The 57,671-nt window shown below is 41.9% G+C and carries 58 protein-coding genes (2 of these 58 cut by a window edge); 46 read left to right on the forward strand and 12 right to left on the reverse strand.

Annotation, left to right across the window (positions count from 1 at the left end; all coding sequences use genetic code 11):
* Together QZ995_RS12960 and QZ995_RS12965 are read left to right on the forward strand one after the other, a co-directional pair.
* Positions 1-227: the final stretch of an ABC transporter permease gene (locus tag QZ995_RS12960; RefSeq protein ID WP_301807528.1), read on the forward strand. 652 nt of this gene lie to the left of the window's left edge; the window shows 227 of its 879 coding nt (coding positions 653-879); the start codon falls outside the window, past its left edge; it ends in the stop codon at positions 225-227.
* Positions 228-451: 224 nt separating this feature from the next.
* The gene (locus QZ995_RS12965; protein WP_301807420.1) at positions 452-1,546 is read left to right on the forward strand and encodes a M24 family metallopeptidase; all 1,095 of its coding nucleotides are present in this window, start codon (positions 452-454) and stop codon (positions 1,544-1,546) included.
* 95 nt (positions 1,547-1,641) lie between these two features.
* Here the strand turns inward: QZ995_RS12965 and QZ995_RS12970 are convergent, their stop codons facing one another.
* Complete coding sequence (locus QZ995_RS12970; protein WP_301807422.1) at positions 1,642-2,271, reverse strand: NUDIX hydrolase; 630 nt, start codon at positions 2,269-2,271, stop codon at positions 1,642-1,644.
* A 14-nt stretch (positions 2,272-2,285) separates the two neighbouring features.
* On the reverse strand, positions 2,286-3,452 hold the full coding sequence (locus QZ995_RS12975; RefSeq protein WP_301807424.1) for an MFS transporter: 1,167 nt from the start codon (positions 3,450-3,452) through the stop codon (positions 2,286-2,288).
* A 154-nt stretch (positions 3,453-3,606) separates the two neighbouring features.
* Between QZ995_RS12975 and QZ995_RS12980 the strand changes: the two genes are divergently transcribed.
* A complete protein-coding gene (locus QZ995_RS12980) occupies positions 3,607-4,365 on the forward strand; it encodes a TrmB family transcriptional regulator (RefSeq protein ID WP_301807425.1) in 759 nt (252 codons plus the stop codon).
* Positions 4,366-4,458: 93 nt separating this feature from the next.
* Here the strand turns inward: QZ995_RS12980 and QZ995_RS12985 are convergent, their stop codons facing one another.
* The 4 genes from QZ995_RS12985 to QZ995_RS13000 are packed head-to-tail and all read right to left on the reverse strand — an operon-like array spanning position 4,459 to position 8,451.
* On the reverse strand, positions 4,459-5,343 hold the full coding sequence (locus tag QZ995_RS12985; protein ID WP_301807427.1) for a metal ABC transporter permease: 885 nt from the start codon (positions 5,341-5,343) through the stop codon (positions 4,459-4,461).
* Complete coding sequence (locus tag QZ995_RS12990; protein ID WP_301807429.1) at positions 5,340-6,686, reverse strand: metal ABC transporter permease; 1,347 nt, start codon at positions 6,684-6,686, stop codon at positions 5,340-5,342. The genes QZ995_RS12985 and QZ995_RS12990 overlap by 4 nt, the downstream gene beginning before the upstream one ends.
* The gene (locus QZ995_RS12995) at positions 6,683-7,471 is read right to left on the reverse strand and encodes a metal ABC transporter ATP-binding protein (RefSeq protein WP_301807431.1); all 789 of its coding nucleotides are present in this window, start codon (positions 7,469-7,471) and stop codon (positions 6,683-6,685) included. Before QZ995_RS12995 ends, QZ995_RS12990 begins: the two co-directional genes overlap by 4 nt.
* A gap of 17 nt (positions 7,472-7,488) precedes the next feature.
* Positions 7,489-8,451 (reverse strand): metal ABC transporter solute-binding protein, Zn/Mn family, encoded by a 963-nt coding sequence (locus QZ995_RS13000; RefSeq protein ID WP_301807434.1) that lies wholly within the window; start codon positions 8,449-8,451, stop codon positions 7,489-7,491.
* Positions 8,452-9,343: 892 nt separating this feature from the next.
* Between QZ995_RS13000 and lepA the strand changes: the two genes are divergently transcribed.
* Positions 9,344-11,158 carry a translation elongation factor 4 gene (gene lepA / locus QZ995_RS13005; RefSeq protein WP_301807436.1) on the forward strand — a complete coding sequence of 605 codons (1,815 nt, stop codon included), beginning with the start codon at positions 9,344-9,346 and terminating at the stop codon, positions 11,156-11,158.
* A 538-nt stretch (positions 11,159-11,696) separates the two neighbouring features.
* On the forward strand, positions 11,697-11,849 hold the full coding sequence (locus QZ995_RS13010; protein WP_301807540.1) for a hypothetical protein: 153 nt from the start codon (positions 11,697-11,699) through the stop codon (positions 11,847-11,849).
* Between the two features lie 108 nt (positions 11,850-11,957).
* Here QZ995_RS13010 and QZ995_RS13015 read toward each other — a convergent pair whose 3' ends face one another.
* Together QZ995_RS13015 and QZ995_RS13020 are read right to left on the reverse strand one after the other, a co-directional pair.
* Positions 11,958-12,695: a hypothetical protein gene (locus tag QZ995_RS13015; protein WP_301807437.1), complete on the reverse strand. Its 738-nt coding sequence runs from the start codon at positions 12,693-12,695 to the stop codon at positions 11,958-11,960.
* A 337-nt stretch (positions 12,696-13,032) separates the two neighbouring features.
* A complete protein-coding gene (locus QZ995_RS13020) occupies positions 13,033-13,161 on the reverse strand; it encodes an aspartyl-phosphate phosphatase Spo0E family protein (protein WP_301807530.1) in 129 nt (42 codons plus the stop codon).
* Between the two features lie 649 nt (positions 13,162-13,810).
* On the opposite strand from QZ995_RS13020, the gene hemW reads away from it, so the two are divergent.
* From hemW to QZ995_RS13080, 12 genes are all read left to right on the forward strand, one after another.
* Entirely contained in the window at positions 13,811-14,956 is a 1,146-nt protein-coding gene (hemW, locus tag QZ995_RS13025; RefSeq protein WP_301807439.1) for a radical SAM family heme chaperone HemW, read from the forward strand.
* A gap of 274 nt (positions 14,957-15,230) precedes the next feature.
* Entirely contained in the window at positions 15,231-16,289 is a 1,059-nt protein-coding gene (hrcA, locus tag QZ995_RS13030; protein ID WP_301807440.1) for a heat-inducible transcriptional repressor HrcA, read from the forward strand.
* Positions 16,290-16,359: 70 nt separating this feature from the next.
* Positions 16,360-16,935: a nucleotide exchange factor GrpE gene (grpE, locus tag QZ995_RS13035; RefSeq protein ID WP_301807441.1), complete on the forward strand. Its 576-nt coding sequence runs from the start codon at positions 16,360-16,362 to the stop codon at positions 16,933-16,935.
* A 63-nt stretch (positions 16,936-16,998) separates the two neighbouring features.
* A complete protein-coding gene (dnaK, locus tag QZ995_RS13040) occupies positions 16,999-18,840 on the forward strand; it encodes a molecular chaperone DnaK (RefSeq protein WP_301807442.1) in 1,842 nt (613 codons plus the stop codon).
* 150 nt (positions 18,841-18,990) lie between these two features.
* Positions 18,991-20,112 (forward strand): molecular chaperone DnaJ, encoded by a 1,122-nt coding sequence (gene dnaJ, locus QZ995_RS13045; protein ID WP_064018977.1) that lies wholly within the window; start codon positions 18,991-18,993, stop codon positions 20,110-20,112.
* Between the two features lie 44 nt (positions 20,113-20,156).
* Positions 20,157-21,095: a 50S ribosomal protein L11 methyltransferase gene (prmA, locus tag QZ995_RS13050; protein ID WP_301807443.1), complete on the forward strand. Its 939-nt coding sequence runs from the start codon at positions 20,157-20,159 to the stop codon at positions 21,093-21,095.
* Between the two features lie 21 nt (positions 21,096-21,116).
* Positions 21,117-21,848 carry a 16S rRNA (uracil(1498)-N(3))-methyltransferase gene (locus QZ995_RS13055; RefSeq protein ID WP_301807444.1) on the forward strand — a complete coding sequence of 244 codons (732 nt, stop codon included), beginning with the start codon at positions 21,117-21,119 and terminating at the stop codon, positions 21,846-21,848.
* A gap of 29 nt (positions 21,849-21,877) precedes the next feature.
* The gene (mtaB, locus tag QZ995_RS13060; protein ID WP_301807445.1) at positions 21,878-23,239 is read left to right on the forward strand and encodes a tRNA (N(6)-L-threonylcarbamoyladenosine(37)-C(2))-methylthiotransferase MtaB; all 1,362 of its coding nucleotides are present in this window, start codon (positions 21,878-21,880) and stop codon (positions 23,237-23,239) included.
* Complete coding sequence (locus QZ995_RS13065) at positions 23,236-23,667, forward strand: NUDIX hydrolase (RefSeq protein WP_301807446.1); 432 nt, start codon at positions 23,236-23,238, stop codon at positions 23,665-23,667. The genes mtaB and QZ995_RS13065 overlap by 4 nt, the downstream gene beginning before the upstream one ends.
* 274 nt (positions 23,668-23,941) lie before the next feature.
* Positions 23,942-24,322: a CidA/LrgA family protein gene (locus QZ995_RS13070; RefSeq protein ID WP_301807447.1), complete on the forward strand. Its 381-nt coding sequence runs from the start codon at positions 23,942-23,944 to the stop codon at positions 24,320-24,322.
* A gap of 5 nt (positions 24,323-24,327) precedes the next feature.
* Positions 24,328-24,999, forward strand: coding sequence for an LrgB family protein (locus QZ995_RS13075; protein WP_301807448.1), 672 nt, complete (start codon positions 24,328-24,330; stop codon positions 24,997-24,999).
* Positions 25,000-25,121: 122 nt separating this feature from the next.
* Positions 25,122-25,595: a GNAT family N-acetyltransferase gene (locus QZ995_RS13080; RefSeq protein WP_301807449.1), complete on the forward strand. Its 474-nt coding sequence runs from the start codon at positions 25,122-25,124 to the stop codon at positions 25,593-25,595.
* A 100-nt stretch (positions 25,596-25,695) separates the two neighbouring features.
* Here QZ995_RS13080 and QZ995_RS13085 read toward each other — a convergent pair whose 3' ends face one another.
* Entirely contained in the window at positions 25,696-26,628 is a 933-nt protein-coding gene (locus QZ995_RS13085; protein ID WP_301807532.1) for a Na/Pi cotransporter family protein, read from the reverse strand.
* 85 nt (positions 26,629-26,713) lie between these two features.
* Here QZ995_RS13085 and QZ995_RS13090 point away from each other — a divergent pair, with 85 nt between their 5' ends.
* The gene (locus QZ995_RS13090; protein ID WP_301807450.1) at positions 26,714-28,072 is read left to right on the forward strand and encodes a class I SAM-dependent rRNA methyltransferase; all 1,359 of its coding nucleotides are present in this window, start codon (positions 26,714-26,716) and stop codon (positions 28,070-28,072) included.
* 211 nt (positions 28,073-28,283) lie between these two features.
* On the opposite strand, the gene QZ995_RS13095 is transcribed toward QZ995_RS13090, so the two are convergent.
* Positions 28,284-28,886 (reverse strand): dienelactone hydrolase family protein, encoded by a 603-nt coding sequence (locus QZ995_RS13095; RefSeq protein WP_301807451.1) that lies wholly within the window; start codon positions 28,884-28,886, stop codon positions 28,284-28,286.
* A gap of 646 nt (positions 28,887-29,532) precedes the next feature.
* Here QZ995_RS13095 and QZ995_RS13100 point away from each other — a divergent pair.
* A complete protein-coding gene (locus QZ995_RS13100; RefSeq protein WP_301807452.1) occupies positions 29,533-30,681 on the forward strand; it encodes a D-alanine--D-alanine ligase in 1,149 nt (382 codons plus the stop codon).
* Between the two features lie 89 nt (positions 30,682-30,770).
* Here QZ995_RS13100 and QZ995_RS13105 read toward each other — a convergent pair whose 3' ends face one another.
* Together QZ995_RS13105 and QZ995_RS13110 are read right to left on the reverse strand one after the other, a co-directional pair.
* A complete protein-coding gene (locus tag QZ995_RS13105; RefSeq protein ID WP_301807453.1) occupies positions 30,771-31,553 on the reverse strand; it encodes a hypothetical protein in 783 nt (260 codons plus the stop codon).
* 690 nt (positions 31,554-32,243) lie between these two features.
* On the reverse strand, positions 32,244-33,620 hold the full coding sequence (locus QZ995_RS13110; protein ID WP_301807454.1) for a UDP-N-acetylmuramoyl-tripeptide--D-alanyl-D-alanine ligase: 1,377 nt from the start codon (positions 33,618-33,620) through the stop codon (positions 32,244-32,246).
* A 380-nt stretch (positions 33,621-34,000) separates the two neighbouring features.
* Here QZ995_RS13110 and rpsU point away from each other — a divergent pair, with 380 nt between their 5' ends.
* From rpsU to QZ995_RS13245, 27 genes are all read left to right on the forward strand, one after another.
* Positions 34,001-34,174 carry a 30S ribosomal protein S21 gene (gene rpsU, locus QZ995_RS13115; RefSeq protein WP_003338202.1) on the forward strand — a complete coding sequence of 58 codons (174 nt, stop codon included), beginning with the start codon at positions 34,001-34,003 and terminating at the stop codon, positions 34,172-34,174.
* 18 nt (positions 34,175-34,192) lie between these two features.
* Positions 34,193-34,639: a GatB/YqeY domain-containing protein gene (locus QZ995_RS13120; RefSeq protein WP_003338200.1), complete on the forward strand. Its 447-nt coding sequence runs from the start codon at positions 34,193-34,195 to the stop codon at positions 34,637-34,639.
* A 203-nt stretch (positions 34,640-34,842) separates the two neighbouring features.
* On the forward strand, positions 34,843-36,192 hold the full coding sequence (locus QZ995_RS13125) for an NfeD family protein (RefSeq protein WP_301807458.1): 1,350 nt from the start codon (positions 34,843-34,845) through the stop codon (positions 36,190-36,192).
* 6 nt (positions 36,193-36,198) lie between these two features.
* Positions 36,199-37,194: a flotillin-like protein FloA gene (gene floA, locus QZ995_RS13130; RefSeq protein ID WP_003338198.1), complete on the forward strand. Its 996-nt coding sequence runs from the start codon at positions 36,199-36,201 to the stop codon at positions 37,192-37,194.
* 11 nt (positions 37,195-37,205) lie between these two features.
* The gene (locus QZ995_RS13135) at positions 37,206-37,847 is read left to right on the forward strand and encodes a hypothetical protein (RefSeq protein ID WP_301807460.1); all 642 of its coding nucleotides are present in this window, start codon (positions 37,206-37,208) and stop codon (positions 37,845-37,847) included.
* Between the two features lie 320 nt (positions 37,848-38,167).
* Entirely contained in the window at positions 38,168-38,824 is a 657-nt protein-coding gene (locus tag QZ995_RS13140) for a spermine/spermidine synthase (RefSeq protein ID WP_301807461.1), read from the forward strand.
* A gap of 400 nt (positions 38,825-39,224) precedes the next feature.
* A complete protein-coding gene (locus tag QZ995_RS13145) occupies positions 39,225-39,467 on the forward strand; it encodes a CDGSH iron-sulfur domain-containing protein (RefSeq protein ID WP_301807463.1) in 243 nt (80 codons plus the stop codon).
* Between the two features lie 318 nt (positions 39,468-39,785).
* Positions 39,786-40,070, forward strand: a complete 285-nt coding sequence (gene yqfC, locus QZ995_RS13150; protein WP_003338194.1) for a sporulation protein YqfC — start codon at positions 39,786-39,788, stop codon at positions 40,068-40,070.
* Between the two features lie 20 nt (positions 40,071-40,090).
* Entirely contained in the window at positions 40,091-41,311 is a 1,221-nt protein-coding gene (gene yqfD, locus QZ995_RS13155) for a sporulation protein YqfD (RefSeq protein ID WP_301807466.1), read from the forward strand.
* Positions 41,312-41,332: 21 nt separating this feature from the next.
* Positions 41,333-42,298, forward strand: coding sequence for a PhoH family protein (locus tag QZ995_RS13160; RefSeq protein ID WP_301807468.1), 966 nt, complete (start codon positions 41,333-41,335; stop codon positions 42,296-42,298).
* Between the two features lie 73 nt (positions 42,299-42,371).
* Positions 42,372-42,851, forward strand: coding sequence for an rRNA maturation RNase YbeY (ybeY, locus tag QZ995_RS13165; protein WP_301807470.1), 480 nt, complete (start codon positions 42,372-42,374; stop codon positions 42,849-42,851).
* Positions 42,852-42,862: 11 nt separating this feature from the next.
* Positions 42,863-43,237 carry a diacylglycerol kinase family protein gene (locus tag QZ995_RS13170; protein ID WP_301807472.1) on the forward strand — a complete coding sequence of 125 codons (375 nt, stop codon included), beginning with the start codon at positions 42,863-42,865 and terminating at the stop codon, positions 43,235-43,237.
* A gap of 120 nt (positions 43,238-43,357) precedes the next feature.
* Positions 43,358-43,756: a cytidine deaminase gene (locus tag QZ995_RS13175; RefSeq protein WP_003338187.1), complete on the forward strand. Its 399-nt coding sequence runs from the start codon at positions 43,358-43,360 to the stop codon at positions 43,754-43,756.
* Positions 43,749-44,666, forward strand: a complete 918-nt coding sequence (gene era, locus QZ995_RS13180) for a GTPase Era (protein ID WP_301807477.1) — start codon at positions 43,749-43,751, stop codon at positions 44,664-44,666. The genes QZ995_RS13175 and era overlap by 8 nt, the downstream gene beginning before the upstream one ends.
* A gap of 108 nt (positions 44,667-44,774) precedes the next feature.
* The gene (locus tag QZ995_RS13185; RefSeq protein WP_018674189.1) at positions 44,775-44,933 is read left to right on the forward strand and encodes a YqzL family protein; all 159 of its coding nucleotides are present in this window, start codon (positions 44,775-44,777) and stop codon (positions 44,931-44,933) included.
* The gene (gene recO, locus QZ995_RS13190) at positions 44,924-45,697 is read left to right on the forward strand and encodes a DNA repair protein RecO (RefSeq protein WP_301807489.1); all 774 of its coding nucleotides are present in this window, start codon (positions 44,924-44,926) and stop codon (positions 45,695-45,697) included. Before QZ995_RS13185 ends, recO begins: the two co-directional genes overlap by 10 nt.
* Positions 45,698-45,915: 218 nt before the next feature.
* Positions 45,916-46,548: a helix-turn-helix transcriptional regulator gene (locus QZ995_RS13195; protein WP_003338182.1), complete on the forward strand. Its 633-nt coding sequence runs from the start codon at positions 45,916-45,918 to the stop codon at positions 46,546-46,548.
* An 18-nt stretch (positions 46,549-46,566) separates the two neighbouring features.
* Positions 46,567-47,388, forward strand: a complete 822-nt coding sequence (locus QZ995_RS13200; RefSeq protein WP_156037982.1) for a pyruvate, water dikinase regulatory protein — start codon at positions 46,567-46,569, stop codon at positions 47,386-47,388.
* Between the two features lie 90 nt (positions 47,389-47,478).
* Positions 47,479-49,323: a DNA primase gene (gene dnaG, locus QZ995_RS13205; protein ID WP_301807492.1), complete on the forward strand. Its 1,845-nt coding sequence runs from the start codon at positions 47,479-47,481 to the stop codon at positions 49,321-49,323.
* A gap of 36 nt (positions 49,324-49,359) precedes the next feature.
* A complete protein-coding gene (gene rpoD / locus QZ995_RS13210) occupies positions 49,360-50,484 on the forward strand; it encodes an RNA polymerase sigma factor RpoD (protein WP_003338179.1) in 1,125 nt (374 codons plus the stop codon).
* A gap of 144 nt (positions 50,485-50,628) precedes the next feature.
* Positions 50,629-51,570: a hypothetical protein gene (locus QZ995_RS13215; RefSeq protein ID WP_301807496.1), complete on the forward strand. Its 942-nt coding sequence runs from the start codon at positions 50,629-50,631 to the stop codon at positions 51,568-51,570.
* A gap of 216 nt (positions 51,571-51,786) precedes the next feature.
* Positions 51,787-52,926, forward strand: a complete 1,140-nt coding sequence (locus QZ995_RS13220; RefSeq protein ID WP_301807497.1) for an acyl-CoA dehydrogenase family protein — start codon at positions 51,787-51,789, stop codon at positions 52,924-52,926.
* Between the two features lie 251 nt (positions 52,927-53,177).
* Positions 53,178-53,918: a tRNA (adenine(22)-N(1))-methyltransferase gene (locus QZ995_RS13225; protein ID WP_301807499.1), complete on the forward strand. Its 741-nt coding sequence runs from the start codon at positions 53,178-53,180 to the stop codon at positions 53,916-53,918.
* Positions 53,885-55,000 carry a Nif3-like dinuclear metal center hexameric protein gene (locus tag QZ995_RS13230; RefSeq protein WP_301807502.1) on the forward strand — a complete coding sequence of 372 codons (1,116 nt, stop codon included), beginning with the start codon at positions 53,885-53,887 and terminating at the stop codon, positions 54,998-55,000. Before QZ995_RS13225 ends, QZ995_RS13230 begins: the two co-directional genes overlap by 34 nt.
* Before the next feature lie 29 nt (positions 55,001-55,029).
* On the forward strand, positions 55,030-55,533 hold the full coding sequence (locus QZ995_RS13235; RefSeq protein WP_301807504.1) for a C4-type zinc ribbon domain-containing protein: 504 nt from the start codon (positions 55,030-55,032) through the stop codon (positions 55,531-55,533).
* Positions 55,505-57,565: an S-layer homology domain-containing protein gene (locus tag QZ995_RS13240; RefSeq protein ID WP_301807509.1), complete on the forward strand. Its 2,061-nt coding sequence runs from the start codon at positions 55,505-55,507 to the stop codon at positions 57,563-57,565. Before QZ995_RS13235 ends, QZ995_RS13240 begins: the two co-directional genes overlap by 29 nt.
* Positions 57,555-57,671 carry the 5' end (the start) of a S41 family peptidase gene (locus QZ995_RS13245; RefSeq protein WP_301807512.1) on the forward strand. The gene runs 1,443 nt beyond the window's last position, so 117 of the gene's 1,560 nt are visible here — the first part of the coding sequence; it begins with the start codon at positions 57,555-57,557; its stop codon lies off the right edge, out of view. The genes QZ995_RS13240 and QZ995_RS13245 overlap by 11 nt, the downstream gene beginning before the upstream one ends.

The following is a 57,671-nucleotide window of genomic DNA, read 5'->3' on the forward strand; positions in this document are numbered from 1 at the left end:
GGATCGCAACCGCTATCTTGGAAGCGGCTGCACTCGGATTCCTAGGACTTGGCGCACAACCACCGCAACCCGAATGGGGGAAAATGCTAGCTGACTCTCGTGAATACATCCAGCAGGCACCTTGGACGGTTATTTTTCCAGGTCTGTCCATTGTGCTGACCGTCCTTGGATTTAATCTGATAGGTGATGGACTAAGAGATGCCTTAGATCCGCGGATGAAGAATTAGAACGAAAGATTGCTCCTGCTCCTTGATGAGTTCAGTTATTATCCAGGGCAGGAGCTTGTTTATGTATTACGAATATCGGCGCGGAGAAAAACTAGCGTTCCTCTGGTTACTTTTTTCACGTGTTAGCAAAAAGATTTATTTTACATAAGGAGGATGTGTCAATACAACTCCTATGGTATCCTCAAGATAGGAAAGATAGCTAAAGAAAGGTATGGTGGGGGAAAGTGGATCAAAGACGTCTTACTCAACTTCGTTCGTTTATGGAAGAACAGCAAGCGGATGCTATTCTTGTAACTCTTCCTATGCATGTCTATTATTTGACTGGTTTTTTTACAAATCCGCATGAACGGTTTATGGGGCTTGTTATCCCTGCTAATGGAGAACCGGTCTTAATCGTACCTGCGTTAGACCGTAATGCAGCAGAAGCGGCTTCTAGCGTGCAAAACATTATGACACATACAGACATCGACAATCCGTATCAAATTTTAAAGCAGGCCCTCCCGCAGAATATGAAGAGCTTGGCTGTGGAGAAGAGCCATTTGACTGTTTCTATCTATGAAGCAATGGTTAAAGAATTAGACATTTCTACATACATAGATGTGGAAGAGCCGTTACGTCAAATGCGTTTAATAAAATCTGCTGATGAAGTGGCTCGGATAAAGCGAGCATGTGAGACAATCGAGGAAGTTCTTAGACAATGCCTGCCAAAAGTAAAGGTTGGCGTAACAGAAGCTGAGATTGTAGCAGAGCTGGAATTCCTGATGAAAAAGCTAGGCTCGAAGGGTCCATCGTTTTCTACGATGGTGCTAAGTGGCCCTAACTCAGCATTACCGCATGGGAAGCCAGGCAGCCGTAAGATTGCGAGCGGAGAGTTCCTATTGTTTGATATGGGTGTATTACAGGACGGCTATGTTTCTGATATTACGCGGACATTTGCCGTTGGAGAGATTAATGACAAGCAAAAGGACGTCTATGAAACGGTATTAGCGGCGAATCTAGCTGCGATTGAAGCTACGCGACCAGGTGTTGTGCTAGCAGATTTAGACCAGGTAGCCCGTCAGATTATTGCAAATAAGGGATATGGGGATTATTTTACCCATCGGTTAGGTCATGGCATGGGTATGGATGTACACGAATACCCTTCTGTCCATGGGGCTAATCAAGAAAAGTTAGTAAGCGGAATGGTGTTTACTATCGAACCGGGAATCTATTTGCCAGAGGTTGGCGGCGTACGTATCGAGGATGACGTACTTGTAACAGATACCGGAGTAGAAATTTTAACAAGCTATCCAAAAGAGCTTCAAATCATTGGTGTGTAAAAAAACTATTTTATTAAAAGTAAAAGACGAGCGAGAGGCTCGTCTTTTTTATAGGTGGGGGAGTATTTTGTCTGCTACTAGCAGGGAATCCTGTTTCATTTAGAAAGATACTCTGTTATAGAGTGAATGATACCTTTAAAATAAGCCTGCTCATGAGGAACGAAATCGTATTTGCCCACCATCCTGCGCAGCGGAATCCTTTCGCCTCTGGCATTCCCTTCGAAGCCCTCAACGAGCAGTTCCTGTTTGTCATGTAACCACAGCTCACAAAATCCGTTAAATTCAGCTTTTACCATGCCAGAAACCTCTTCTGACTGGAGTGTATAATCATTTATCGCATGCTTACTTTGGTAAAGAAAGACGTGACTTAATTCTTTATCAATAAATCCTTTTTGTATAATGCAGTTTTTGATGACTCCTAATGATACTAAATCATGGAAGGAAACACGTATGCCTAATTCTTCCTCTATTTCTCTGATTCCATCATAAATCGTTTCATGGGAAAGCAAATGACCAGCAGCTGTAATGTCTAACAGAGAAGGGAAGTCCTTTTTCTGCTCGCTTCTGATTTGAAAATGGATATAGTCAGTCCCATTTTCATTACTAATAAACCAACAATGAAACGTCTCGTGCCAAAGCCCCTTGCGATGAACCTCTGCACGTGAAGCTGAACCTAGATGATTGTGAGACTCGTCAAAAATGGCAAGCAATTCTGTTTCCATCATCTGTACCTCTTCTTTTATTTTCTGGATAACGATAACGTGACACGGATAGCCTTAGCCATTGAGAAGACAGCAGATCCTAAAGCTAGCATAATGATCAGCCCACCCACAGTAGCATTCCAATCAATGGAGGCTCTCTCAATGACGATTCCGCCGATCAAGGAGCCACAAGCAATCCCAAAGTGAAGAGCAGAATTGTTTAAGCTTTGTTGAATGTCAGAGGATTCTGGGGCTGACTCAATTAAATAGCTTTGTAATGCAGGTGTGATCGCCCAGCTTAACATACTCCAGATAATCATCACTACTAGGAATAGCGGTAAGGCAAAGGTAGTGTAGGGAATCATAAAGATTGTCAAAGCAAAGACAGAAATAACAGATAGAATGGTACGTTTTGTCCCAAAGCGATCTGATAGAAAGCCCCCAATGCCTCCGCCAAATACGGCAGCAATACCAAAAATAACGTAGACAATGCTTACCCAGGTTCCATCTAGCCCTAGCTTCATTTTTAAAAATGGTGTTAGATAAGCATATAACGTTAAATGACCGGCTAAAAATAAAAACGACGTTAATTGAGTAAATAATACGCTACGATTTTTCAATGTACCTAACTGCTTCCATACTGGAATGGCAGGCTTCGGCTCAATTCGACCCATGAAGAAATGAACACCAGTCATCGAAAGCACGGTCAAAATTGAGATTAGTATAAAAGGAGCTCGCCATCCAAAGGAATTACCTATCAGTAATCCAATGGGTACTCCAAGCACAAGAGAGGCGCTTATTCCCATAAAAACAACCCCGATAGCTCGGGCACGGTATGGGATAGCCACGATGCTTGATGCGATTGTAACACATAAAACAACCAGTAAAGAACCACTTGCAGCCGAGATGATGCGTGCAAGCAACAACATCGTATAGGACGGACTGATGACTGCGATTACGTTACCGATCAAAAATACTAATAAAGAAAGTATCGTTAACTGTTTTCGTTCTACGCCTGCGGTTAATGTTAATAGAATGGGAGCTGAGATGGCAAATACAAGAGAAAACATTGTAATCAGAAATCCTGCTTTACCAAGACTGACTCCTAAATCAGTGGCTACTAAATCTAAAATCCCGCCTATAATCAATTCAACCATTCCCACTACAAAAGAGACAATGGTCAGCAAATAAACTCTCCTATTCATATCCTAACAACCCTTCCTCTAAAAAGTTACCACTGCAATAGTAACTTTTTAGAGAGGAGAAAACAAGTGTAAATTTCATCATACATAATAAACCAAAGAATATGCTATGATGGTACTACTACCTACTAAATGGTTAAGCAAGGGGTCAAAGACTATGCTTCAACAATTCGGCTTCACACAATATGAAAGTCAAGTTTATCAAGCGCTGATAACCGTTGATCAGCCATTAGATGCCACAGGTATCGTCAAGAGGTCAGGTGTTCCTCGTTCAAAGGTATATGAAGTCCTTCATCGCTTGTCTGAAAAAGGGATGATTCTTGAAACGACTGTTGAAAAAAAGCGACTGTATACCGCGCTTCCTATTGAATCAATCATTGAAAAACTAAAAGCTGATTTTGAAACGAATGTTCAAAAATTAAGAAGCACGCAAAAAAAAGAAGCTCCCAAGGATGATCGAGTGTGGACCTTAAAAGACAACCATTCGATCCAAGCTTTGTTAAAGGATTTGCTGCAGCAAGCCAGTCAATCGATTTTTATTTCGGGATGGGCTGATGATTTGGCTGCTTTTCTCGCCATTTTAGAGCAAAAACATGCCGAGGGAATTACTGTTAATATTCATGTAATTGGTGAATTTCCAACCATGATACCTACAGTGTCCACCTTAATTCCTGATGTACAGCACGCGAGCTTGGAGAGAAGCCGCATCCTTATTGTTGACGAACAGGAATTGCTTTTTGCGGGGATAGAAGAGAGTAAGTGGCAAGCTATTCGCACAGGCTCGCGTCCTTTAGTAAAGTTCTTTACTGAGTTTTTCTATCATGATGTTGCCTTAACCGAAATTACTCAAAGATATCGAGATACCGTGATGAAAGATCAGGCTATTCGAGATGTATTGCTAAATTTAAGGTATTAGCTGAAGGACTAGCCTATGCCATATAAATAAAAGCCTCTCTCTTATCTAACCTAAGAGAGAGGCTTTGCTAGCTAGAGTTTTAAGCCAAAGCAACTATTCCTGCTCAGGTACAAGCAGGCTGCGACGGGCAAGCAGCTTAGAAATAAGCCCATATCGCGGTGAGAATATAAAAGCTAGGGCGAATAATAGCCCCGCGATAACTGTCATGGCGCCAGCGATGGAGCTATCCAACCAGGTTGCCAAAGCATAACCGAGTGCGGAGCATAGGACACCGATCAGCATGCTTAATCCTAGCATGACAGGCAGACGGTCTGTCAGCAGGTAGGCAGTCGCTCCGGGTACAACCAGCATAGCAACAACCAGGATAGCGCCAACACTTTCAAAAGAGGCGACAGTGGCCATAGAGACAAGCCCCATGAGAAGATAGTGGAACAAAGCGACTGGAATGCCAATAGCAGCCGCCATTGCAGGATCGAATGTGCAGAGCTTAAATTGCTTATAAAAGAGCGAGATAACCAACAGACTGACCAAGAAGACGATTCCAATTCCCCAGACTGCTCTTGGACCCAGCTCCAGATCGCCGATTGTAAGTGTATCCCACGGTACATAAGCGATTTCTCCATATAACACACAATCCAAATCTAAATCAACTTGCGAGCTAAACAAAGAGATGATCACAACCCCGATCGAAAATAGAGCGGTAAAAGTTACCCCGATGGCTGCATCTGATTTAACACCGCTGTTTCGAAAAAGCTGAATCAAAAAGACAGTAAGCAGACCAAATGCTCCGGCACCGATTAGCATAGGCAACGTTTCCCGGCTACTCGTAATGAGAAAAGCTAGGGCAATGCCAGGTAGAATCGCATGGCTAATCGCATCACCTAGCATAGCCATTCGTCTTAAAATGAGAAAACAACCGAGGAAGCCGCATGTAGCGGCTACCAATGATCCGGTTAAAATAATCCAAAAACTGTTCATACGGGAACACCTCCCTGTTCCGATTTTTTTCTGGAAGTAGGGGGGGACATATGCCCGAGCAGTAAAGGTGTCATATCATAGTGTTCTAGCTCAGCCAACATTTGTTTCAATTGTGGTTTGGTTAGCTGATCTACAATGAGCTCTTCATTTTGATCAACACCATAGCCCTGATACTTTTGTTCATTCATGAGGAATAAATCCCACAGGCGTTGATTCAAAATGAGATCGTGTGCTTTTTCGACACCTGTTTTCGTGAATGTCCAATGCTCCAGTCGGCTTTTTTCAAAGGCAACCCAGCCCTTCTTTTGTAAGCTAGATAAGGCTTTGACTACAGTTGCATGTGCTTTTCCACTTTTTTGACTGAGCCGCTCCACAGGTATATACACATTATGGGATATACGCCGTTGTTTAATTTCATGTTCCATACATTCGTAGAGGGAGCGCAAGACATCCTGCTGCAAAACCTGATTTCGCAAACGTAAAAAACGAATGAGTTTGAACAAGACGCCGCGACTTGGAGAAAAAATGAGTGAAAACAAGAATAGAGTTGTGGCACCGAGTACAATAATGGGACCAGTCGGTAAATTTTGAACCTGTGTGCTAAGCAATGTTCCAAATGCTCCGCTCAATGCTCCAAATACGCCGGAGAGTATAACCATTGACCCCAGTTTATTCGTCCAATAACGGGCTGTAACTGCTGGGGTAATCAGCATGGCTGCCATTAGAACAACTCCTACCGCTTGCAGACCAATTACCACAGACATCAGCAGCATAACCATTAATAATCCATCTAGCATACCCATAGGCAATCCCAATCCGCGGCCAAATCCGGCGTCAAAGGAGAGCAGTTTAAATTCTTTAAACAATAAGCTTGTTAACAAAATTAAAATAGCTCCTACAACAACCATTGTATTGACGTCGTTACCAACTAAAGAAGCAGCTTGACCAAACAAGAATTTATCCAGACCGCTTTGATTACCACTGGAGCTATGCTGAATATAAGTAAGCAAGACGATTCCGATTCCAAAGAACACGGATAAAATAAGCGCAAGGGCAGTATCTTCTTTAATTCGTGAGTGGCGTGAAATCATACTGATAAAGTAAGTAGCAACCAACCCGGATAGGCCTGCCCCAAGTAAAAATAAGCCAACTGATTTTGAGCCAGTAAGTAAAAAGACTAAACAAACGCCAGGTAATGCTGCATGAGCGAGAGCATCACCCATCAACGAACGGCCGCGGAGAAAGGCAAAGCAACCGAGTACCCCGCTGCTGATCCCAAGTAGAATGCAACCAGCCAGAACCCATTGCGTGTTGGGATCCTGCAAAGCCTGCCACCAACTCATTTTGACCCCTCCTGCTTGGACCTTTCTGTGGATAGGGCCAGCCGATCATTTAAGATTTGTAAGCGGCCTCCATAGGTTTTTTGTAAATTCTCTGTGGTAAAGGTTTCTTCTGTTGGACCGTTTACGATCATTCGCTTATTAATCATGACAATCCAATCAAAATATTCTGTAACGGTTTGAAGATCGTGGTGAACGACCAAAACCGTTTTATTCTGTTCCTTTAATTCGTTCAAAAGAAGAATGATTGCTTTCTCCGTAGCAGCATCAACACCGGCAAAGGGTTCATCCATGAAATAGATTTGAGCCTCCTGAGCCAAAGCTCGCGCTAGGAAGACACGCTGTTGTTGTCCACCCGAAAGCTGGCTGATTTGACGATCAGCAAAATCAGCCATACCTACTTTACGCAGGCATTCCATGGCCCATTCCTTATCGGTTTTGCCAGGTCTGCGGAACCAGCCAAGACGTCCATAACGCCCCATTAGGACAACATCCAGAGCATCTGTGGGGAAGTCCCAGTCAACGGTTTCACGTTGCGGGACATAGCCTACTAGCTTGCGTTGCTCGCGATAGGGTTTTCCATAGATGTGGACTTCGCCAGAGGCAGCAGGGATGAGCCCTTGAATGGCCTTGATAAACGTTGATTTCCCTGCACCATTGGGTCCAATAATTCCGATTAATTTGCCTTCAGGAATGGTAAGTGTGACATTTCGAAGGACTGGTTTTTTCTGATAGGCAACCGTCAAATCGCTGACGGAGAGTGGTTCGTATGATGTAACGGGATTCATTTAGGACCCTCCTTTTTTTATTTGAGAGCAGAGACAATTGTATCTACATTATGCTTTACCATACCGATATAGTTTCCCTCAGGCGTGCCTGGCGTGCCCATTGCATCAGAGAATAATTCACCGCCGATGACAACGTTGTGGTTTTTGGCAGAAGCCCCCTCAACTACAGCTTCAATCGAGCGCTTTGGAACTGAGGATTCTACGAAGACAGCTTTGATTTTTCGATCAACAAGGGTAGTTACCAGGTTCTGAACGTCCTTTAAACCATATTCAGAAGCTGTACTAATCCCTTGCAGGCCTACAACTTCAATATCATATGCCTTACCAAAATAAGCGAAAGCATCATGTGCGGTAACTAGGACACGTTGCTCTTTAGGAACAGTTGCAACCTGTTCTTTTGCATAATCATGCAATTCTTGCAATTGTTTTAAATAGTTTGTCGCATTTGTGTGATACATATCTTTATGTAAGGTATCAATTTCGGATAAGGAGTCGCGAACCTGCTCTACAGCTTTCATCCACAGGGATACATCGAACCAAACATGTGGATCTGGCTGATCTGGTGACTCAGGATCTGCGTGTAATAATTCTTTCGGGATTTGTTTCGTCACCGCAATGACTGGCTTCTTTTTGCTCATTTGTTCGAATATATCGACCATTTTTCCTTCAAGATGAAGGCCGGAATAAAAGACAATGTCGGCATCCTCAATTCGTTTGATATCCCCTTGAGATGCTTTGTATAAATGGGGGTCTACACCAGCACCCATTAATTGAGTAACCTCTACTTGATTTCCACCGACCTTTGCCACAATATCTGCGACCATACCCGTAGTGGTGGTGATTTTCCATGTCCCTTCGTGTTGGGATTTTTGTGTATCACCGCCAGTCGCTTGTGGTCCGCAGCCTGTCAGTACAAGTGATAAGGCTAAGACGGAAGCGCTAAGGAATGAAAACCAACGTTGTTTTTTCAATAGTTGCATAGTTGTCCTCCTGCAAGTTTTTTATCTTTATACTAAAAAGTTTCCTGAGGTCAACTTTATCACAAACATTTGCCCGAGTGCAACAATTTTACCATATGCTACCTCAACGGAATTGGTGCTTGATCATGTATTCATTCAGGAAGAAGGATACCTAAACTCTGTTAAATCTCGTAAAGATCGAGTTATGTGAGCCAATCGGAATTAGAGATGCGAAAGCATACAGGACTTGTTTGTAAACAATGATAAATGGGTAATTTGTTCGACAGGGTAGTGGGATGCAGGGAGAGAAGCGAGTGCTGAAGGATCTCTTTGGTGAATAAAAAACTCGGCTAGCACCGAGTCTGTCTCTATATAGAAATAAAAAAGTCAATTCGTTATCATCTGCATAAAGAGCTAAGAAGTATGTACCCGACTAAAGCTTTTTTAAAACTAGAGTCAGAGTCTTACACATATTTGGTATCATCTAGAAGCAGTACTTTTGGCTCAAAATAACTAAAGCTGTAAGCATCTGCTGACTCCAAGCGTAAGGAAGCATTGGCAAGCGGAGAAAACCTGTTTGCATATCTAGATATTGGCCCAGGGTTGCTGAAAAGCCAATCAATTTCTCCAGCAAATGTATATCCGCTGCCACGGTCTAACAATTGAACATAAATATCTCTCCTTCATGAACAATTCACAGTCAGCCAATAGCTTTGCACGTAATAAAAGTGGGATGCCGTTGCACTCAATGTATCACAAGTTCAATAGAAGAGGGAGCGAGAATCGAAATAGGCGGCGTTTATCAATAGCCATTTCTTGCTCAAATACTACCTTTTTGCTATTATTAATCTTAGTGTATTTTTTAGCGGATAGGAATGGGCAGATCATTCTATCCGTGGGAGGGAACGAAGAAATGGATCGTCTGGAAAGGCAGAAAAAAATTCGCAATTTCTCTATCATCGCTCATATTGACCATGGGAAATCTACCCTGGCAGACCGTATTCTTGAACTGACAGGAGCTTTGACTGCTCGTGAGATGGAAGCGCAGTTCCTGGATACGATGGATTTGGAAAGAGAGCGTGGCATTACGATTAAATTAAACGCTGTTCGCCTGAATTATAAAGCAGACGATGGCGAGGAGTATATTCTTCACTTGATCGACACACCAGGACACGTCGACTTCACCTATGAAGTATCACGTAGTTTGGCGGCTTGTGAAGGAGCGCTGCTAGTCGTGGATGCAGCGCAAGGTATTGAAGCACAGACTCTAGCAAACGTGTACCTGGCGCTTGATAACAATCTGGAAATCATTCCAATCATTAATAAGATTGATTTGCCAAGTGCGGAACCAGATCGTGTCAAACAAGAAGTAGAGGACGTTATCGGTCTTGATACGAGCGACGCTGTTCTTACTTCTGCAAAATCAGGAATTGGTATTAAAGATGTGCTGGAAGCTGTTGTACAAAAAGTCCCAGCTCCAACAGGAGACCCTGAGGCTCCATTGCAAGCACTAATTTTTGACTCTTATTTTGATGCGTATCGAGGTGTTATTGCTTCTGTGCGTATCGTCAATGGTACCTTGAAAAAAGGTATGAAAATTAAGATGATGGCAACCAACAAGACGTTTGAGGTTACGGAAGTAGGTACCTCTACGCCTCGCCAGACTCCGGTAGATGAATTGACGGTTGGGGATGTAGGGTACGTAGCCGCTTCCATTAAGACCGTTGGGGATACTAGAGTCGGTGATACGATTACAGATGCGAATCACCCGGCTGCGGAAGCACTGCCTGGTTATCGTAAAATTAATTCCATGGTATTTTGTGGACTGTATCCAATTGATACCAGCGATTACAATGATCTGCGTGATGCTCTTGATAAATTGCAGCTTAATGATGCTTCCCTGCAATTTGAACCAGAAACATCGCAAGCGCTTGGTTTTGGATTCCGTTGCGGATTCCTAGGACTTTTACACATGGAAATCATTCAGGAACGTATTGAGCGTGAATTCAATATTGATCTGATTACTACAGCACCGAGCGTAATTTATCGCATTACACAAACCAATGGCGAGGTTATTGAAATTGATAACCCATCCAAAATGCCTGAGATACAAAAAATCGAGCTAATTGAAGAGCCATATGTAACCTCCACCGTCATGGTGCCAAAGGATTATGTTGGAGATGTTATGCAGCTCTGCCAAGGCAAGCGCGGTGATTTCCTTGATATGCAATATCTAGGTGAAAATCGTGTTCAATTGAAATATGATATGCCATTGTCTGAGATCGTATATGATTTCTTTGATATGTTAAAATCAGGCACGAAAGGATACGCTTCCTTTGATTACGAAATGGCAGGCTATAAACCATCTAAGCTAGTGAAAATGGATATCCTCCTAAATGGCGAGATTGTCGATGCCCTGTCCTTTATCGTACACAAGGATACAGCTTATCCTCGCGGTAAAGTGATTTGTGAGAAGCTAAGAAAATTAATTCCTCGTCAGCAGTTTGAGGTGCCAATTCAAGCAGCTATCGGTCAAAAGATCGTAGCGCGTGAAACGATAAGCGCAATGCGTAAAAATGTATTGGCAAAATGTTACGGGGGGGACATTTCCCGTAAACGTAAGCTATTAGAGAAGCAAAAAGAAGGTAAAAAACGCATGAAAGCGGTAGGTTCCGTAGAAGTGCCACAAGAAGCATTTATGGCTGTTTTACGTATGGATGACAAGTAATAGCTGATAAATAAAAGGTTTTACAATTTGTGTCAATAGCAAAAAATCGTTTCCCCCACCATATAGCCACCGGATTGGTAAAATGGTGGGGGGGATTATATTGGAAGGTTCTAGGTAGTTTGTTATCTTTTTTATTGACGACATGGGCAGTGGCTTTACATCTGCTTCTGTCGTCTTTTTTATTTTTTGGCAGCTTGATATATTACATAGGGTTTTCATTTATAAGCTTAGAAGGATACACAGCTTGCTTTAATGCATTTTTCAAAAACGTGTAAATTTTTGTTAGTGTCCTTCAAGAGTATCCCTCTCTATGTTTATCGTTAATAAATTTTTGTAACAGTTCTGGCGAGAGCGATTTTAGTTTTATCATCCCGGTTGTCGGATTAATGTGTCTACCTATGCTAAACCCTGCATGGAGCCATTGGGCGGTCTTTTCAGTATTCCGATTGCGGGAAAGTGGCTGGTATTAACGGTAATGTGGACATGAACGGTATGGAAAAAGACTTTTGGAATGGAATTTTGAAGGGGGGAAACAGCGGTGGATAGAATGCTTGCAGATGAAATCATTTTAGTATTGAAAACACAATGGAAAGTTAGTGACGCAATGGGGATGAAGGAACAAGCCAAATACCTTGGGAAGCTTGCCGATAGGGTAAGGGCTGCTAGTGAACAGGAGCCGCAGAATAAGTAATTTTTCTTTCATGAAAAGGAATAAATAATGATAATAAAAGAACAAACGTCCGAATTTAGGTTCGGACGTTTGTTTACGTAATGCTTATATTCAGAATCAAATCTAGGGTTAACCTTGAATCCAATCTGTAACAGCTAAACTTGATCTTTTAGGAACCATAAATGTTCCGCTTCCAATATATCTTGAACCAAAAATAGAGTCATCGTAAAGCTTGAAAAAAGTAGATTTATATACTGGGTATCCTACAACAATCCAAGTCTTTTTAGCGGGGATTGATTCATTTTGTACATTTACTGTTGTTGAAACATCTACAGTACTTCCTACCGAATACCCGAACTCTGCAGATATTACATCATTATAGCTTGCTCCAAATGTTGCATTAAGTTCTACACTTACATCTTCATTTGCTGATAAAGCGATTTCTGCCTTGCAAGAACCTGACTTTTTATTACAAAAATATTTACCTCGAGCAATTTCGTCTGATCCATCTACATTTTTGGACGAATCTTTTTTAAAACGATATCCCCCAAAAGCTAATGCTTTATTTTTGTGTTCATTCTCTTGTTTTTGTTCCATTTCCGAAGGCGTATCAATTACTCTTATTGATTGTAACTTAGCTGTTTCGGAAGGTTTTTCCAAACCATATTTTTTTACTAGTTCTTCTTGATTTTCAGGAGTTGCGTAGATAACTTCATTAGTCTTAACTGGTTGCTCATTTAGGTAGACAAAATCTTCATTTGGTGTTTCATGTTTTTTCGCATTTACACCTGATAACCCTAACCCCGAAAAAGCTGTTACAGATAATACCAAAAGTGTTGCTAATGTAGCAAGAGTCTTTTTTTTCATACTATCATCCCCAACGATACTAATAAGCTAATATTAACATATTTTCTGAAATTTGGTTCTCTTTATGGATTTTTTAGGTTTACTATTTCTTATTTCGAGAAAAATGTCTACATCTCTGTCTTACTTTTCAGTCCTAGACGATGTGCTAATCACTTTGTCTTAGGTTTTTTTTATGATTCTTCTTGCATGACCACTGTCCCGATGGGAGTCACCCCCCATACGAACATGTTGTAAACCTCCTAGAAGCTCTTTTATGAATAGCTGAAAAACGGCCATTAAATTATTACCCCTACTGGGCTTTGTAAAGTTTCCCGTACAGCTTATTCATATTGGCCAACTAGCGTCTAAGCTTCTGTAAGATAACGATGTACTCATCTAGTTGCTGGCTCAGTTGTAGTACGGCTGGGTGTACGAACGAGCCTTTTTTGTAATACAACAACTCTAATTCTTGGCGGAGGATTTCTATAAGCTTCTATAGATCATCTTTCGATTGGGTATTTTCCATTTCACATCCTTTATTTGAGTGGTACAATTAATCCGCATAACAATTTTTGTTATTCATGACAGGGGCGTTCCAATTAGTTTGATGGCTAGGGGAACGTCCTTTTGAAGTGTAAACAAACCTAATTTTCAACCCCTCCTTTCTTCCTCTTATGCAATGTTTTACCAATTGTGTTGTTTTTTCTACAAAATAGAAAAATCGAAACGCTCAACAAAATTTGATAAATTTCAGCGTAAAGAAGTATCCAAATAGAAAACCAGTTTTACTGTCATAGACTTGTATTAATTTTATTTCTTCTATAATAATAGACTCCTTTATTCGATAGATTTCTTACATCTGACTACCGTGATGCCCATCATACTTAGTAGACAACGGCGAGTTGACGTGATAGATAAGAATACATTATGATGTTCTAGCAACCCTAAAGCTTTGCTTTATAATGTTTGTAGAATAAAACAGAATACAGTTCGATACAGGTAAATGTTCTATGTGAATCAAAAGTATCAAGGCTGTTTTAAGCATAGTTGATATGTTAGAGCCGTGGCCTGACACCATTCTGGCTGTCAGGTCTTCGCTTTGATAGACCCAATTTTGTAAACAAGGAGGGGTAGAGATGTCCCCAAATGCTGTATATATCCACATCCCTTTTTGTACTAATAAATGTTACTATTGTGATTTTAATTCTTTTGTTACCAATAATCCTCAGTTGGTCTGGGATTACTTAGAAGCTTTACGCCGTGAGATGACGTTAACGTTCCAGCAAAATCCTCCTGAGAAGATAGAGACAATCTTTGTTGGCGGAGGAACCCCGACGTATTTAAATCAGGAGCAAATGGCACTATTTTTGCATATGGTAAATGAACACCTTGCTCCTTATTTTAGTGCTGATTTGGAATGGACCATGGAAGCAAATCCAGGCACTACTGATCTTGAAAAATTAAAGCTGATGAGATCATCTGGAGTAAATCGAATTAGTTTTGGTGTTCAATCGTTCCAAAGTGATTTATTAAAGCGCATTGGCCGCATTCATGATGTAGATGAGGTTTATAAAAGTGTGGATAATGCGATTCAAGCTGGGTTTGACAACATCTCGATTGATTTAATGTTTGGTCTGCCGGATCAGACCATGGAGATGTTTGCTCAAAGCTTGCAAAAAGCGATGGAGCTGCCAATCACGCACTTATCCTCCTACGGTTTAAAGGTAGAGGAGAATACCTTATTTCACACTCTGTATCAAAAAGACCAATTACCACTGCCGACAGAAGACACAGAGCTAGAGATGTATCTTCTTTTAATAGAAACACTTGAGAAAAACGGGATGTCCATGTACGAGATTAGTAATTTTGCCAAGCCGGGTAAACAGAGCAAGCATAATAAGACTTATTGGCTAAACCAGGATTATTATGGTATTGGGGCTGGAGCACATGGATATATAAATGGAAGAAGACATGTTAATGCCGGTCCGCTAGCTATTTACACACGTATGGCAATGGAAGGTTCTCCGCGTGTAGAGGAATTTGAGGTAACGCAGAAGGAAGCGATGGAGGAGCAGATGATTCTGGGCTTACGTTTGCGTGAAGGAGTAGATATGGAGAGCTTTGCGAGCCGGTTTGGTCGAACTGTCCAAGAAGAATTCGGTGAAACATTGCAACAGGAACTTCAAAAGGGAATGATAGAAATCGTAGACCAGCATGTACGTCTAACCCCAAAGGGCTTACCGCTTGGCAACGAAGTGTTTGCTGCTTTTTTACGCGTGTAGATGGCGCAGCATGTGGATAAAGTAGGAAGGAAGAGACAAGTTATCAAATTTTAGAAAATGACATCAGGAAGCACTTTTATGCGGAGAAACCCGAAAAAAGTGCTTTTTTTCTCCTATTTTTTTGCATTTTTCATAGGAGAGAAGTTGACAAATCATCTGTCACTTGATAAGTTAATAGTATCCGTTAGCACTCGCTTGATCTGAGTGCTAACAAAATCCAACCAGAAGTTGCCAATCGACATAGCCAAACATTTTAGAAGGAGGGCGTTTAGGTATGTTAACGGAGCGACAAAAGCTTATTTTGCAAGCTATTATTGAAAATTATATTTATTCGGCAGAACCCGTTGGCTCCAGGACCATTTCAAAACGGCCTGAAATCACCTTCAGTTCGGCTACGATCCGCAACGAAATGTCTGATTTGGAGGATTTAGGTTATTTGGAGCAGCCGCATACCTCTGCGGGACGCGTCCCTTCCACGAAAGGCTATCGCTTCTACGTGGACCACATAGTGGAGCCTAATTTGTTGAAGAATAATGGAGATGTAAACACTTGGAAGCAAATGTTTGCTGATCGGATCTTGCATTTTGAAAATGCCGTGGAACAGACAGCATCGGTCTTATCACAATTGACTAACTACACGGCAGTTGTTCTTGGACCAGAAATCTTTGAACATCGCTTGAAACATCTGCAAATTATCCCTTTGAGTGACACACAAGCTGTAGCGATTATTGTAACTCAAACAGGGCGTGTAGAAAATAAGCGTATTGATTTGCCGGCGGGACTGTCACCGAGCGATATGGAGAAATTGGTTAATGTTTTAAACACAAGATTGCAAGATACACCATTATGGCAATTGCGCCAACGCTTGTATCAAGAAGTATCTGATGAATTGAAGCGTCATGTGGATCATTATGAAGAAATGCTCACGATGATTAGTAATGCTATTGAAAGTGATTCATCTGATCGCTTGTTGTTGCGAGGAACTACTAAGTTCATGGAGCAGCCAGAGTTTCAGGATGTAGAAAAAGTCAAAGAGATTTTGGAGCTATTTGAACGCAGCGACCAAATGACGCATCTGTTTGAAACCAATGAGAAGGGATTGCAGATACGGATTGGTCATGAAAATCATCTTGACGCCATGAAGAATTGTAGCATTGTTACGACCAATTATTCCTTTAACGGTAAGCCTGTAGGTACAATTGGTATACTTGGACCTACGCGTATGGAGTATGGTAAAGTGATTGCTGTCTTGGATTTCATTGCTTTGGGATTGTCGCAGATGTTAACTGCACAGATAGAAGGACGATCTTCAGAGGAGCAAGAGGATTCATGACGAACAAGGCGGGCGGGTTACAGTTGCTCGCTTACATAGATTATTAGTCACACAAGAGGAGGTAATCAGATTGAGCGAAGAGAAAGCAAAGGTTGAACTTGAGCAAGAAGAAATGGCTCAAGACCAAGCTGAGCAAAATGAGCAAGCTGAAACTGAGGCAACAGAAACAGGTGAAACATCTGAAACAACTGACCTAGCAATGGAAGTAGAGCGTCTTCAGGCTCAATTGCAAGAGCAAGAAAACCGTTTGCTGCGCAACTTAGCAGATATGGATAATATGCGTCGTCGCTCACGTAAAGAGCAAGAGGATTTACAAAAATATGCCTCTCAAAAGGTAGTGGAATCCTTACTGCCAGCCCTTGATAACTTTGAACGCGCTCTTGCTGTTGATCCTAATACTGCTACTGCTGAAAGCATTTTACAAGGGGTGCAAATGGTGTACCGCCAAGTAATGCAGGTATTCGAGCAAGAAGGCCTTCAAGCTATTGAATCAGTTGGTCATGCGTTTGATCCGCATGTGCATCAGGCTGTGATGCAAGTGGAAGATTCTAATTACGAAGCAAATGTTGTCGTAGAAGAATTACAAAAGGGTTATCAATTCAAGGACCGTGTTATCCGTCCTGCAATGGTTAAAGTAAACGCGTAAATGAAGATGTTTTAAGCACAAAAATCATTCACATATTGTAGATAATCGAGGAGGAAAAGATTTATGAGTCGTGTAATTGGTATTGACCTTGGTACAACTAACTCTTGTGTAGCGGTTATGGAAGGTAACGAGCCTATCGTTATTGCCAATGCTGAAGGAAACCGCACAACACCTTCTGTAGTTGCTTTCAAAAACGGAGAGCGCATTGTTGGTGAAACAGCAAAACGCCAAGCAATTACAAACGCTGATAATACGGTTATCTCCATCAAACGTTGGATGGGTACAGATCATAAAGAAACATTAGAAGGTAAAGATTATACGCCGCAAGAGGTTTCTGCAATGATTCTGCAAAAGCTTAAATCGGATGCAGAAGCTTATCTAGGACAACCGGTGACTCAAGCAGTTATCACAGTTCCAGCTTATTTCAATGACAGCCAACGTCAAGCTACTAAAGATGCGGGACGCATTGCTGGTTTGGAAGTATTACGTATTGTCAACGAGCCTACAGCGGCGGCGCTTGCGTATGGTTTAGAGAAAAATGAAGATCAAACAATCCTTGTTTATGACTTGGGCGGCGGTACATTCGACGTATCTATCCTTGAGTTGTCTGAAGGTTTCTTTGAAGTAAAAGCTACTTCTGGAGATAACAAACTGGGTGGAGACGACTTTGACCAAGTGATCATGGATTATTTGGTAGCTGAATTTAAGAAAGAAAACGGCATTGACCTATCTCAAGATCGCATGGCTATGCAGCGTTTGAAAGATGCGGCTGAGAAAGCGAAAAAAGATTTGTCCGGCGTTGTTACTACTACGATTTCTCTACCGTTTATCACAGCAGATGCTTCTGGTCCTAAGCATATGGAAATTAGTTTGTCCCGTGCGAAATTTGAAGAGATCTCTGCTGGTTTGGTAGAGCGTACGATGGGTCCTACTCGTCAAGCTTTATCCGATGCTGGTCTTTCTCCAAACCAAATTGACCGTGTCCTTCTTGTTGGTGGTTCTACTCGTATCCCCGCGGTACAAGAAGCAATCAAGAAGTTCATTGGTCAAGAACCTCATAAAGGTGTAAACCCAGACGAAGTAGTAGCTCTTGGTGCTGCTGTTCAAGCGGGTGTGTTAACTGGTGATGTTAAAGACGTAGTACTTCTTGACGTAACACCACTATCTCTTGGTATTGAAACATTGGGTGGAGTGTTCACGAAGTTGATCGATCGCAACACAACGATCCCAACAAGTAAATCTCAAGTGTTCTCTACAGCAGCGGACAACCAAACAGCGGTTGATATCCATGTTCTGCAAGGGGAGCGTCAAATGGCAGCAGACAACAAAACGTTGGGCCGTTTCCAATTGACTGATATCCCACCAGCACCACGCGGTGTTCCACAAGTAGAGGTTAGCTTCGACATTGATGCTAACGGTATCGTAAACGTTCGAGCTAAAGATTTGGGAACAGGTAAAGAACAAGCAATCACAATCACTTCTAGCTCCGGTCTTTCTGACGAGGAAATCGACCGCATGGTAAAAGAAGCGGAACTAAATTCCGAAGCAGATAAGAAACGCAAAGAAGAAGTAGAAATTCGCAACGAAGCAGATCAGTTAGTCTTTACTACCGAGAAAACATTAAAAGACCTTGAAGGTAAAGTAGAGCAAGCTGAGATCGACAAAGCTAACGAAGCGAAGGATAAAACGAAAAAAGCTCTAGAAGGCGGTAACATCGACGAGATTAAAGCTGCGAAGGAAGAGCTTTCTGGAATCGTTCAACAATTGTCTGTTAAATTGTATGAGCAAGCAGCACAAGCACAACAAGCAGCTCAAAATGCTGACGGTGAAGGTGCAGCTCAAGCAGGAAAAGACAACGTAGTAGATGCTGACTATGAAGTAGTTGACGAAGAAAAGAAACAATAAGAATAGATACAATGATGTTAAGAGGAGTCAAAGTCACACAATGTTGACTTTGACTCTTTTCCTTTACGGTATGGGGATTCTATTGAAGCTTGCAAGTATACATGCTAAGATTATCTTTGATTGTCTTGGATACGGGAGTGATAGACAAGTATGAAACGAGATTATTATGAGGTGCTGGGACTTGGAAAAGACGCCAGTGCAGATGATATAAAAAAGGCATATCGCAAGTTGGCAAGACAGTATCATCCGGACGTTAATAAAGAGGCAGATGCTGAACAGAAATTTAAAGAAGTAAAAGATGCATATGATGTGCTCTCCGATGACCAAAAACGTGCACAATACGATCGCTTTGGACATCAGGATCCGAACCAAGGCTTTGGCGGAGGCTTCGATGCTTCTGGTATGGGCGGCTTTGGTGATATCTTTGACATGTTTTTTGGTGGCGGCGGACGTCGTGCTAATCCAAATGCACCGCGCCGTGGAGCTGATTTGGAGTATGCAATCAACATTGACTTCTTGGATGCAGTATTTGGCAAAGAAAGAGACATTGAGATTCAACGTGAAGTAGAATGCGATACGTGTCACGGAAGTGGAGCCAAACCTGGTACAAAGGTAGAAACCTGCTCAAGATGTAATGGATCTGGACAGGAGGAGGTTCAGGCAAACACTCCATTTGGGCGCGTTGTTAATCGCCGTGTTTGCTCTGTTTGTCATGGTAAAGGAAAGCAGATCAAGGAAAGATGTACAACGTGCAGAGGCACTGGACGCAACAAAGTCAAACGCACGATCCACATTAACATCCCTGCTGGGGTGGATGATGGACAGCAAATGCGCATTACTGGCGAAGGTGAAGCTGGTGTGAACGGCGGTCCGGCGGGTGATGTTTATGTTATGTTCCGTGTACGTAAACATGATTTCTTCGAACGCGATGGCAACGACATTTATTGTGAGATGCCAATTAATTTTGCTCAAGCAGCTTTAGGTGATGAGATTGAGGTTCCTACTGTAGATGGACGTGTGAAGCTGAAAATCCCAGCAGGAACACAAACCAACACTTTCTTCCGCCTGCGTGGAAAAGGGGTGCCGCACTTACGTGGAAATGGACGGGGCGATCAGCACGTGAAAGTAAAAGTGGTGACACCTACGAAATTAACCGATCGTCAAAAAGAGCTGTTACGTGAACTAGGGGGACTCGAGGACGGTGCACCCCTGCATGAACAACCAGAAGAGAATTTTTTCGATAAAATCAAGCGTAAATTACGTGGTGAATAAGGCGAATAATATGTTGTGGAAAGCTAGATGGGGGATGGTAGAGCATGAATTGGTCAGAAGTTAGTATTCACACCACGGCAGAGGCGGTTGAGGCTGTCTCTAGTATTTTGTATGAAGCGGGAGCAGGTGGCGTTGTCATCGAAGATCCCGAAATTTTATCCCGTGAGTGGAGCACGCCTTTTGGCGAAATCTACCACCTCTCACCTGATGACTTTCCAACTGACGGTGTGATTGTAAAAGCTTATTTTCCTGTGAATAGCTATTTGGGCGAAACCGTTGAAGAGATTAAAACACAGGTAAATGAACTTCTGACCTTCGGATTGGATGTCGGTAAAGGAACCGTTACTATGACCGAGGTTCATGAAGATGATTGGGCATCTGCTTGGAAAAAATATTATAAGCCTGTTGCCATTTCAGAACACATCACGATTACACCGATCTGGGAGGATTACAAACCAAAGCGAGAAGGGGAGCTCATTATCGAAATGGACCCCGGCATGGCTTTCGGTACAGGTACACATCCTACTACTGTACTGTGCATTCGTGCGATTGAACGCTACCTGAAAAAAGGGGATCGCGTTTATGATGTGGGAACAGGCACAGGGATTTTAAGTATTGCTGCTGCTAAGCTAGGTGCATCTTCTCTGACGGCCATGGATTTAGATGAGATTGCGGTTCGTTCTGCTCAAGAGAACTGTAGCATTAACAAAGTAGCTGACAAGGTTTTGGTGAAACAGAACAATCTGCTCGATGGCATCAATGAAAAAGTTGAAGTCGTGGTTGCCAATATCTTAGCGGAAGTAATTATTCGTTTCACGGATGATGTTCATCGTGTATTATTGCCTGGCGGTACGTTTATTGCTTCAGGGATTATTGGAGCGCGTGAAAATGATGTAAAAGAGGCATTAGCTGCCTCGAATTTGGAAGTTATAGAAACAGTTTACATGGAAGACTGGGTAGCAATTATCGCGAAAAAACGTTAGAATAATGGGGTTAATAATCAGATGCAACGTTATTTTATAGATAGCCAACAATTTTTTGACAATCATGTGGTTATTACCGGGGACGACGTTCACCACATCGTGAAGGTTATGCGCTCAGAGATTGGCGATCATATTTTGGTTAGCGATGGGAGAGGACGGGTGGTTAAAGCCCGTCTTTCTGCCTTGGAGCCCAAAGAAGTGCGCGCTGAGATCGTGGAGCATATCACGAAACAAACAGAATTACCCGTATCAGTAACGATTGGTCAGGGGTTGCCAAAAGGAGATAAACTAGAGTGGATTTTACAAAAGGGAACGGAGCTTGGAGCGACTTCCTTTGTACCGTTTCAATCAGAGCGTACCATCGTTAAGTTAGATGCAAAGAAAGAAGCAAAAAAGCTGGAGCGTTGGTCAAAAATTGTAAAAGAAGCTGCTGAGCAATCACATCGGGCCTATTTACCTGAGGTGTTAACTCCGCTTTCCTTTAAGCAGGTGGTTGAACATGCGAAAAGCTATACAACTGCTGTTATTGCTTATGAAAAAGAAGATACCAAACGATTGGGCGAGGTGCTGTCAAACTTGTCTGTTGGCGACTCGCTTTTCGTCATGATTGGGCCAGAAGGTGGATTTTCTGAAAGTGAAATTCAGTATGCAGAAGAAAATGGTATCCATTCTGTTTCGCTTGGTCCCCGTATTTTACGCACGGAAACAGCTAGTCAGTATTTGCTAGCTGCCGTTTCCTATCAATTTGAATAAGTCATACGTAACAGTGAAAGGAGAGAGCAATGAATAAGGTTGCTTTCCATACATTGGGCTGTAAAGTAAACAGTTATGAAACAGAAGCGATTTGGAACCTGTTCAAGCAAAATGGCTATGAACGGGTAGACTTTGAGCAAGATGTAGCTGATGTATACATTATTAATACCTGCACAGTTACCAATACTGGTGACAAAAAAAGCCGTCAAGTAATTCGACGTGCGATCCGTCGTAACCCTGAGGCGATTGTTGCTGTTACAGGGTGCTATGCCCAAACCTCACCAAAAGAGATTGCTGAAATTCCAGGTGTTGACATCGTGGTAGGTACACAAGGCCGCGATCGTTTATTGGAGTATGTTGCACAGATTCGCGGAGAACGCACACCGATTAACGCGGTAGGAAATATCATGAAAACACGTGAATTTGAAGAGCTTGACGTACCGAATTTTTCCGATCGCACACGTGCTTCTCTTAAAATTCAAGAAGGCTGTAACAATTTCTGTACCTTCTGTATTATTCCCTGGGCACGTGGTCTCATGCGTTCCCGTAAGCCTGAAAGCGTGATTGAACAAGCCAAAAAGCTAGTAGCAGAAGGGTACCTCGAGATCGTTCTGACCGGTATTCACACAGGTGGATATGGAGAGGATTTAGAGGATTACAATCTGGCTAAATTACTAGTCGAATTGGAAAAGGTGGAAGGCTTAAAACGTATTCGCATTAGTTCTATTGAAGCGAGTCAAATTACGGATGAGGTTGTGGCAGTAATTGACCGCTCCGAGAAGATTTGCCGCCACCTGCACGTACCACTGCAAGCAGGCGATGATGCTGTATTAAAACGCATGCGCCGCAAGTATACGACGGCAGAATTTATGGAACGCATCCGTAAAGTTCGTAAGGCATTACCTGGGGTTGCTATCACAACGGACGTAATTGTTGGTTTCCCGGGTGAGACCGAGGAGCAATTTGTAACGGGCTATAACTTTATTAAAGAACTAGGCTTTGCAGAGCTGCATGTCTTCCCGTATTCTATGCGCACAGGAACCCCTGCTGCACGCATGGAAGATCAGGTGGATGAAGAAGTGAAGAAGGAACGTGTAGCGAAGCTTATTGAATTAAATCAACAGCTATCTGTGGAATATGCACAACCGTTTATCGGTGATGTTTTAGAGATCATTCCAGAGCGTCCGTATAAGGAAGATCCAACGAGCGGTAAGCTAATGGGCTATTCCGATAATTACTTGAACGTGGTGTTTGAGGGTACAGAGGATATGATCGGAAAAATTTGTAAGGTTCGTCTCGATGAGGTTGATGCTGAATATTGCGAAGGAACGTTCGTTCGAGTAATAGAATCTCTGCCTATCGAAATGGACAGCAAAGGAAAAGCAGTATGAAGGAAATCTCTGCAGGCGGTGTCGTCTACCGAAAACGAGATGGAGAGATTAGCTTATTGATGATCAAGGATCGTTTTGGCAAGGTAACGGTAGCGAAAGGTAAGCAAGAGCCAGGCGAGACCTTGATGCAGACCGCTATTCGAGAAATTGAAGAGGAAACGGGCATAAAAGGGGAACTAGGCCCATTGCTAGAGGTCGTTCACTACACCTATCAGCATCCGACTCAGCAAATTTTGATTGAAAAAGAAGTACACTATTATTTAGTCAAAGCGTTGACGGATCAAGTAACGGTTCAGGTAGAAGAAATCGATGCAGTGCAATGGCTTAAGCCAGAGGCTGCTTGGGAACTACACGAACAAGCCGGTTATGAGAACAACCGCAGTGTGTTACGAAAAGCTTTGCATACCTTGGGAATACAGGTTATATAGAACAATGAGAGCTCGACCAGAAATGGTTGGGCTTTTGTTGTCCAGTCGATTTAGTGGCGGGATGAACCTTGTATGGTTATGTGGACAGGAAGATATAGGCGATTGTGGACCTTGTCATTAGGGGGAACAGTAAAGGAAAGTTAAACACCAGAGTAAAACATCTAAGAAACCCCTTACAAAATTGAACAATTACGTATAGTGTTAAAAAAGGGTTTGTTCCGTAGCTCAACAGCGTTATGATAAAGAGCGACAAATAGAAAAGGGAGTGGTAGGAATGTACGGATGGATCATCCTGTTTGCCTTTTACGGTATAGGTGTTATCTTTCATAATTACCTGTATATTCCTCTTCCAGGCAGTCTCATTGGGCTTATACTTTTGACAACGAGTTTGGTAACAAAGTTGGTACCATTGCGATTAGTGGAAGGGGCAGCAGATTTTTTACTTAAAAACATGCTCTTGTTTTTTGTCCCTATTATCGTTGGAGTTACACCTTATTTTCATTATTTGGAGCAAAAACCGCTTGCCATCCTTGTGGCATTAGTGGCAGGTCCTGTAGCTGTCATGATGGTAACCGGAATTGTGGTCCAAAAATGGCGTGACTGGGAAAAACGAAAAGAGGATGTACTTCTACAGCAAAGTGAACAGGGGGACTGAGGAATATGTGGGAGGTTATCGCGATTCTCCTAACACTAGCTGGTTACATGGTAGCTAAAATGGCATCAAAAAAATATCCGTTTGTGCAGCCGATGATAGCAGCGTCAATTTTAGTGTGGTTAGTGTGGTGGCTCATTAATAGCGACTGGAAACTCTATGATAGAGGAGGCTCGTACATTTCTTTCTTTTTAGGGCCGGCAACAGTAGCGTTAGCCATCCCATTGGCAAAACAATTTAAACAGGTATTAGAGCTGTGGAAAGCTATTTTAGCTGGCGTCGCTAGCGGATGCATTGTTGCGATTTCTTCATCATGGTTCATGATTTGGATAATGGGAGGAGATCAAACCCTGATTCGTAGCATGATTTCTAAATCAGTCACGACTCCTATCTCGGTTGAATTAACCAATACAATCGGAGGAATACCTGCATTAGCAGCTTTATTTACAGCGGTAACAGGTATTGTCGGAAGCTTGCTATATCGGCTTGTAATACGTGTGGGACGTATCTCAGATGATTGGGCCATTGGATTAGCAGTAGGAACAAGCGCTCATGCAGTCGGTACAGCAGGTATGATGAATCAGAGTCAACGAAAAGCTGCGGCGTCTAGCTTGGCAATGATCTTAGCGGGAATTATTACATCTATTTATTTTATCCCGATTCAGATGCTGCTTTCTTAACTATCGTGCAGTTTATTTATTTTTGACACCTATTGTCCAGAAGAAGCTTTGCTTATAATGGCATTAGAACTACCTATGAGTATTTTTACATAGCAATAAATCTTCTTCTTGCGAGGTGTCTAATGGTTATTCGTCACGTTAATCCTTCAGATTATGCAATCGTATCGCCCCTTATTAATGAGTGGTGGGGTGGTAGACAGATGGCGGACATGCTACCTAAATTATTTTTTGAGCATTTTACTCATACCAGTTTCATTGCTGAAAAGAATGGCGAATTGATAGGCTTCTTAATCGGTTTTTTGTCTCAAACTCATGCAGATGAAGCTTATATTCACTTTGTAGGTATACATCCTGAGTATCGGAGAAATCAACTGGGGAAACGCTTGTATGAGCAATTTTTTCAAAAGGTGTTAGAAAGTAATCGCCATGTTGTGCGTTGCGTAACGTCGCCAGTCAACAAGGCTTCCATAGCCTATCACCTGAAAATGGAATTTGAAATTGAACAAGGGGATACAAAAGTAGATGGCATCCCTGTTTTTGCTGATTATGATGGAAAAAATGGGCATCGTGTTTTATTCGTGAAGCGGCTAACCTAATCAAATATCTGAAAAAAAGGTAAGTAATTATGCGGGAAAATCCGTTCGTACTTACCTTTTTATTTTGATTTTACTGGCAAAAAGGGTGGGAAGACAACGCTTATTTGTGTTCTGGGATTAACCACTGAATTCCTTTGGCTATGCTAGAAGCGAAGGGGAGAGCAATCACGGAGCATAATAAGTTAAAAATTGTTTGAGCATGGGCAATTTGCATAGAAGGATTGGTTGTCAATAATCCTGCTAAATAAGCTAGCATCGAAACAAACGGCAGGAAAACAAGTCCCCCGACTACATTAAATAGTGTGTGGCACCAAGCAACTTGCTTAGAAGCGGTGTTTGTACCGATGCTAGCAATGATGGCGGTAATACAGGTACCTATGTTACCACCTAATACGATGGAAATAGCTGTGTCCATGGAAAAGACTCCGTAGGATATTAATGTCATGGTAATGGCTGTTGTAGCAGCGCTGCTGTGAACCAGGGCTGAAAAGACCGTCCCAGTCAAAAGACCAATCCAAAGGGAGTGCTTGCTTTCAAGAAATAAGGTTCGGAACGTTTGTGAGTTTTCTAAAGGCTTGGCAATGACTTGCATCGTATCAATCCCTAGGAATATAAGGCCAAATCCCCCAATAATTAGTCCTATTGCTTTTGATCTACGCTTGGGCTGCAACCACATAGCCACTCCGATCAATAGCATAGGAACGGCAAAATCCTCGAGATGTAGAGCAATTAATTCTGTTGTAATAGTAGAACCTACATTGGTACCTAAAATTATTCCAATAGTCTGTGTGAAGCCAATAATGCCTGCTTGCGTCAGCCCGATTGTTAAGACCGTAACAGCCGTGGAGCTTTGCAAAACAAAGGTAGAAAAAAGACCAGAAAAAAAACTATGTGTTGTTGAACGGGTAAAACGTGTTATAATCAGTTCCATTCGCTGTCCTGCTAATTGATTGAAGCCAATTCGCATAGCGTACAGTCCAAGCAAAAAGAAACTGAGACCCATGAAAAACGGCAACAAGATGTAATATAACATGGACAATTCAATTCCCCCCATGAAGGTACCTTATAAATACGCTATGCTTGTACAGAGACAAGCATGACTAGGAGGATATAGAGAAGTGACGAAAGTATTATTGCAACGAAATCGTAAAAAGCGTTTGGAAGCAGGCCATCCTTGGGTGTTTCAATCCGAAGTATTGGAGATTCAGGGAGATTTTCAAGCTGGGGATATCGTAGAAATTTGTAATCATCAAGGACATTTTTTAGCAAAAGGCTATATTAACCCTGATTCCCAGATGATTGTGCGTGTAATGAGCTATAATCCAAAAGAAGAGATTGATTATGACTTTTTTGTCCGCCGGTTCCGCGAGGCAAAAGAAACACGTGAACGCTTTGTAGACAATCCTAGAGCTTGTCGTGTCATATATGGAGAGGCAGATTTTTTACCGGGTCTTATTGTTGACCGTTATAACGATGTTCTGGTTATGCAAGTCCTATCACTGGGAATGGATATCCGTCTTGATATGATTAAAATGGCTTTGATAGAAGTATTTGAGCCAGCCGGCATTTATTTGCGCAACGATGTGCCTGTGCGAGAACTGGAAGGCTTGGAACAAGGAAAAGGTGTTTTGTATGGAGAATGCCCGGCTGAGATTGAGATCGAGGAAAACGGTTTGAAATATGTCGTGGATATTGTGGAAGGGCAGAAAACAGGTTTTTTCTACGATCAGCGTGAAAACCGAGCAGCTGTTGCTCCGTTAATGACCGGTTGGGGAGAAAAACATGGTATCAAGGTTTTACCAATAGGTGAAGATGATGAGCCAATCTTCGACAAAAAAGGTAAAAAACGCGACGTGTTACCAAAACTGGATGAAGCCGGTCAGCCAATCCAACGCCCAGTAGATCGACGGGGTAAAGTGGTGAAAAATCCATTCTGGGATGGAGCAGAAGTATTGGAGTGCTTTACACATACGGGCTCCTTTACTCTAAATGCTTGCAAGCACGGTGCAAAGAAGGTAACAGCACTCGACATCTCGGAGCATGCTATCCAAACAGCAAAGCGGAATGTAGGGCTTAATGGATATTTACACCGAGTTGATTTTGTGGTGGCAAATGCCTTTGATTATCTGCGCGAAAATGTGGAAGCGGGTAAGAATTGGGACGTTGTCATCCTAGATCCTCCTGCCTTCGCAAAATCTCGTGGTGCGGTAAAAGGTGCTTGCCGTGGTTACAAGGATATTAATCTGCATGGCATGAAACTAGTACGCCCAGGGGGATACTTAGTAACAGCATCATGCTCGTATCATATGTCACCAGATTTATTTCTGGAAACCATTCAGCAAGCAGCATATGATGCGAAAAAGATTTTACGTTTAATAGAATGGCGTGGAGCCGGCAAAGACCATCCACAAATTAGTGGAGCGGATGAAGGTCACTATTTAAAATTTGCGATTTTTGAAGTAAGAGACCGTAAATAAGAGAAGCAACTCAGGCTTTTGTAAAGAAAACACGAAGCATCCTCTCACTAATTAAATGAAGTGAAAAGGGTGCTTTTTTACTTACACTCGCCTCTGGAAGTTGGGAATTAAAGGGAGTCTAAAGGTGATTAATAGTCATTTTTGCTTTTCTCTTGTCTCTTCAGGATGTTTCATTGAGGCTTCGTAACAAGTACTTGAAACCCTTTCTATTTTACCTTGTTGGACTATCCAAGAATTGTTCAACGTCTTCACCTGCTAACGTTGCAGCAACCTCCTGATAGTGACTGGAATATGGATTGCTAAAGCCGTGAAGGGCTGGATACTGCTTTAAGATAACCTCTGGGGTTCTGGCCAGTGTTTGCAATAAAGCAGAGAGATCAAATGCAGGCTCAGACTGTCCGTAAAGGAGAAGAATAGGGACTCTGGGAGTGATGTTCGTATATTGACGGATACGGGAACCGTAGTAACCAACGATACGATCGCATAAGCCTGTGTACCCTGCTAGTAACCAAGCGACTGTAGCGCCAACGCTGAAGCCCATCACAACAATTTGTTGATATAAAGGACGCTGATTTTGTAGTACTTCAGCTACTTGCCTGGAGGCTTGCTCAAAGCCAATAGACATAAAACATTGGTAAGCTTGCTCTTTTTCCTTTTGTAGAAAAAAAGGTGTTTCTTTGTACCAGGAGAAGCAGACCACATCCCACGATTGATTGGCATACTGTCGGCAAACATCAAGCATGTGCTGATTAAGCCCATATATCTCAGGTAAAATTACAAGTAATCTTTTTTCGCCGCTACGCAAGTAATACATAAGGACATAGCCTTCTTTCTCATCCAAATAATTTTGTTCATCATATCAAACGTAATATTATTCTGACAACAAGATTTATCTATAGGTTTTTGATGTATAATTTGTCATGGTATTTACTGGTTCTTTGCTACACGTGATTGTCTAGAACGTTGTATTTTTATTGAAAGGGAGCAAAATGGCACAAATTCGATGATGACCTGTGCAGGCATCTGATTTAAATACATTTTGTTGACTATCCCATTTACTATTCCTTTTTGCCCTGGAAGAATTGTAGCAGACTCAGCTATAAGTACTCAGAGCTGTATCTTTACTTTTTCTGTTAACGCACAATAATACGTTAGAACCAGGCTACTATAATTCATCTTAATTCATACAGGTAACATGATGGTGACGTACCCAATTCAACTCTCATTTTACTGGTGAGTACAAGATTTATAGATGAGTAGTACCAAGGTTAGTAACTATCTTAGCTAGTAAAGATTTGTGAGTCTTCTTAGAATTAACCTCATTCACCCTTGTCAGCCACAGTAACATTTTGTATGCTGAGAAAGGAAAATATGCGGCAAAAGCACTTTTTAGGCTGTGAGCATATGAATAAGAATTAAGCGAATCAGCCGTGTCGAACAGAAGGGAAAGGGGCATATACATGGGAAACAAAATCCGATTGGGCATTATTTACGGAGGAAAGACATCTGAGCATGAGGTATCGCTCTTAACGGCCCTTTCTATTATGAAGGCAGTAGATAAAAATAAATATGAAGTACAACCAATCTATGTACAAATGGATGGGACCTGGTTAAAAGGAGGACCTATCGCAGATCAAGCCCTTGAAAGTGTAAATGTGTTACGCTTAGATGGGGGAGTATCTTCTGGTAATAATGACAATGATCAAGAGAAGCAAGGGCAAATAACTCACGTGGGTAACCAATCACTAGTAGGCAAGCCAGCTAATGTGATGTCCATTCATCAGGAAGTAGATGTTATTTTTCCAGTGATTCATGGACCAAATGGTGAGGATGGTACCGTACAGGGTTTATTAGAATTAGCAGGTATTCCTTATGTAGGCACAGGAGTTATGGCATCTGCAGTGGGCATGGATAAATTGATGATGAAAAATGTTTTCGCCCAAGCAGGTCTTGATCAAGTTCAATACATGGGCTTCTTGCGTTCTCAAATCGAGCGTGATGTAGATAGTGTTATGAACCAGATTGAACAAAAGCTAGGCTATCCTTGTTTTGTAAAGCCAGCCAACATGGGGTCTAGCGTTGGAATTACTAAAGCTAAAGACCGAGACGATTTGCGTGGGGCTTTGGAACTTGCTTGCAAATTTGATCGTCGTATTATTGTTGAAGAATTCATAAAAGCCCGTGAAGTAGAAATTGGTGTATTAGGAAATGAAGAATTATGCACCTCCGTTATTGGCGAAGTTATTGCAGCGAAAGAATTTTACGATTATGAAGCGAAATATAAAGGTGGAGGCACTGATCTCAAAATCCCAGCTGATCTACCACAGCAAGTAGCCGATCGTATTGCTGAGATGGCAAAAACAGCATTTCAGGCATTGGATGGCTCCGGTTTATCACGTGTTGATTTCTTCTATGATGAGGAAAATGACCGTGTAGTAATTAATGAGGTTAATACGATGCCAGGCTTTACTCCATTTAGCATGTATCCAATGTTATTTGCAGAAGCAGGCATTCCGTATGCTGAACTAATCGATCGACTTGTCCAGCTAGGGTTAGAGCGTTATGAAGAAAAACAAAGAAATATTGTAGCAGCTGAAGAGCTAGAATAGAGTGGGAGCCTTCTCGTTTGGGAAGGCTTTTTTACGTCCTATAAGTAATAATAGCGATGCCTGCAATTTTACTCTAATTGAATTTTACCCTAAGTAGCATAATGTCCAAATTTTTTGCCATCTATTTTTTTGTTCATCGTTTTTAGGATAGCCAGGATATCTTGTGTTTGGTTTTCTTCAATACGCTGCAGCAGATGTGTATGATCAGTTTGGACAGCTTTTACATTATGAAGTTCGTTCTTAATAATACTCAAATTATTTTTGATGCCATATGATTCAGATTTGATCGTATCTAAATCTTTTTTGATACCACTTGATTCAGATTTGATCGTATCTAAATCTTTTTTGATACCACTTGATTCAGATTTGATCGTATCTAAATCTTTTTTGATACCACTTGATTCAGATTTGATCGTATCTAAATCTTTTTTAATGCCATTTGATTCAGATTTGATCACATCTATGTCTTTTTTGATACCATATGATTCAGATTTAATTGCGTCTAATTCTTTTTTTATACCATATGATTCAGATTTGATCGCGTCTAAATCTTTTTTAATACCACTTGATTCAGATTTAATTGAATCTAAATCTTTTTTGATGCCACTTGATTCGGTTTTAATCGCAACTATTTCTTTTTTGATACTATATGATTTGGATTTTAACCAGTCTATATCTTTTTTAATAAAGCTTGAATCTTGTTTTACAATGTTTAATTCTGTTTCGATACTACTCACTTTTGAATTAATCCCACTGACCTCTTTTTTTATCTCCTTAGTTTCTATCTGGGTAGCCTTAATATCATGGTTCATACTGTCCAGTTTAGCATTAATTCCTTGTAAAGCCTCCATTACTGATATATGAAATTCCATGCTCATCCCCCCTAAGTTTGATTCTAACATACAATATGTTAAGGGGTGCCTGCAAAAAAAAAAACGAGTAAAAAGCGTGATTTTCCTATTTTTTAGATGTTTCGGTTGATAAACTTTATTCCAATTACCGTCTTTTTAAAAGGATATAAAAAAAGCCTTCTTTAACACAAGAAGGCTTTATCGATCACTCTTATGTTTGAGGGATTTTATCCTAGCAGGTGTGATTCACAGATTTATTACAATCTCCTTGATTTAATCTGATCCGCAACCTCCAGAATCACTACTTCCGGAGTCACTACAGCTGTCCCAACTAGATGATACATCCCCGCAACCTGATTGAGTATCATTGTGAGGCAAATATGTGGAAGAGCTAGTTGAAAACGAATGATGATCTGTAGATCGTGAATGGGAGTGTCTGAGTTTTAGCAAGAGGGGGACAATGATTAAGAGTAGCATGATAAATATAATAATATCAAACAAATTATTTACCTCCGATCATCTATACTGAGGGTTGAGATTTTTTTCCTCACTAAGTATAACGTTTGTTTAGGAGGGAAGTTTCAGATAATGATTAGCTATCCAAGGATTAAAAATAAAAAGCACCTCTTCCGGCAATAAATAAGGTGCCAAAAGAAATGCTTTGCTCAACTAACTCGAACAACACGTAGGATAAATTAAGACTTAAAAAGCTTACATCTCCAATAAGGAAGGTAGCAGTGTTTCTAGCTTCATGCCTCGGGAAGCTTTTAGTAAAACGGCAGAATGTGGTTTTAATAAAGAACGGAGGTAGACGATCGCTTCTTCTTTAGAGCTAAAATGATGGCTTTCTCCCTTATAGTGCTCTCCAATAAATCGTGAATCCTCTCCGATAGTTACCATACAAGTAAAGCGGTCATTCCACTTTGATACGTATTCTCCTACTTCAGCGTGCAATGCTTGGCTATCTGAGCCTAATTCCAATAGATCAGCTACTATTAGTACTTTGGTTCGGTCTTGAAAAAGGTCTGCAAAGTTTTCAATAGATGCTTTCATGGATAAGGGATTGGCATTGTAGGCATCGTTGACGATAATCATACCATTTTGAGATGTATGAATTTCAAACCGCATACCTGAAATGCTAAGGGTAGCCATTGCTTGTTGAATCTCCTCAAAACTCATTCCTTGTTCGCGGGCAATTCCGATAGCTGGTAAGGCATTGGATACATTATAGGTCCCAAATAGCGGCATAAAGACACGCAGAGTTTGCTGATCTTCAAAGTGTACAGTGAAGTGCGTACCTTTATCATCTGTAAGTAAATCCGATGCCCATAGATCAGCAGGACCTTTCACGGAATAATAGCAAATCGGGCTATCAGATAAGTGTTTCACTTTCTGGAGGTATTCGTTATCTCCATTTAAATAAACACGTCCTGCTGGTGCAGTATGCGGCAATAGTTCGGCTTTTGCTAGAGCGATTTTTTCGAGCGACCCAAAATATTCCATATGCGCTTCGCCTATACTTGTAATCACGCTATAGGTCGGTCTTGTAATAGAAGCTAATAAATCAATCTCTCCGGCATGACTCATCCCGAGCTCTAGAACTGCGGCTTCATGACTATTGTCTACATGTAGGATGGAGAAGGGAAGACCAATATGATTGTTAAAGTTTTTATACGTACTACAAATAGGACGAGTACTAGCTAAAAGGTGGGAAATCATATCTTTCGTAGTTGTCTTTCCTGTACTGCCTGTAATTGCAATGAATGGAATCGTAAACTGATTTCGATATGCACTTGCTATTTTTTGGAATGCTGTCAAAGTGTCATTGACAAGAATCAGACCGAAATCTTTAGGAAGAGCAGCCGGAACTTTTGACAAGTGGGATACGAGTGCGGCGATCGCTCCAGCTTCCTGTGCCTGCTTGATAAAATCATGTCCGTCGCGTGTTTCGACCAGTGGTACAAATAAACTGTCGGGTTGTAAATGACGGCTGTCAAAGTGAGCGCTGGTTACATTGGCTTCGGGATTCCCTTGAACGAGTAACCCTTGAGCCATTTTAGTAATGGTATTTAAAGTAGTGGGTAGCATAGTTTTATTCTCTCCTTGTCATCATTTCTGCTGTGTCCGCAGATAACGATGGGTCTAACCGATATGGATAAAAAATAGCCTATATATAAGGCATCCCACGTCATGCTAACACGGTGGAGGAATTGCCGCAATAGCAAGAGCATGAAAAGTGGATAAAATGGAAATAGGAGTATGCTTCTATTGCGATAGCTGTTTCTATAAGGTATGATAATAATACGCCTTGCTTGAAGAATCTTTGTAAAAGATACTCAAGCAAGTTTTTGGGTTGAGGGTTGGAAAAAGGTTGACCTACCGCCCTTTCCTGATTTATAATGTAGTCTGACAGTCTGTAGAATAATGAACAGTTGTCCCACGGTTTCAAGCGGAGGGAGGGAAAATAGATGGCAGAAGTACGCGTTAGAAAAAATGAATCTTTGGAGAGCGCGCTTCGTCGTTTTAAGCGTGAAAATGCTAAAGCTGGAGTGTTGGCTGAGCTTCGTAAGCGTCGCCACTTTGAAAAGCCTAGCATTGCTCGCAAGAAAAAATCCGAAGCGGCTCGTAAACGTAAGTTCTAATTAACGGGAGGGCTCATCATGAGTGTAATGGAGCAACTCAATCACGATATGAAGCAAGCTATGAAGGACAAATCGGTCTTAAAGCTCTCCGTTATTCGCATGGTCAAAGCCACCATTAAAAACGAAGAGATTAAGTTGGGTCGAGATCTGTCCGACGATGAAGTGCTGACTATCTTGACCCGTGAGTTAAAGCAACGCCGTGACTCCCTCCATGAGTTTGAGAAAGCCGGTCGCGAGGATTTAGCGACAAAGACACGTGACGAGTTGGATATTATATTGGCTTATATGCCTGCTCAATTAAGCGAGGATGAGATTCGTCAAATCGTTCGCGAGGCTGTAGCTGCTGTTGGCGCTACTTCCAAGAAAGAGATGGGCAAAGTCATGGGAGCCATCATGCCTAAAGTAAAAGGCAAAGCTGACGGCAACCTTGTCCAACAAATCGTCTCTGAAGAATTACCTTCATAAGCAAATGAAATCCAGTCTCACGCAGGCTGGATTTTTTGCGGTACAGCAAAATAAGCAGCCTTGTCAAAAAGAGAATTCCCTCGTTGACAGGGCTTTTCTTTGCTTATAAGCAATTTATACAACTTAATGAAACTTCCTTCCTATCTACTCGTATACCTACATAAGATGTTACAAAACATGATAGGAAAGGAGGAATTCACACCTTGAGACAGCATCTAGCCTTTACTCTCATGTTTACCTGTATGCTTGCTCTTATGATGTTTGCTGGAGGGATGTTGGCTTGGACAGCTTGGTCTCAGCCTGTAGAAGCAGCAGATAAACGAGTTTTTTATGTGCCTGTTGAGCAAGACATTGAACGCGGTCTTGAAAGCTTTTTGCGGCGTGTTTTTCAACAAGCCAATGAACAACGTGCTGATGTCGTTATTCTTGACATTAATACTCCAGGTGGAGATGTGGTTTCGGCTGGTAATATTGGTGCATTGATTAGGAGTGCGCCTATGAAAGTCGTTGCATATATTAACAATCAGGCTTTTTCAGCAGGAACTTACATTGCTTTAAATGCAAACGAGATTGTAATGGAACCGGGAAGCAGTATCGGTGCTGCTGCACCCATTGATGTACAAGGTAATGCGGCTCCGGTAAAAATTACTTCTGGATGGGCTCAAATGATGGAGGAAGCAGCCAAGTTAAACGGCAGAGATGCTTCCGTAGCAAAAGCAATGGTCTATATTGATCAGGATTTTGCTGGGTTAAAAAAGAAGGGGGAAGTTTTATCCCTTGGTGCTGAAGAAGCACGGAAGCTAGGCTATGCAGATAAAATTGTTCGTAGCAAAGCAGAATTGTTTCAATATGTAGGGGTAAATGAGAGTGAGATTGTGCACATTTCTCCTACTCCTACCGAGAAGGTCGCAAGGTTTGTAACCAATCCGGTTGTTCTAAGCTGTCTCTTGTTAATTGGAATGCTTGGAGTCATTATTGAGTTGTTTGCTCCGGGGGTTGGAGTCGCGGGCATTATTGGTATTTTGTCCTTTACACTCTATTTCTTCGGGCATTTTGTGGCAGGCTTTGCCAATTGGCTGGATATTGGCCTATTTATTATTGGGGTCATTTTAATGATTCTAGAAATCTTTTTACCGGGTGGCATTGTAGGCTTTCTTGGATTTGCAAGCATGTCTACAGGTCTAGTATTAGCTGCTTACGATACAAAACAAGGCCTTACCTCTCTGGGAATTGCGGCGATTATTACGCTTATTGTAGCGTTTATACTGGCTAAATATTTCGGATTAAGAGGAACCTGGAGTAAATTTGTTCTAAAAGAGGAGCAGCATAAGGATACAGGATATGTCGCTCCTAAAAATCAAAATGATCTACTTGGTAAAACTGGTGTAGCATTAACCAATTTGCGCCCTGCTGGAGTAATCTTGATTGGTGAGCAACGTATTGATGCTGTAAGTGCAGGTGGATACATTACGGCAGGCAGCGAAATTAAAGTGGTTCAAGTAGAAGGAGCACGGATTGTCGTGCAAGATTGGAAAAATGAAAGTAAGGGGTAGGTTTAAATGGACACAAGCATGATATCTTTCGTGTTTATGATTGCGGTTGTCATTATTGTATTGTCTGTTTTCTTTTCATTTGTACCGGTAATGCTATGGATTTCTGCTTTAGCTTCAGGTGTGAACGTGAGTATTCTGACATTGGTAGCAATGCGCTTGCGTCGTGTAACACCGGCCCGTATCGTCAATCCGTTAATTAAGGCACGTAAGGCTGGACTTGACCTTAATACGAATCAATTAGAGAGTCACTTTCTAGCGGGGGGTAATGTTGATAGAGTCGTAGATGCTTTGGTAGCAGCTCAACGTGCAGATATTCCGCTAGGCTTCGAACGAGCAGCGGCGATTGATCTAGCTGGTCGTGATGTGTTGGAAGCAGTACAAATGAGCGTAAATCCGAAAGTGATTGAGACCCCAATAATTGCCGCAGTAGCGATGGATGGGATTGAGGTGCGCGCGAAGGCGAAAGTAACAGTGCGTGCGAATATTGATCGTTTAGTTGGTGGTGCTGGTGAAGAGACAATTATCGCTCGCGTTGGCGAAGGGATTGTCACTACTATTGGTTCGTCCAACAAACACAAAGATGTATTAGAAAACCCAGATCTTATTTCACAAACCGTATTAAACAAAGGTCTAGATGCAGGTACAGCCTTTGAAATTCTGTCGATCGATATTGCGGACGTAGATGTAGGTAAAAATATTGGCGCCCAATTACAAACAGACCAAGCAGAAGCTGACAAACGTATCGCGCAGGCAAAAGCAGAAGAACGTCGTGCTATGGCTGTAGCAACGGAGCAAGAGATGAAAGCGCGCGTTGAAGAGATGAAAGCGAAAGTAGTGGAATCCGAAGCGGAAGTACCACTTGCTTTGGCTGAGGCATTGCGTTCAGGTAAGCTAGGGGTTATGGATTATTACAACATGCAGAACATCATGGCTGATACCGCTATGCGAGAATCGTTTGGTGACCCTGAAGGTACGAAGAAAAACGACATAGATAAGAAATAGGTGATGAGGCAATGGAAACTCTCATCGAGCTGATCTTTGGTTTATTAACGGGTAAATTTAATCATAACAAGACACCCAAGGCGTATCCGATGCAACCTACGAATAGGGAACCAGGAGGAATGCTACCACCCTATCAACGTCAGGTAGTAAAGCGGAACCCAAGACAGGAAGCAAAACCAGGCGTGTTTGAATTTCCTTCAACGTCTCAAACGCAAAATCCAGTGCCATACAATACTGACTCGTCCAGTTCACCTGCAATGCCAACAGAATGGCAGGGGACTTATATGGAGGGGCAGTCTGCAACCTCCGTACATTCAGTAAACGGCTCAACGCGGGATGGAAGAACTGAACTGGAGAAGGAGCTCGAAGAAGGTCGATCAATGCTAGAAGAGCAATATGAACCCAATGCAGCTCAAATGGTACTAGCACCTATCGAGCATAAAAACAGTAAGCTATTGAACGTTGAATTGCATGGATCAACCATTCATACATCACAGGAGCAAACGGGAGCTACCTCTAAAAGACATTCGGTTAAATTAGCTGGAACAGCATTAGATGGTATGAGATGGGCGATTATTTTAGGAAAGCCTCGCAGTAAAGATCCTCATCCTACATCAGCCTTTGGTGGCTATAGAATGGGAAAGTACCGGTAACAGTTAATCATTGCTTCTCTAATAAAAGAACCTCGGGCATGATTGTTGCTTTGAGGTTCTTTTGTTGTTTCAGAGCTATCAAGTATATCTCAGCTCATGCATAAAAAGATATGCTCGTATGTAGACTTCCCGCATAAAAAGATAAGGGCAAGATTCCTATGTCGGATTTTTGTTACTATTGAATAGAAGATGCAAGTGTCCAGCGAATTGCACAACCTACTTGCGAAATAGCTAACGCTTGTATGCTCTTCAAGTGCTTCAAAGCTACGATCCATAGAAGGATTGAGGGAGTCTATCTTTTCAATAAGGAGGATACGATCTTGCAATCAGACATTACAATCTTAGAACGATGCTCCACACCACGCGGTGACATTCAACTTCAGTATCGAAATAACAATTATGAGATTATTAGCAATGGTACTTTTTTAATGGCAACTTATAATGGAGAATCCGAACGTCTGTTGGTTAAGGCATCGCTTAACAGCGTTCATCATCCCCGAAAAGTAATGATTGGCGGATTAGGTGTGGGATTTTCCCTTTCGGAAGCTTTAAAAAATAACAGAGTAGAAGAGGTGGTTGTTTTAGAAATAGAGGAAAAGATCATTGAATGGAATAACCGATATTTTGGCGAATATTCTAATCATCCACTCACTGACTCTCGAACCCGTGTTGTTAAAGCTGATCTTCTCCAATGGATTCAGGAAGCTAACGAAAAGTTTGATGTTATCTGTCTTGATATTGACAATGGGCCGGATTGGACTGTGACAGAAGCGAACAATTCACTTTATAAGGAATCAGGACTTAACACCTTACTTGGTTTGCTGAACCCAGGGGGTGTTATTGCATTTTGGAGCGCTAATTCTTCTGATGCTTTTGCTCTGCGATTATCTGAGTATTTTCATGAAGTAGAGGAGTATAAAGTAGAGGTAGAGCGAGGTGAGCCAGATATTGTCTATATCGCAAAATTACCGAAATGATTTAGAGGATTACATAAGATAGTGATAACAAAATAGTTAATTATATATCCCTCGAGGCTTTCAACCTTACAGTAATAGAATGTGAAATGCTTGGGGATAACCCTTAGCATCGTATCTAATCGTGCGACTTTATTAAAACATAAAACATAGTTAATGATGTATCAGAGTCATCTTCAATGGATCTATTTGTTTTACCTGCTTGAGTGTAATGACTAAAAATCAGTGAATACAAGGCCTGACTATGTTTTGTTATTTATGACAATGGGGGCTATTCTACGCTTGGATTTTTCCTTATAAAGGATTGGTCTGCATCTAAAACGCAATAACTGAGGACGTGCTATACTAGAAATAATTCTACCTACCAATAGATAGGCTAAGTGAACAAAGGAGAGAAAACATTATGGCCCTCTATGATAAGAAAGGTCCGATTGTTGTGAAGGAAGAACCAGGCGTTAGATTTTACTGTATGTGCGGCCTCACAGAAGATGCACCCTACTGTGATGGCTCTCATAATGGACAAGGAACAGGAAAAACCCCGTATATTGTTAAATTTAGCGAAGCCAAGACGGTAAGGATCTGCGGCTGTGGAAAGTCGGAAAAATTACCTTATTGTGATGGGGCACATGGAAAAGATGAGAAGTAAATGATGCAAGACCCGTATGTTGTACGAAGACATGCGGGTTTTTTTATTGAGAATAAGGAGGATTTTTTAGCCATGTAAATTCGTTTAGAGCATGCCCTTTAAACCGCTATCTGTAACCGTAGGCCATCAAGAGGATTTTTGCCGTTTTTTAACGTATGAAAATCCCCCTTCCCTTTTTCAAATTCCCGGCATGATAAGCCCTACCCTCTGCATAGGTATAAAAGAACGGATTTTGTTTTGCAAGCACACGGCTATCCCATTAAACAGACTCCGCTTAAGCATGTCTAATGCATATGCAAGGAAAAAGGGGGCTTACATATGAAGAAATGGAGCCGCCGACTGCGCCGAATGGCTGTGGGCGTGTTGGATTTACCTCAGGACGTGGTACTTGAAGTCCCGAGAATTACAATGATTGGTCATTTGCAAATGTATATAGAAAACCACCGAGGTGTCCTGCAATTTAGTGAGAACGAGCTTCGTTTATTACTTACAAACGGACAATTGCTTGTCATAGGGGAACAGCTGGTGATTCGTGCTATTTTGAAGGAAGAAGTGTTGTTGGAGGGGAGAATCGGCAAGATAACGTTCATTCAAAATACGTGACGAGTTTGAGGGGGATACAGATGCGAAACGTAGTAAAAGAATGGTACGAGGGTCATATAACAGTAACGATTCGCGGCAAACGGTTTGAACGTCTTATCAACCTAGCAGTCCGCGAAAACATTTCAATGTGGAATATCAAGCGTTTAGGGCCTGAGTTAGGACAGTGTGAGATGATGATTGCCGATTTCTATCGGCTTCGTCCCTTCTTAAAGGAGACAGGCTGCCGGGTGCATGTGACAAGTCGACAAGGTTTACCGTTTTTGTTGTTGCGAATGCGAATGAGGATGGGATTTGTTGCAGGTATTTTTATTTTTTTACTCGGATTGTACATGCTCTCTACGTTTGTATGGCAAGTAGAGGTGCAGGGAACGCATAATATTTCGCCGTATCAGGTGACACAGGCTGCCGAGAAGGTAGGGTTAAGGGCAGGTGCGTGGAAATTAAGAATTGGAGATCCCCAGGAATTACAGCGCCGTATTTTGGGGTATATTCCAGAAGCCTCATGGGTAGGGGTTGAGTTAAATGGTACGAAGGCCATTATTCAGGTCGTTGAAAAGGTTGATCCGGAAAAGATTGTTGCGCATGAACCTAAACATGTTGTGGCAAAGAAAAAAGCGGTCATTCACAGTATTTTTGCTGAAACAGGTAAGACTATGGTTAAAGCGAATCAATATGTTGATAAAGACCAGATTTTAATTTCAGGTATTATTGGCAATGAGGAACGCCAATCGATCGTTGCTGCCAGAGGGCAAGTGACAGGAGAGGTCTGGTATCGTTCTGATGTGACCGTTCCCTTAATCCAGAACCAGCTTCTTTATACAGGTGAAAAACAGAAGCAGCACTTTTTGATTTTTGGATCATCGGCAGTACGTCTTTGGCCGTTTGAAATTAAGTCGTACAAGCATGCCCGTAAAACAGAGAAACGTTTCCAAGCGGCTTTTTTTGATTATCAATTGCCGTTTGGCTGGAAGACAGAAATTGATCGGGAGCTGGAACCTAAGGTTATTCGAATGAGCGATCGGGATGCTTTAGAGGTAGCTAAACATTTTGCAAAAGCAGACATCTTGAAACGAGCTGGAGAAGATGCGAAGATAAAAGAAGAAAAAGTTTTGCACGTAAAACAAGAGAATGGTAAAGTTTATGTAAGTATCTATTTTTCCGTCATCGAAAATATAGCGATGGACCAACCGATTGTTGCTACGCCGCCCGCACTAGAAGGCACACCAAATCAAAATAACTGATTGCAAGGAGATGGACAAAGGTTGCAAGTACAAGAAGAAGTAGTGATCCAGTTTGCAGATGCACAGGAAGCATTGCTTTTGTTTGGACCTCATGATTCCTATTTAAAAAAGATCGAAGAAAAAACAACAGCTCAGATAGGAACCCGCACCGGCGCATTCGTCATCAGTGGGGAAAAGGCAGAAGTCGACAAGCTGGCAACGCTATTTGATACTTTATTGCAGCTGATCCGCAGGGGGATTACATTATCGGAACGTGATGTATACTATGCGATGCAGCTAACAGAAAAAGGAGAAGAGCAAGAGCTTCTGCATCTTTATGACGAAGAGGTAGCACGTTCTCACCGCGGTAAACTAGTCCGCGCTAAAACCTTAGGGCAACGCCATTATTTGTCTGCTATTAAACGAAATGATATCGTGTTTGGGATTGGTCCTGCTGGTACTGGTAAAACATATCTAGCGGTTGTAATGGCCGTACAGGCTCTCAAAAACGGTCGAGTAAAACGGATTGTTCTCACGCGCCCAGCGGTGGAAGCAGGCGAAAGTCTTGGCTTTTTACCAGGTGATTTGCAAGAAAAGGTAGACCCGTACCTACGGCCGCTCTATGATGCTTTGTATGATATGTTAGGAACCGAACAGGTTAGTAAAATGATGGAACGAGGTATCATCGAGGTAGCTCCGCTTGCTTATATGAGAGGGCGTACATTAGAAGACAGCTTTATCATTCTGGATGAAGCACAAAATACTACACCAGAACAAATGAAAATGTTCTTGACGCGCTTGGGTTTTGGCTCCAAAATGGTCATCACGGGGGATGTGACTCAAATTGACCTGCCAAAAGGCAAAAAGTCTGGGCTGCGAGAAGCAGAGCGCATTCTTTCCGTTATTTCTGACATTGCTTTTATCGAGTTTCAAGATACGGATGTTGTGCGTCATAGCCTAGTTCAAAAAATCATTACAGCGTATTCCAAAGAGGAGCAGCAGATCTAGGCTGGCTCCTCTTGGAGTCTCTTTATGTGATTATAAATGAGGAAAAGTTTCAGAAGAAAAAGAGGGAAGAACATTGCTGACGATTGAGATTGTAAATGAGCAAGACGAAGAAATTACGCAAGAGCACCAACAGCTTATTGAAAATTGCTTGCAAAAAGCGGCCCAATTTGAAGACATTAAGGGTGAAGTGGTTATCACGCTTGTAAACAATGAACGTATCCATGAGCTGAATCGCGATTATCGTGGAGTGGACCGTCCTACTGATGTGCTATCGTTTGCACTGAATGAAGAGGGCGAGGGTGACATGGAGATCTTTGTGGAAGAAAGTGAATTTGATGACTATCCAAATATGCTAGGCGATATTATCATCTCCATTCCGCGAACAAAAGAACAAGCACAGGATTATGGCCATTCTTTTGAACGTGAGCTTGGTTTTCTAGCGGTGCATGGATTTTTGCATCTGATTGGCTATGACCATGGGACACCTGAGGAAGAGAAAGACATGTTTACCCGTCAAGAAAAGATTCTGCAAGAAGTCGGATTGACGAGATAGGAGCGGTCAACGTGAAGGAATGGCTTCGTTTATGGCGCAGCTTTGGTTATGCTTTACAGGGAATTAACCATGCTGTACGCACCCAACGAAACATGCAAATACACGTAGCAGTTGCACTCAGTGTGGTTATTTTATCCATTTGGCTACAAATTACTCGCCTGGAGCTGAGCCTGTTGCTATTGGTTATTGCGATTGTTTGGGCGCTTGAATTACTTAATACCGCCATTGAAGCTTGCGTTGATCTGGTGACAAAAGAGTACCATCCACAGGCAAAAATAGCGAAGGATGTTGCAGCTGGAGCTGTCTTTGTATCTGCCATGTTTGCCGTCGTGATTGGAATCCTCATTCTTGGCCCACCTTTATATGCCTATTTCTTTACTCGCTAGACAAAAGAGACGCTATTCACGGCCAAGGAAACAGCTAGACGAACCTTCCAAAATGGGAACGGCCTCGTCTGGTCTGTTGGCATCTTCATTTTTATTTAGACACAGGAGAGGAAGAACTGTATGAACCAACAACAACTGATTGAACAAGCAAAAACAGCAAGAGAAACAGCTTATGTACCTTATTCTAAATTCCCGGTGGGTGCTGCATTGTTGTCCGAAACGGGCAAAGTATATCTAGGATGCAATATTGAAAATGCCGCTTATCCTCTGTGCAACTGCGCAGAAAGAACTGCCCTGTTTAAAGCGTATTCCGAGGGAGATAAGACCTATCAAGCCATCGCTGTGGTAGCGGATACTCCGAAGCCAGTGCCGCCATGTGGGGCGTGCCGCCAGGTAATGGCAGAAATGTGCCCGCCTGATATGAAGGTAATCTTGTCCAATCTGAATGGAGATGTTACGGTTACTACAGTGAGTGAACTATTGCCAGGTGCTTTTACAAAGGAGGATCTTCTTGGATAATCAAAAAAAGAAAGAAACGTTTAAATCAGGATTTGTCTCAATTATTGGCCGTCCCAATGTAGGGAAATCCACATTATTAAATCAGGTTGTTGGACAAAAGGTTGCCATCATGTCCAATAAACCGCAAACTACACGAAATCAGATTCGTGCTGTGTATACCTCTGACAAAGGTCAATTAATTTTTATTGATACACCGGGTATTCATAAAGCCAAGTCCAAATTGGGCGATTATATGGTAGCGGCTGCCGAAAATACACTTAATGAGGTAGACTTGGTACTGTTCGTCATTGATGCTACAGAGAAACGCGGGGCAGGAGAAGAGTATATTCTTGAACGTTTGAAAAAGGTTAATACTCCTGTCTTCTTGGTTATAAACAAAATTGATCAAATTCATCCAGAAGAATTGCTTCCTTTAATTGATGAATATCGAAAGCATCATGATTTTAAACAAATTGTTCCTATTTCTGCTTTGCAGGGTAACAACACTGATGCCCTGCTGCAATCCATTTTGCTGGAGATGCCAGAGGGGCCGATGTATTATCCAGCAGATCAAGTAACGGATCATCCAGAGCGCTTTATCGTAGCGGAACTGATTCGTGAAAAGGTTCTTCATCTGACACGTGAAGAAATTCCTCATTCCATCGCTGTAACGGTGGAAGAGATGAAGCGTGGAGAAAATGGCAAAACATTGTACATTTATGCTGCTATCTACGTAGAGCGTGATTCCCAAAAAGGAATTTTGATCGGCAAAAGAGGGGACATGCTAAAAGAAATTTCCAAACGTGCACGGATGGATATGGAGCGTTTATTAGGAGAGAAAATCTTTTTAGAAGTTTGGGTCAAAGTAAAGAAAGATTGGCGTAATCAGGAAAGAATGCTTCGTAATTTTGGTTTTTATGACGAAAAATAAACTTTTTCCTTACTATACGTGACAATTTTTCCAAGGCATAGAAATGGGGGCTACGGTGGATTCTATATAAAGAAAGTGGTGGCCGAAAAAAGGAAAGGATGATGCAACATGCTTCGCAACTTTTCTTGGAGTTATTTCGCTTCAACCGGTGATATCCACGCTTACCTTCTTTATAAGGAACATCATGAAGCGCAAAACGTTGCAGATGATGCAGGATCACTGGATCAAGCCCTATTGGAACAGGGTGATTCTCAGGTATGCTTGTAAAGTGGGAAGGTATTGTCATCCGTAGTGTTGATTACGGAGAAAGTAGTAAAGTGGTTACGCTTTACACTAGAGAATACGGTAAGGTCGGGGTAATGGCAAAGGGGGCAAAAAAACCTCGAAGTCGCCTGGCCGCCGTATCTCAATTGTTTACACATGGATACTATCTATGTAAAAAAGGAACAGGGACAGGAATGCCGGAGCTCACACAAGGGGACATTCTTCACTCTTTTAAGGATCTCCGTCAGGATTTAATGCTGACTGCCTACTCTGCTTATATGGCAGAAATGCTAGATCGCTTGACAGAGGAGCGTGAGCCCAATCCTTACCTGTTCCAATTATTAGTCCATACCCTCCAGTATTTGGATGAAGGCAAGGATGCAGAGATTCTTTGCCGTATTTTTGAAAGTAAAATGCTGGTTCTCGCAGGAATTCGACCGCATGTGGAAAGCTGCATTTCATGTGGTGCAGAGGGCGAGCCTTATACATTTAGTATCACGCAAGGCGGTCTTTTATGCCAGAGATGTGCACATACTGATCCTTATTCATTCCACATTTTGCCGGCGACCTGGAAATTGTTGCGGCTGTTTTTATTGTTCCCTCTCGAGCGTTTAGGTGAGATTGAAGTAAAAACATCTACACGAAACCAACTGAGGCTTTTGCTGCATAGATATCTAGATCAGCATATTGACCTCCGTCTTAAAAGCCGAAACTTTCTAGAACAAATGGAACGTCTTGAGTTTTCAGATGGATTTGACAAGGCATAGTTTTTTGGCTATCATGATCAATTGTGATCATATAAATACATATACAACGGCTTATTGGGACATGGCTCCCAGCCTCCTCTTGTGGAGGCTTTTTTCTACTTCCAGTACATTCCGGTAGCAGAAAAAAAGCTTTTTACGATTCTTTTGCAGGAATCTATCTCTTTATAGAGTAATACTAGGGATAGTAATTTATGAATCGGTGGTGATCCGTCATCGAATTGACCAAACGCCAAGAACAAATTTTGCAAATTGTAAAAGACGAAGGTCCGATTACAGGTGAAAATATTGCTGAACACCTGAATCTTACAAGGGCTACTCTTCGACCTGATTTATCCATCCTTACTATGTCGGGTTATTTAGATGCCAGACCGAGGGTTGGCTATTTTTATGCAGGTCGTCCTACATCGTCGGTAATTGCAGAACGATTGCACAAGCTAATAGTAAATGATTATAAAGCAGTGCCTATCGTCGTGGCTGAATCAGCGTCGGTGTATGATGCAATTGTGACATTATTCTTAGAGGATGTAGGTACATTGTTTGTTGTCAATCAAAAAGGTTTGTTAGCTGGTGTAGTTTCCCGAAAGGATTTACTCCGGGCTTCATTAGGTAACAAGGGATTGGAGAGCATTCCTGTCAGCATCATCATGACAAGAATGCCCAACATCGTCACGTGCACTCCAGAAGAAACCCTTCTGGATACCGCGCAAAAATTGATTGAATTCCAAATTGATTCACTGCCGGTCGTACGCCCCAACGAAGAAGATCCAAAAACCTTTGAATTGTTGGGCAGGATTACCAAAACAACAATTTCTAGAGCTTTTGTGGAGCTTGGCAAAGAGACGAATGTGTAGGGGGAAGTTGGATTGGAAATGAATACCCAATTAATTTATGTCGTATCGGATTCAATTGGAGAAACAGCAGAATTTGTCGTAAGGGCAGTAGCAAGTCAATTTAGCGGTAAAACGGTAGATATTCACAAGTATCCGTACATGGAGGATAAAGAGTCCATTGACGAAGTTATCCTCTCCGCCAAAGAATCAAAAGCTCTGGTGGTGTTTACTCTTGTTGTTCCTGAACTAAAAACGTATATTTTGGAACAGGCCAACAAACATCAGGTACCCATTGTGGATGTAATGGGTCCATTGCTGACCATTATGGAAGATCTGCTTCAGACCAAACAATCCGGAAAGCCTGGATTAGTACGTAAATTGGATGAAGATTATTTCCGAAAAGTGGAAGCCATCGAGTTCGCTGTAAAATACGATGATGGCAGAGACCCTCGTGGTTTACTTCGGGCAGATGTTGTACTTATTGGGGTATCGCGTACGTCAAAAACCCCGTTGTCCATGTACTTGGCTAACAAACGCTTAAAGGTCGCAAATGTGCCCTTGGTTCCAGAGGTTGAACCGCCAGAGGAATTATTCTTACTGCCGGCGGAAAAATGTATTGGACTTACCATAAATTCAGATCAATTAAACGGGATTCGTACAGAGCGGTTAAAAGCATTAGGTCTAACTGCCCAAGCGAATTATGCAACAATGGATCGAATTGAAACAGAATTGGAATACTCAAGAAAAATCATGGAGCGCGTAGGTTGTCCTGTGATTGATGTTTCTATCAAAGCGGTTGAGGAAACAGCTAATATTATCCTTGACATTATTCGACGTAATAAACTCAAAGCACGCCGATAAGTTCAGGAACAAAAAATAGTAGTTGGAAGAAGGATTTTGCCGAACTTTGACGAATAAAGTAATTTCATTGCTGTGAAAAGGTGGATGGCTATGGCTCAATCTGCACCCGAAGAGTTCGTCAACCAGGTTCGAGCAGCTGTTGACATCGTAGACGTGGTGGGAGAATACGTACAACTGAAGAAGAGGGGGCGCGCCTATCTGGGCTTGTGTCCGTTTCATTCGGAAAAAACCCCCTCCTTTAATGTGAACGCGGAGCGACAGTTTTATCATTGCTTCGGGTGTCATGCAGGGGGTGACGTATTCTCTTTCGTTATGCAAGTCGAACAGCTGTCGTTTCCCGAGGCCTTGCAAAAACTTGCAGACCGGGTGGGATTAACCCCGCCAGCTCCCCTCACTCACGAAGATAATCCGATGCAGAGCGTGAAGGCGAAAATGTATGAAGCCTACCGTTTTGTGGCGAAACTATATCATTATGTTTTAACGTCCACTCCCTATGGATCGGAAGCTCTTCGCTATTTGGAGAATCGAGGCTTTACCAGAACGACCATTGACGAATACATGATTGGGTTTGCTCCGGAATCATGGGATTTCGTTAAGGATAATCTTGTAAAGCGTAACTTTCCGTTAGAGCTAATGGTCGAAGCAGGATTGCTATCCTCCAATGATCGTGGAAGAGTGTATGACAAATTTCGCAAGAGAGTTATCTTTCCGATTCATGATTCACAGGGAGAGGTTATCGGATTTGGAGGAAGGTCTATAGACGGCTCGGAACCCAAGTATTTAAATAGTCCAGAAACGCTCCTATTTAACAAAAGTCGCACTATATTTAACTTGCATCGCGCAAGAAGCCAAATACGCAAACGAAACCAAGCAATCCTTTTCGAAGGATATGCAGATGTAATTGCTGCGTGGCAGGCTGGCATCAGTAACGGAATCGCTACGCTAGGAACCGCTTTTACGGAGCAGCAAGCCCATCTGATCAGAAGAAATACAGATCAGGTAATCCTATGCTACGACGGCGACTTTGCCGGACAGGAGGCTACGGCAAAAGCGATCGACCAATTACAAAAAGCTGGTTGTACGGTGCGAATAGCTCCACTCCCCCAGGGTAGTGACCCTGATGATTATATACGGCAGTATGGCGCTGAACAATTTTCCCAGCAGGTATTATTACAAGCTATGCCGGTGACGTCCTTTCAATTGAAACATTTGCGGAGTAAAACCGTAATACAAGACGAAGCGGATAAAGCTGAGTATGTAAGACAGGCACTGGAATTCATCGTTACACTCCCGAACGCAATCGAGCGGGATATGTATGAACGGAAGCTGTCTGAAGAGTATTCTCTATCCCTTGAGGCTGTAAAGACAGAAGCGAAAAAGCTATACAAGCAACAAAAATTAATGAATCAAAGGGATAAAGTTACAGCACCATGGAATAATAGTATAAATAATGGAAAATTTATGGTTACAAAAGCACCTGCACACGAAAATGCAGAACGAATGTTGCTATACTATATGTTGCGTGATCCGGAAATTGCTTTACGTGTGCAACAGGAATGTAACGCAGATTTCCAAGTGGACGAACACAGTGCTCTAGCCGCTTACTTGTATGCTTATTATGCAGAGGGGCATCCGGCAGATCCTGGAGCCTTTATACACTATGTTGAAGATGAGAAGTGCAAGCAATTAGCCTCGGGATTAGCCATGATGGAATGCAGAGACGATGTATCTGATAAGGAAATTGAAGACTACATCAAGCAGGTGAACAATTACCCTGTTCGCGCGGAACTACAAAGGCTACGTGAACAACAAAAGCAACTAAATTTGCAAGCGGGAAGCACCATAGATGAGGAGCAGCGTAAAAAGCTTATTATTGAAGCCGCTTTACTAGGGATGAAGATCGCCGAATTGGAAAATGCTTTGAGGGAAGGGTAGTTATCAGCATCATTCCCGAGGAAGGAGGGAAAATAGATGAACAAGCAAAACTTGACATCAGACATGGAGACCCTGTCGGTGGATCAGGTGAAAGAACAATTGGTGGAACTAGGTAAGAAGAAGGGAAGCTTGACTTTCAAAGAAATTACAAATCGTCTATCTAACTTTGATCAGGATTCTGATCAGATGGATGAGTTCTTCGAGTTCCTAGGAGATCAAGGCATCGATGTCAATAATGATAATGAAGAAGACGAAGAAGCAGATGCTATGATGATCAAGGATGATGAGCAGGAAGGGTTTGAATATGATGACCTGTCTGTGCCGCCAGGAATCAAAATAAATGATCCTGTGCGTATGTACCTAAAAGAAATTGGGCGTGTTCCTCTACTTTCCGCTGAAGAGGAGATTAAACTTGCGCAACGCATTGAACAAGGCGATGAAGAAGCAAAACGCCGATTGGCTGAAGCTAACTTACGTCTCGTTGTAAGCATAGCAAAACGCTATGTGGGTCGTGGTATGCTATTCCTAGACCTGATACAGGAAGGTAATATGGGTCTTATTAAGGCCGTTGAGAAGTTTGATTACCAAAAAGGATACAAGTTTAGTACCTATGCAACCTGGTGGATTCGACAAGCTATCACTCGTGCTATTGCTGACCAAGCAAGAACCATCCGTATTCCAGTGCATATGGTTGAGACGATTAATAAACTAATCCGAGTTTCTCGCCAATTACTGCAAGAATTGGGACGTGAACCTGCTCCTGAAGAGATTGCTGAAAAGATGGATTTAACTCCGGAAAAAGTACGTGAGATCATGAAAATTGCTCAGGAGCCTGTATCATTAGAAACACCGATCGGGGAAGAAGATGATTCCCATCTGGGTGATTTTATTGAGGATCAGGAAGCGCTAGCTCCTTCTGATGCTGCTGCGTATGAGCTGTTGAAAGAACAATTAGAAGATGTGTTAGATACATTAACAGATCGTGAAGAAAACGTACTGCGTCTTCGTTTCGGATTAGATGACGGTCGTACAAGAACACTTGAGGAAGTAGGAAAAGTTTTCGGGGTAACTCGTGAGCGTATTCGTCAAATTGAGGCGAAAGCCCTACGTAAATTAAGACATCCTTCTCGTAGTAAACGTTTAAAAGATTTTTTGGAATAGCCGATAAAGATATAGTAAGCACTAAGCCTACGTTTTGCCACACACGCTGCGTAGGCTTTTTTGTTGGGAAGAAAGGGATGTTACTTCAAAAATAGTCCATTTCATTAATCAAAAAAGAAATGGCAGTAAGGAGGCGATGTCTACTTGGATGATCAACGTAGAAAAATCATTATTACTGAGATTGAAAATTGGCGACGTAATCATTTACTGCCAGAACATTATTGCATTTTTCTGTTAAATCTCTATACAGAAGGCAAGCACGCTCCAGACCAAGAGGAGCCCGTCACAAAAAAACGTTTCTTCTTTTTTCCCGACAGAAAAGCGAGAATGGATAAGCTTTATAAGCAGCAAGCCTTTATGCAAGGCGCAAACACTCAAGTTCAAGGCAACGGTAAAGAAGCACAAATCCTTTCCGTAAAACTGATGGGAGGAATATTTTTTATAGGACTTGTAATCGCTGTCATGCTTTTACTTGCTTTTTATTTTAACGCTTTTAGTATTCCAATGCAAATGAGCATATTGGTGTTCAGTTGGATGCTTGCATATGTGCTGGCTTTTGTATTTAAGCGAAAAATACCGTTATTATCCTATTTTTTCTTACTTGTTACGATCCTCATCGCTATAGCTAGTCTCTATCATTTTGGGGAAAAATGGAAAATAAGTCAAGTTACATATTTATGGTGGCTTCTTTTAATTGCCGGGTATTCTTTTTTACATGGTTTACTATTTCGTTATTCGTTGTTTATATTGGCAGGACTAACAGGTATAGGCATTTTATATGGAACAGCCATGCTAACACGCATGGGGGAATTTTTTAGTTGGACAAATATAGAATTGTATTGGGTACCCTTATCTTTCCTGATGATTGGATTGGGCTATTTGTTCCATGCTCGTCATCAGCAGCTTGCTTATACACTAGTCGCCAGTGGATTACTTTATTTTTTTGGTCCAGAGATTAGTTCATTGTGGGTTCCTGAAGCGTCACGTGAGATAATGCAAATTATATTGGGGATTAAGGTTTTACTGAGCGGTTTATTGCTAACCGTTACACGTCGCTACTGGCTTGAATGGCTTCGAGGACAGTAAGGATACATAGTCACGATCAAATGAATCATTACTTGCTTTGCAAAGGATTGAGGCTTCGTTAACACGGAGTCTCTTTATTTTGTTATGGAGACTATCCAAACATCTTTTGAATTGTATATAATAATAAATAAATTCTGAACAAACGCTCGGTCAGTCAAGGCGGATTTACAAGCTGTGGCGATTTGACATGATTTAGCACATAAAGGGGAGATTGACATGCATTTTGATCTTACATCAGAACAGCAGATGTTGCAGAAAATGATTCGGGAATTTGCGGATGAAGTAGTCGCACCAGGGGCGGAGCAACGCGATAAGGAAAAGCGGTTTCCTATTGAGATTATGAAACAGCTAGGGGAATTGGAATTGATGGGGCTGCCGTTTCCTGAAGAGTTTGGTGGAGCGGGGGCGGATACGATTAGCTTTGCTATTGTCACGGAGGAGCTTAGTCGGGCTTGTGCTTCTACAGGCATTACGTACTCAGCTCATATTTCCTTAGGCGGAGCTCCCTTGCATTTATTTGGAACACAGCAACAAAAAGAAGCCTATTTAACAAAAATCTGTAGCGGGGAGAGTATCGGCGCATTTGGACTAACAGAACCGCAGGCAGGCTCTGATGCAGGGGGCACCAAAACCCAGGCAGTATTAAAGAATGGACAATATGTTATTAACGGTTCTAAATGCTTTATCACAAATGCTTCCTATGCTAAATTTCTTGCTTTAACTGCTGTGACCGATAAAACGAAGGGTACAAAAGGAATTACAGCTCTTCTAGTCCCAACAGATGCCCCGGGATTTAAGATAGTCGATCGCTATGAAAAACTAGGATTAAACGCTTCGAATACTACAGAGTTAGTCTTAGAGGATGTTGTAGTTCCCCAAGAGGCAATTTTAGGCAAAGAGGGAGAGGGCTTCAAACAATTTTTAATCACATTGGATGGTGGTCGCATTGGTATTGGTGCCATGTCAGTCGGAATAGCTCAGGCAGCTTTTAATCGCGCCTTACAGTACGCCAAAGAAAGGAAAGCTTTTGGTTCTAGCTTATCGCATTTCCAAATGATTCAGCAGAAACTGGCGGATATGGCTACCCAGATCGAATTAGCTCGTACTTTGGTTTACAAAGCAGCGTGGCTTAAAGATCAAGGACGCAAATTCACCAAAGAGGCGGCGATGGCTAAGCTGTATGCTTCAGAGATCGCAATGTCTGCGACTCATCAGGCTATTCAGATTCACGGAGGATATGGCTATATGAAGGATTATCAGGTGGAACGTTATTTCCGAGATGCACGTCTATTAGAAATCGGTGAAGGTACTTCAGAAATTCTGCGAATGGTAATTGCACGCGAAATCAGTAAATAAGACCTATAACGATCTCTCCAGCTTTTAAGATGGAGGGATTTTTTGTTATGGGAAATCTAGGTGCAAAAACAGCAATCTGGGAATAGTATTCTTGTGTCATACTAGTCTTTTTAAAGGTTATTTGTTAATATCTGGTTACGTATTTGTTTTTCCTGATATCAGGCTAAAAATTACCATATTACTCATCCAGTTTCTTCATGTGTTTTTTTGGCAAGATGAGGTAAAATGGATGAACTGGAGGTAATAGGAACATGACATTAACTATTTCTAAACGATTACAAACAATTGCAGCATATTGCCCCAAAGATGCGCTTGTTGCTGATATTGGATCGGACCATGCCCTGCTGGCTTCCTATTTATTAGTCAACAATCAGGCTCGCTTTGTAATAGCAGGGGAATTAAATGAGGGGCCGTACCAAGCAGCACTTCGTCAAATTGCAACGTTAACAGCAAAAGATAGAGCTTCTGTCCGTAAAGGAGATGGATTAGCTGTACTGGCTCCAAACGAGGCAGAGGTCATTTGCATTGCTGGAATGGGTGGACAATTAATTGCTTCTATTTTGGAAGCCGGTCTTGATAAATTAGGAAAAGTACAGCGTTTGATCCTGCAACCAAATGTTGGAGAAGATATTCTGCGTAAATGGCTATATGACCATGGTTATCAATTAGTAGCTGAAGATATTCTAGAGGAAGATGGCATTATTTACGAAGTGCTTGTAGCCGAACCGGGCAATCCAGATAAGCCATATCAATCAGATAAATGGAGTCAAGCAGAGCTAATGGAAATCGGGCCTTTTTTATTGCAGCAACAATCGCCGATTTTGCTCACAAAATGGAAGTCTGAATTAGAAAAGTGGGAAAAAATTAAAGAGCGCATGATGGCATCCACTCGTGCGGAAACACAGGAAAAACTGTCGGAAATTGAGGATAAAATTATTTGGATTAAAGGAGTTTTGACATGCTTGCAAACGGACAAACCATCATACAATTAGTGGAGAGACTAGCACCAAAATCTCTAGCGATGGAATGGGATAAGATCGGATTGCAGGTCGGGACACTGCAAAAGCCTGTACAGAAAGTAATGACAGCGTTGGATGTAAATGAAGAGGTGGTTGATGAAGCGATTCAAAAAGGGGTTTCGCTTATAATAGCTCACCATCCTGTGATATTTCGCCCTTTAAAGCATTTGCGCACTGATTTGCCGGCTGGCCGCTTATTAGCGAAGTTGCTTGCTCACGATATCGCTGTCTATAGCATGCATACGAATCTGGATGTGGCAAACGGAGGCTTGAATGATTGGCTTGCAGAAGAACTGGAATTACAGCAAACCGAAATTCTGGATGTAACTTATCAGGATGAGCTGAAAAAGCTAGTAACTTTTGTACCAAAATCACATCATGAACAAGTGTTTCAGGCTATGGCGAATGCCGGTGCTGGTCATATTGGACAATACAGTCACTGTAGCTTCCAGATTGAGGGAACAGGAACGTTTCTACCACTTGAAGGGACGACACCTTTCATTGGGGAACAAGGAAAAGTGGAGCATGTAGAAGAGGTTCGAATTGAAACGGTTATAAAAAGCAGTCAACAAGCTTCTGTGATTAAGGCTATGAAAGCAGCGCACCCGTACGATGAGGTAGCTTATGATATCTATCCTCTTGACCTGCCACCATGTACGCTTGGGCTTGGGAGAATTGGCAAACTGGCAGAACCGATGACACTGGAGGAGTATGCCCAATTTGTCAAAAGTAAGCTTGGTTTAGAAGGAGTTCGTGTAGTCGGTCCTAAGGATCGCATCGTGAAAAAGGCGGCAGTTCTGGGAGGAAGCGGCGGTTCTTATTTGTTAAAAGCTGCTTTTCGTGGTGCAGATGTAATGGTAACTGGCGATGTCGGCTATCATGAAGCGCAGGACGCTTTCGTGGAAGGACTATCGATAATTGATGCTGGTCATAACATCGAAAAGATCATGAAGCCAAGATTAGCTAGTTTTTTACAAGAAAAGCTGCAGGAACAGAAATATAAAACCGAAGTAATTGCCTCAGAGATTCATACAGATCCGTTTCAATACCTCTAAGGCAAAAGAGCTACGGCATAACTAAGGGAGTGGGCAACTTGTCCTCGATTCGTGATTTCTATGAATGGCACCTATTACTTGGAAAAATAAAGCGAGCCGAGCGTGAATTGGCTGGTGTAAAAGAGCAAGAGAGTGAAAAAATGAAACACATCAGGGCTGTTGAACGTCAAATAGAAGGCATGCCTACTGACACCCCTGATCAACAAATTGAACGAATGCTAAAGGAGCAAGAGCTCTGGATGCTTAAAAAAGAGTGGGAACGTAATGGCAATGAGCTGATTGAAAAACGTTTCTCTTTAGAACAATTCCTGCAGCTCTCTCGTTTGGAAGCAGAAGAACGTCAAGCAAAATTAAACCCAGAATGGCTAAAAGAATATGACCGACTGCTGGAAACGAAAAAAAATCCAGTGGTTGAAGTAAAAAACAAGTCTTGTATGGGGTGCTTTATGCCATTATCAACAAGCAACTTTGATAAATGGCGGAGAGGGAAGGGGCTGGTATATTGTGACGAGTGTGAAAGAATTCTTGTGTAGGAGGAACTGGGGGAAAGTAATTCCTGCTGCTGTGGCTATTGCGATGGCTACCTGTGCATTTTTAGAACCTGTGCAAGCAGAAGAAATAGAGAATGATCTTTCGGCTCCATTACCTTTCATTGATATTTCTAATCATCCCGCTAAAGAGGCGATTGTGAAAGCCTATGAGGAAGGTTTGTTTAGCGATTCATCGAAAGCGATTAAGCAATTTTTCCCTGATAAAGCTATGACACGGGCAGAGTTCTTTTTATTGACCAGCCGTTTTTTGCAACTAAACCAAAATAAATTGTTTCCCTTGACCTTGTTGGAAGACAACGATGAATTCGGTCGGGGACAAGGAATGGACGAGCCGTATTTACCCTATAAGGATGTTCACTACATGACGTGGATGTATCCTGGTATCTTGCGAGTGTTTGTGTATCATGATCGGATTGCAGGAGCTAGGACTCTACATAAGATTTTTCCAGGCGATAAATTTTATCCGAACCAGCCTATTACAAATGCAGAGGCAGCTAAAGTGCTGTCCGTGCTATCCTTTGCCACGAAGCAATCTGAATGGGAATTAGAATTGCTAAAAAGAGGCTCAAGCACATTGACACGTGGAGAAGCTGCGGTTTTGATTGAAGAGGTTAGCGCTTCAATTCAATCACAGATGCTCTTGCCTTTAGCTGACGAAACACGTTCTCTGTACCCGCTTGTACCTGTTCAGAAGGAGATGTATCCGTTATTTGCGACGTATGATTCTCCAACGGAAACGGAGCAGAAATTCATAGATATCGTGGATTCAATCAAAAATTATCTTGAAGAAGAGGGAACCTTTAAGGAGCTGGAGGAGCTGCCATCTGATTTCTCTAACCAAGTGGGAGTTCATTACTACAAAAGCTGGAACTACTATAAGGAACCCGCAGATAATGCAAAAGAAGCCCTACTTGCATTAGACGCTTATCTGGAAAAAATGGAGCATGATCCAAAAATTCTAGGCCTTCTAACTGCGAATATCTATGATATTGGCTTACAAATGCTACGGACTAATCAAGATAAAGAATTTGAGGAGTTGCACCAAAAGTTACTTCGTTATGAATCAAAATTGGTTAAGGATTCAGAGGAATGGAAAGTATTTGGTCTTTATTTGGCAGCTATTGAAATTCATTTGGATCAATATGGAAATGCAATTAAACGTTATGAGGAAAGACCGGATATCAAGCTGGCTGTACAAAATGGCTTGTACTATTTGGTCAAAGAGAATCGGGTTTCTGATGCGGAAAATTTATTAAAACGTGCTAAAGCAGCAGATCAAGATCGTAAGCTTCAAGCTTTGTATGAACAAGCGGCTCACGAATTAGATCTGTTGTCCTCTACTAGACAAAATCTTTATGCCACTCTTTTAAGTGATGCTTATAAAAAGCTGGACGAAGCTCAAAGGATTATTGTCAAGACAGAGATGAATTACAGTGGTACGGTGCTTAAAACTACCGAAGAGATGGATGCCCAACGAGGAATCACGCATACAACAGGTATTTACCAAAAAGCGGATCAAGCCGTTTTAAATAAAATGGAAAGATATACAGATCATCGTAATCAAGTCAAGTACGATTTGGACAATGAAAAGGGGATCTGGACCAAAAAAGAAACTGGTAGCCAAATTGGGAAAAAGGCGTATCTGCATGAGTACGTGACTGATCTGCCGGTTGTAAGCCGTTTAAACAAGCTTCATGCTAGGTACTTAAAGCAAAGCTTCGGAGCATACGAGGTTATTACCGAATTTTATGAACCAAATGAACTTCAGCACTATGCTGAAACGCTTGATTTACAGGAGAAAAAGCTTTTATATGCTCCTACGTTTGTCGTGAAGTACTATTTGGATTCTGAAACGAAGCAATTATTACGCCAATCTTGGAAAATTACGGAGGTCTATGATAATGGGGAATACCTCAAGCTGGATGGCGATGAAGAATATGAATTCCCCGAGAGCCTGCAGCTGGATATTCCAAAAGAGGTGACAAAAGGAGCTGTTGTTATACATGAAACTTAGAAAAACGGGGATTCTGGCTCTTGCGCTCATGCTCTTGTGGCCTGGCTCGGGGGCTATGGCTTCTATGTCACAGTCCTTAAATCAAGCTTCGTCTTTTGATATCAAC

Origin of the sequence: Brevibacillus laterosporus, assembly GCF_030489605.1 — a bacterium.
Classification (GTDB): domain Bacteria; phylum Bacillota; class Bacilli; order Brevibacillales; family Brevibacillaceae; genus Brevibacillus_B; species Brevibacillus_B laterosporus_E.

Coding starts and splice junctions, on each gene's coding strand:
- QZ995_RS12985 (WP_301807427.1), bottom strand. CDS start 5,343: ATGAACAGTTTTTGGATTATTTTAACCGGATCATTGGTAGCCGCTACA.
- QZ995_RS13225 (WP_301807499.1), top strand. CDS start 53,178: ATGACATTAACTATTTCTAAACGATTACAAACAATTGCAGCATATTGC.
- QZ995_RS12995 (WP_301807431.1), bottom strand. CDS start 7,471: ATGAATCCCGTTACATCATACGAACCACTCTCCGTCAGCGATTTGACG.
- QZ995_RS13000 (WP_301807434.1), bottom strand. CDS start 8,451: ATGCAACTATTGAAAAAACAACGTTGGTTTTCATTCCTTAGCGCTTCC.
- QZ995_RS13015 (WP_301807437.1), bottom strand. CDS start 12,695: ATGAAAAAAAAGACTCTTGCTACATTAGCAACACTTTTGGTATTATCT.
- QZ995_RS12990 (WP_301807429.1), bottom strand. CDS start 6,686: ATGAGTTGGTGGCAGGCTTTGCAGGATCCCAACACGCAATGGGTTCTG.
- yqfC (WP_003338194.1), top strand. CDS start 39,786: ATGAAGAAATGGAGCCGCCGACTGCGCCGAATGGCTGTGGGCGTGTTG.
- QZ995_RS13185 (WP_018674189.1), top strand. CDS start 44,775: ATGCTTCGCAACTTTTCTTGGAGTTATTTCGCTTCAACCGGTGATATC.
- rpoD (WP_003338179.1), top strand. CDS start 49,360: ATGAACAAGCAAAACTTGACATCAGACATGGAGACCCTGTCGGTGGAT.
- dnaG (WP_301807492.1), top strand. CDS start 47,479: ATGGCTCAATCTGCACCCGAAGAGTTCGTCAACCAGGTTCGAGCAGCT.
- mtaB (WP_301807445.1), top strand. CDS start 21,878: ATGAATAAGGTTGCTTTCCATACATTGGGCTGTAAAGTAAACAGTTAT.
- hemW (WP_301807439.1), top strand. CDS start 13,811: ATGTCCCCAAATGCTGTATATATCCACATCCCTTTTTGTACTAATAAA.
- hrcA (WP_301807440.1), top strand. CDS start 15,231: ATGTTAACGGAGCGACAAAAGCTTATTTTGCAAGCTATTATTGAAAAT.
- QZ995_RS13080 (WP_301807449.1), top strand. CDS start 25,122: ATGGTTATTCGTCACGTTAATCCTTCAGATTATGCAATCGTATCGCCC.
- QZ995_RS13200 (WP_156037982.1), top strand. CDS start 46,567: ATGAATACCCAATTAATTTATGTCGTATCGGATTCAATTGGAGAAACA.
- QZ995_RS12970 (WP_301807422.1), bottom strand. CDS start 2,271: ATGATGGAAACAGAATTGCTTGCCATTTTTGACGAGTCTCACAATCAT.
- QZ995_RS13175 (WP_003338187.1), top strand. CDS start 43,358: ATGAACCAACAACAACTGATTGAACAAGCAAAAACAGCAAGAGAAACA.
- floA (WP_003338198.1), top strand. CDS start 36,199: ATGGACACAAGCATGATATCTTTCGTGTTTATGATTGCGGTTGTCATT.
- QZ995_RS12980 (WP_301807425.1), top strand. CDS start 3,607: ATGCTTCAACAATTCGGCTTCACACAATATGAAAGTCAAGTTTATCAA.
- dnaJ (WP_064018977.1), top strand. CDS start 18,991: ATGAAACGAGATTATTATGAGGTGCTGGGACTTGGAAAAGACGCCAGT.
- QZ995_RS13095 (WP_301807451.1), bottom strand. CDS start 28,886: ATGTATTACTTGCGTAGCGGCGAAAAAAGATTACTTGTAATTTTACCT.
- QZ995_RS13055 (WP_301807444.1), top strand. CDS start 21,117: ATGCAACGTTATTTTATAGATAGCCAACAATTTTTTGACAATCATGTG.
- QZ995_RS13110 (WP_301807454.1), bottom strand. CDS start 33,620: ATGCTACCCACTACTTTAAATACCATTACTAAAATGGCTCAAGGGTTA.
- QZ995_RS13220 (WP_301807497.1), top strand. CDS start 51,787: ATGCATTTTGATCTTACATCAGAACAGCAGATGTTGCAGAAAATGATT.
- QZ995_RS13135 (WP_301807460.1), top strand. CDS start 37,206: ATGGAAACTCTCATCGAGCTGATCTTTGGTTTATTAACGGGTAAATTT.
- QZ995_RS13100 (WP_301807452.1), top strand. CDS start 29,533: ATGGGAAACAAAATCCGATTGGGCATTATTTACGGAGGAAAGACATCT.
- prmA (WP_301807443.1), top strand. CDS start 20,157: ATGAATTGGTCAGAAGTTAGTATTCACACCACGGCAGAGGCGGTTGAG.
- QZ995_RS13230 (WP_301807502.1), top strand. CDS start 53,885: ATGCTTGCAAACGGACAAACCATCATACAATTAGTGGAGAGACTAGCA.
- rpsU (WP_003338202.1), top strand. CDS start 34,001: ATGGCAGAAGTACGCGTTAGAAAAAATGAATCTTTGGAGAGCGCGCTT.
- QZ995_RS13120 (WP_003338200.1), top strand. CDS start 34,193: ATGAGTGTAATGGAGCAACTCAATCACGATATGAAGCAAGCTATGAAG.
- QZ995_RS13065 (WP_301807446.1), top strand. CDS start 23,236: ATGAAGGAAATCTCTGCAGGCGGTGTCGTCTACCGAAAACGAGATGGA.
- yqfD (WP_301807466.1), top strand. CDS start 40,091: ATGCGAAACGTAGTAAAAGAATGGTACGAGGGTCATATAACAGTAACG.
- QZ995_RS13075 (WP_301807448.1), top strand. CDS start 24,328: ATGTGGGAGGTTATCGCGATTCTCCTAACACTAGCTGGTTACATGGTA.
- dnaK (WP_301807442.1), top strand. CDS start 16,999: ATGAGTCGTGTAATTGGTATTGACCTTGGTACAACTAACTCTTGTGTA.
- QZ995_RS13085 (WP_301807532.1), bottom strand. CDS start 26,628: ATGTTATATTACATCTTGTTGCCGTTTTTCATGGGTCTCAGTTTCTTT.
- QZ995_RS13105 (WP_301807453.1), bottom strand. CDS start 31,553: ATGGAATTTCATATATCAGTAATGGAGGCTTTACAAGGAATTAATGCT.
- QZ995_RS13145 (WP_301807463.1), top strand. CDS start 39,225: ATGGCCCTCTATGATAAGAAAGGTCCGATTGTTGTGAAGGAAGAACCA.
- QZ995_RS12975 (WP_301807424.1), bottom strand. CDS start 3,452: ATGAATAGGAGAGTTTATTTGCTGACCATTGTCTCTTTTGTAGTGGGA.
- recO (WP_301807489.1), top strand. CDS start 44,924: ATGCTTGTAAAGTGGGAAGGTATTGTCATCCGTAGTGTTGATTACGGA.
- QZ995_RS13070 (WP_301807447.1), top strand. CDS start 23,942: ATGTACGGATGGATCATCCTGTTTGCCTTTTACGGTATAGGTGTTATC.
- lepA (WP_301807436.1), top strand. CDS start 9,344: ATGGATCGTCTGGAAAGGCAGAAAAAAATTCGCAATTTCTCTATCATC.